This window comes from Levilactobacillus zymae, assembly GCF_032190635.1.
Lineage (GTDB): Bacteria > Bacillota > Bacilli > Lactobacillales > Lactobacillaceae > Levilactobacillus > Levilactobacillus zymae_A.
This window is the reverse complement of sequence record NZ_JAVLAS010000001.1, coordinates 173,015-230,685: the sequence shown is the minus strand read 5'-3', so window position 1 is coordinate 230,685 and position 57,671 is coordinate 173,015. Positions and strand designations below refer to the sequence as shown.

Below are 57,671 nucleotides of genomic sequence, written 5' to 3'. Positions count from 1 at the left end.
CAAATCGGGTCCCAGTTCGGCCAGGTCGTTGAGCAGGTTGGGACCGTAGTAGGTGGTTAGCCCCAGTTGATAGAGCATCAGGTGGTCGACCGTGGTGTCCGAAAAACCGGTGAAGAGTTTGGGATGCGCCGTGACGGCCGTGCGAAAGTCGGGGTCGTCGAGTAAGAACGGGGCCAACCGGTAGGTATCGTTCCCCCCGATGGCACAGATAATCCCGCGAATTTGCGGGTCTAAGAGGGCCGCGGGATGTGCCGCCAGGTAAGCGGTCCCCTTGAGGCTGTTCGGCATACAAACGGGCGTGAGGCCGAGTTGACGCAGGCGGTCTTTTCCGCGGGCCAGTTCGTGAGCGGCGAACGGTTCACCCAGTGTGCCGGCCGATAAGCTGACGATGGCGACCGCGTCCCCGCGCTGCAATGGTGCTGGTTTGAACATGAACATCCCTCCAAACGAAAAAGTTAGTCCCCAGTCTACGCTTGAGCCCGGCCTTTGCCAAGGGTTACCAAAAAGTGCCTACTCGTCAAATCGCGGCTCAACGGTTAAACTAGTTAAAAACGACAGGGGGAACCGGAAAATGGCGAAGAAAACCTACAATATCGGCGTGGAAGCCACCTTAGACGTGATCAGTGGTAAATGGAAACCGCAACTGCTCTGCCACCTGAGCGTGCGGCCGCAGCGTACCTGCGATTTGCGTCAGGAACTCCCGGAAATCTCCCAGAAAGTTCTGACCCAACAGTTGCGCGAATTAATGGATGACGGCATCGTCCAGCGCCAGGTCTACGGTGAACGGGCTCCCTTTAAGGTGGTTTACACGCTGACGCCCATGGGCCGGTCGTTGGGCACCGTTCTGGTCCAGATGTCGATCTGGGGCGAACACCACGTCGACGAACTCCGGGAAACCGGCGTCCGTGATGTCCGGGTCCAAAACGACCACACCGGGTTTGAGCACTTATTACAGGCAAATTAAGGATATGAAGAAAGGCGTCCCGTCAGCTGACGGGGCGCCTTTGGCGTTTAAGATTAACGAGTAATGACCACCTTGCCAGTGGTTTGACGGGTCGCCACCTGGTCGAGGGCGGCCTGTGTTTGTTCCAGCGAATAGGTCGCCGCCACCGTGGGCGTCAGGTGCAGGTTGGCTATCCAGTCACTGATGTGGCGGAGTTGGGATCCGTCGGCGTGGACCAACATGAAGCGGTACTGCTTGTGTTGGCGGTGGGCTTGGAGCGTCAGGTTTAGTCCGGCGGCGCCAAAGATGAGCCGCCGGGGCAACGAGTAATCCTGCTGACAAGCGAATTTCCAATTGGGTAGGGCCGCTAGGGAGACCAGGGTCCCGTGGCGGCGTAAAATCTTTAGCTCGGCGGGGATGGCGTTACGGCCCTGCGTATCGATGACGGCGTCAAAGTCGTGTAGCTCGGTGGCAAAGTCGGTGGTGCGGTCATCGAGCACCCGTTCGGCGCCCAAGGCTTTGAGGCTAGTGACGGCTTGTGAACTGGCGCTGGTAGTCACCCGGATGCCGAGTTTGTGGGCAAACGGGATGGCGAACAGGCCAAAGCCATCGGCCCCGTGAGGCAGAAACAGCTGGTCGCCGGTCTTTAGGGAAAGTTCCTCGGTCAGTGCCTGGTAAGCGGCGAGGGCGGCCGAGGGGACCGCGGCGGCCTGTTCGAAGGTTAGTCCCGCGGGAATCGGGGCCCAACAGTCGGCCGCCACCGCCACGCGTTCGGCGAAGGCCCCCATTTGGGCGTGCGGTAAGCGCGCGTACACGGCTTGGCCCACGCTAAAGGTGGTGACATCAGCGCCCACCTTTAAAACGGTTCCCGCGACCTCGCTTCCTAACGTAAAAGGGAGTTTGGTAGGGAGAATTGGCGCCACGACCCCGGTGGCGAAGCGAACGTCGTTTAAGTTAACGCCGGCGGCCTGGACCTCGACCAAGATGTCGGTGGGCCCCACGGTGGGTTCGGGAACGTCGTTGAGCGCGACCCAGTGTTGACGATTGTAATGGGTAACCTGAATAGCTTGCATGGAACGTCCTTCCTTTAAGCGAAGTGTCACAGCGGTCTAAGTTGGGAACTCTCCCGTCCCCGGTGGCCCGGAAGCTTTAGTGCGCAGGGATCGAAGTACCCGCTGATGGGCCGCTAAATCTAGTTTAAATGATTAATCTATTTTAGTAGAAATTAATTGGTTACGCAAGCTAAAGGTTTTGGGGCTGTGGCGTTGGCGTAGCTTTTGGGGCACTTTAAAGTGCCTTCTTTTTTTCTGAACGTCAACCGGTAGACTAAGGGTCAAGGAGGTGGCTGATGACAACCGAACCAATTGGCTTACGGGTGGTGCGTACCCTGATCACGTGTCCCGCCCAGTGGCGCATTCTCTTGAGTCTAACCACGAGCCCGCAAAGTAGTCGGGCGCTGTGGTGTCAGTTACCACTCAAGGAGCGTCGCTGTGGGGCCCGTGCGTGCTGGCATCTATGGCGGCAACACCTGATTGTGTTTCACGTGGAACAATGGGCGTGGGGGCTTTCGCCGACGGGTGAGAGTCTGCGCCCCATCTTACAACAAATCTTGACCTGTCAACGGGAGGAATCGAAATGACTTATGCATTTATGCAACCTTATACGTTTAAAAATGGCTTGACCCTAAAGAACCGCTTGGCGATGTCGCCCACGACCACCATGTCGAGTTTCTACGACGGCCACGTGACCAACGATGAAATCGACTTTTACGGTGCGCGGGCTGGCGGCTTAGGCCTAATCATTGGTGAAGTGGCCAACGTGATTGCTAGTGGGAAGGGCTTTGAAGGGGAACTGTCGATCGCCAACGATAGCGATATTCCCGGCTTAACGGCGTTGGCGCACGCGATGAAGCAAAACGGCACCAAGGCGGTCTTACAGATCTTCCATGCCGGGCGGAAGTCCAACGACTCGATTTTGCGGGGCCACCAACCGGTCAGTGCGAGTGCGGTAGCGGCGACCTTTCCCGCCGATTCACAGGAGCCCCGGGCGTTGAGCACCGCCGAAATTGACGACATCATTGCGGCCTTCGGGGATGCGACGCGGCGGGCCATCGTGGCCGGTTTCGATGGCGTCGAGCTCCACGGCGCCAACACCTATTTGTTACAACAGTTCTTCTCCCCGAACTCTAACCGGCGGACCGACAAGTGGGGGATCGACCGGATGGCCTTCGCCAAGGCCGTGATGGCCAGTGCCCACGCGGCAATCGACCAGTACGCCGACCGGCCGTTCCTGTTAGGCTACCGGATCTCACCCGAGGAAATCGAAACGCCGGGGATTCGCTTGGCCGACTCGTTGGCGTTTGTCGACATGCTGGGGGATTCCGTGGTGGATTACGTTCACGTGTCGATGGGGTCGGCGCACCGCACGTCGCTCAACGATAAGACCGACCACGAGCCGATTCTGACCAAGATTAGTCGGCAATTGGCGGGTCGAAAACCGTTGATGGGCGTGGGGTCCGTCGAAACGCCGCAGGATGCCGCAGCCGTTTTGGCCCTGGGCACCGATTTGGTCGCCATGGGTCGGGAAATGATTCGCGAACCGCTCTGGGTTCAAAAGGTGGCGGCCGGAGACGAAGCCAGCTTACGGTACCAATTATCGCCGAGTGCCATGGATGAATTAAAGATTCCGCGGGCCATGCAGGACTACCTGAAAGGGGCGTTCTATTCGGTGATGCACTTTACCGATGATCCAACGACCGCGCAGAACTACCAGAACCAAGCGGCACCCATGGAAGGCTTCGAGAAGAAGATGTAGACCATTACGGCGAAATTGAGTTTGCCGTACCGGGCATGAAAGCGGTATCCTTAAGGCACGATGTACAGATGAGGAGGCCGTGAACATGTATCAGGCAGACGAGTACCGCTACCAACAGATGGTGTATAACCGGGTGGGGGATAGCGGCTTAAAATTATCGGCGATTGGTTTAGGACTGTGGAACAACTTTGGGAGTGTCGATCCCTTCGACACGCAGGTGGCGATGATCCACCAGGCCTTTGATTTAGGCATTACCTACTTCGATTTGGCCAACAACTACGGGCCGAAACCGGGGAGCGCGGAGGAAAACTTCGGTCGGATCATGGCCGGCGACATGCACGCCTACCGCGACCAGATGGTGATTGCCAGCAAGGCCGGTTACGTGATGTGGCCGGGCCCGTACGGTAACTGGGGGTCGCGCAAGAGCATCATTGCCAGCGCTAACCAGAGCCTGAAACGGACCGGGTTGGACTACTTTGACATCTTCTACAGCCACCGACCGGACCCGAACACGGCCATTGAAGAAACGGCGTTGGCGTTGGATCAACTGGTGCGTCAGGGCAAGGCCCTGTACGTGGGTATCTCGAACTACAATGGTGCCCAAACGGCGGCGATTACTAAGATCTTTAACGACCTGCACACGCCGTTTATCATCCACCAACCGCGCTACAACATGTTCAACCGCGACGTGGAGACCGACCTCTTCCCGGTCTTAAAGCGCGAGCACAAGGCGGCGGTCGGCTTCAGTTCCCTGTCGCAAGGGCTCTTGACGGATAAGTACCTCAACGGGATTCCCGCGGATTCCCGGGCCAAGAAGGGGACGATTCCGTTCTTGAACCCGACGCAGGTCGATCAGACGTTGCAGACCGTCAAGCAGTTAAACGAACTGGCGCAAAACCGGGGGCAGAGCTTAGCCCAGATGGCGTTGGCCTGGAACTTACGAGAACCGGAGATCGCTAGCGTCCTCATTGGAGCAAGTCGGCCCGAACAAATCGTCGACAACGTTCAGGCCTTACAGCACCTGGACTTTACGGCCGCCGAATTAACCGCGATTGATCAGATTCTGGCCCAACAGGGGGCAATCTCCTGGGGCGCGCACTAACTCTGAATAATGCAAAAAATCGGTCACCACAGTAAGCTGAGTGGTGACCGATTTCTATTTATTAATAATTAAGGCTTATTTGTTATTAATAATAAACACTAAGCGATATTATCCGTCGGTTGCGGTTGCGGTAAGTCGGTGGGCACGTAGGTGTCGGGCTTACCCTGCGTCAAAACGTCGTGGTAGTGGGCGACCTTGTGGTTAATGGTAGCCAAGTGATTTTTCAGGGCGGCCAATTCCTGAACGGTCCGTTCCTGTTGGACTTTCATCATTTGATAGCGCTCGGGAATCGTCTCGTCGCCCTGTTGAACTAGGTCCAGATAATGCTGGATGCGTTCGAGGGGCATCCCCGTATTGCGGAAACAGATGATTAGGCGTAACCACTCGATATCGATGTCGTGAAAGACCCGGTTGTTATTAGTGTCGCGTTCCACGAAGGGCAACATCCCGTGGTCGTGGTAGTAGCGAATACTATAGATTGAAAGGTTTAATTTTTCGGCGACCTCATGAATGCTATAGGACAACTGAATTCCTCCTTAAATAATCATTAGGTGACTAAGTTAATTAACGTTATCTTACGCGGCCAATTCCGTGACCGCAAGCCCTAACCCCCGTAAAGTAAGAGGGAGGTCTCTCAGCCAAAATTTGATGGGCAAAATGGTTGCGTGACCGGCGGCGACTGGGTAGAATGAATTTATATATTGGACACAATTTAATTGTTAACAATCAATTTAGGGAGGCCACAACATGGCAAAGCAAGCGTATCAATATGACGTCTTATATCTGGGAAGCGGGCACGGCACGTTTGACGGGGCGATTCCGTTGGCCCAAAAGGGCGTCAAGGTCGGGGTCATCGAAGCCGACAAGGTCGGGGGCACCTGTCCGAACCGGGGGTGTAACGCCAAGATTTCGTTGGACGCGCCGGTCGCGTTACAACGTCAACTCGCGGCGTTGAATCCGGTCTTGACCGGACAAACGCACCTGAACTGGGATGCTAATATGGCCCACAAAGGTGATGTGATTAACGGTTTACCAGACATGATCGCAGGCTTACTGACCGGGAGTGGCGTGGACTTGATTCACGGCTACGGCCGCTTAGTCGATGCTCACACGATTCAGGTGGGCCAGCAGACCTACACCACCGATCAGATCGTGATTGCTACGGGGCTCCATCCCCACCGGTTGGACATTCCGGGCGGCGAGTTCCTCCACGATAGCACCGACTTTCTGGATCTGGCTACGATGCCGCAACGGATGGTGGTCATCGGGGGCGGCTACATTGCTCTGGAACTAGCCACCATCGCTAACGCGGCGGGCAGTGACGTCACCATCGTCTTGCACGGCGACCAAGCCTTACGGGCCTTCCACCAGCCTTATGTGGAACAGGTTCTGACGGATTTACAACACCACGGGGTAACCGTCTTGCGCAACACTACGGTCACGCAGGTCACCCACGCGGCGGACGATTACGTGGTGACCACGGACGCCAACGAAACGCTGACTACTGACTGGATCTTGGACGCGACCGGCCGGGAGCCTAACACGGCCGATCTGGGCCTGGAAACGGTGGGGGTGACGGTTAACGCCAACGGTATCGAGGTCAACGACCACTTGCAGACTAGCGTCCCGAACATCTACGCGTCCGGTGACGTGATCGATAAGAGCCAACCGCGCTTGACGCCGACGGCCATCTTCGAATCCACGTACCTGATGCACCTGTTTGCGGGCGAGACCACGGCGGCCGTCGACTACCCGCCGATCCCGACGGTGGTCTTCACCTCGCCACGGTTGGCGCAGGTTGGGGTGACGGTTGCGCAGGCCCAAACCGAACCAGCAGCTTACACACTGGCGTCGCAGCATATTCCGGACGACTGGTACCGTCAAGTTGGGCAGGAAACGAGCGGGGATAACACCCTTATCTTTGATCAGGATCACCGGTTGGTGGGGGCGACGGAAGTCAGTGCTCAGGCCGCCGACGTGATCAACACGCTGCTACCGGCCATCACCTTTAAGTACGGTGAACGCGAAATCGAGCGGCTCGTGCCCCTGTTCCCAACGATTGGGGCGGCGGCCTGGGGCCAACTCTAAACGAGGTTAACCGGCGTCCTTCCTGAGGAGGGGCGCTTTTTCGGTGCTAAGAATGCATCTGGCTTGTTTTCGGTTAGGTTGTTCGGTATGCTAAACCTAAATAAGATGGGAGTGTTGTTACATGGCAAACAAAACGTTTACGGTGGAAGAACTGAGTCAATTTAACGGGCAAAATGGCCAACCGGCATACGTGGCTATTGATGGTAACGTCTATGACATGACCAACGTTGAGGCGTGGCAGGGTGGCCAGCACCACGGTAACGTGGCCGGTAAGAACCTCTCAGCGGCGATTCTAAAGTCTCCACACGGCAAGGGCGTCTTGACCAAGCTTCCCTTAGTCGGTCAATTAACGGAATAGGGCGCTGGTGATGACGGATACGAATCCTTATTGTCACAAGGGGATGGCCTGTCACGAAGGCTGCGGTTGTGCGGACGCGGACGGGATCTGTCGTTGTGGCATGTTGACCGATACCCAGTGTTATTGTCATGGCGAGTGTGCGGCCAAGCCGAGTAAGACATTTATTCAAGAAAAAAAGTAAAAACAAAGCGCTAGTGTGAAGAATTTCACTACTAACGCTTTATTTTTATTGACATTTAATATCATTGAATATAGAATGACTTTGAATGATATGAAAAAGGAGACTCTAATAAATGAAGAATATACAGGTTCGAGTCGAAGATGATTTAAAAAATAGAGCGGATAAAATATTCGGTGAAATAGGAACGACAACTAATGACGCTATAAAAATGTTTTTAAAAGCAAGTTTGCGGGAAAATGGATTTCCCTTTGAACTACAGTTGCCACAGCCAACTACTATTGATTCGTATGTATCTAGTCATATGCTTTCAATTTCAGATAATGATTTTCGTGAAGCATTAGATTACCTCACCTTTACAGGAGATTTTTATAAAAATGACGAATTTGAAAAAGTTTTTATGGAACAGGTAAAAATTAATGGCTTTGTCGGGGATAAAGAAGTGACCTTGGCTGAAGCTAGAGTGTTTATGGTTGATACCACCATGAACGATTTTGTAGATGTTGCAGACTCAGAATCCGGAGATTTAGAGTTGGTAGCTAGTGCAATGGTTGATAAATTTGATTTAGAAATGACACAAGTCGCAATTATCGACGAATTCTTTGTCTTTGCACCAACAGTGACCGCTGAGGATCGTGTTAAATTAGTTCAAAAAGTGTATGAATATCTAAAAAGCAGAAATGTAAGGTTTGTCGGATTTTGTAATGCAGGACTGTGGCGAACAAATAGTATTGATGAGCAGCGGGCTTTAACAAAATCAATTAAGAAAATGGGTTCAACCCAGATCTATGTATCAAAAAATTGGTCAGAAAATGTCTTTGGTGACAAGATTGATTAATGATGAGAATTGAAGATATTTAATTGAGAAAAAAGAGATCCCTTGGTACGTATGGTTTTAGAACCTTTGTGTTTTTAGAAGGAAAAAGAAAGGATTGAATATGTTAGAAAACCAGTTGCTTAATTTAATTTAGGCACATGATGAATCAGAGATACTTGATTTTAAGGAAAACGCTTTACATCGAGCGGATGAGATTGGAAAGTATGTATCTGCTTTAGGAAACTCGGCTTTATTAACAAATAATCCAGCAGCGTACGTCATTTGGGGCGTTAGAGATATGACTAAAGAAATTGTAGGGACGTCTTTTGATCCTTATCTAACCAAAGCATCTTCGAAAAGTAATCAACCGTTAATTAATAAAGTTGAGGTAATGACCAATCCAACATTAAATCTAACTTGGGATAGACTGGAAATTAATAGTAAGAAAATTGTTGTTTTGACAATTGATGTGAGCCACGTGTCTAAACCAATTAGTTATGCGGGAAAAGAATTTATTAGAATTGGAACTTCAAATCAACCCTTAGATAAATTTCCAGAAAAGGAGCGTCGGCTATGGCAGTCGTTCGAATCTTCTAAATTTGAGTTGGAATTTGCGTGTGTTGATTTATCGTACGAAGACGTAGAGGATTTACCGGCGATAGATTACTACACCAGCCAATTAAACCTAGAGAAAGGTAATCAAAGTTTAATTATCAATTGTCTTGTTGACGATGGTATTATTGTCCAAAATGGAATGAGGTTTAATATTACTAACTTAGGTGCATATACCTTAGCTAAGAATATGAAACGTTTTCCTAAACTGCAGGCACGTACAATCAGAATTACACGATATGCCGGTAATCAACCTCTAAGTAATGCTATTTTTGATAAAATTGGCGTTATGGGGATCGCGGTAAGTTTTGATAATCTCATTAAATCTATTATGATACATTTACCATATACTGAAGATTATTCGATGGGGTCGCGAAAGGATATTCCCATGTTTCCACAAATTGCTATTAGGGAATTAGTTGCAAATGCGCTAGTTCATCAGGATTTTACGATAACAGGAAGTCGTCCTTTTGTAGAAATATTTGATTCTCGAGTTGAAATTTCAAATCCAGGTACACCGTTAATTGATCCACGACGGTTTTTAGATTTCAAACCTAAATCTAGAAATGATGAATTAGCAAATTTATTAGGACGGTTACACATTGTAGAATCACGAGGAACTGGGATTGATAAGGTCGTTAATGCATTGGAAGAAAATGACCTGCCTGCAATGAATATAAAAGCTCAATCAGCAGAATCAACGGTAGTCACTCTACGTGAAAAAAAGAAATTTAATGAAATGTCTGCTACAGAGAAGAATCAGTCTATTTATTGGCATGCTTGTTTAAAATATGTGGCCGATCAGCAAATTAATAATTCGTCTTTACGTGAGCGGTTTCGATTAACTTCAAATGATAGCTCTGCTATATCTAAAGCAATTAGTAATGCAGTAGATGCTAAGCTGATTAAACCGTATGATCCTAGCGCTGGAAGAAAATTTATTAAATACATACCATTTTGGGGAGTTAACGTACTTGAAAACTAGTAATGGTAGACAGAGTAATGTTTAATATTTACTTCTTGAGCTGAGACTATCACTTAATTACTAGTAAAAAACGATCTGCAAAAGAATCTGCAGGTCGTTTTTGGGTCGTGTCTATTTGTTATTTAGCAATGTAAGTCAGTTTGAAGTCATAAGGCACACCAGCGGGGTTGTAAATCACGTTCTTGACGTTCTTCCGCAACAGTTGTGATTGGGCTTGTTGGTACAGCGGAATCGTGCCTTGGTCGTTCATCAAGACCTTTTCGGCGGCGACTAACTTGGTCCACCGCTTGCTTGGTTGGTTCCCGTCTTGGTTTTCGGCTTGGTCCAATAACTGGTCGTACTGGCTGTTCTTCCAGCCCGTGGTGTTGTAGCTGGAGTTACTTTCGAAGACGTCCAGGAAGTTGATCGGGTCGGCGAACACGGATTGCCAACCACTAAAGGTCAACTCGTAGTTGCCGTTATTTTGCTGGGTGATCAGCTGGACGAATGGTACCGTCTTGATGCTGATCTTGACGCCCGGTAACTTTTCCAGGGCGCTTTGGACAAATTCGGCGACTTGTTTACTGGAGTCGGTGTCGGACACGGACAACGTGGCGTTGATCGACTTGGTGCCGGATTCCTTGTAGCCCTTGGCTAAGAGTTGCTTGGCCTTTTTGAGGTTGTAGGAGACGGCAGAATTCACGCTGGCCTCTTGGTTGAAGGCTTCCCCGGTCTTGGGGTTATTGCCCATGCCGGCGGGGACGAAGCCCTTGGAGGCTACGGAACCATCTTGTAACACGTCCTTAACCAGTTGGTTTCGGTCGATGGCCGCAGAGAAGGCTTTACGAACGTTGACGTTCTTGAAGGCCTTGACCTTCTTTTCGTTCAAGTCCAGGCGTTGCGACCCGGTTGGCAGGCGCTTAACGAAGTTTTCGTTGTTCTTGTTGTTCTTGACCTGTTGGCCGTTAAGTAACGTCTCGTCGGTTTTCTTCGAGTTGAAAAGGTTGTAGCTGGTCGTAGTGCTTTCGGTGACCTGTTCGTTGATCTTGGTCAGGTGAACCGCGGCTTTATCCCAGTAGGTGGGGTTCTTCGCCAACGTCCAGGACTTGCTGGTCCCGTTCCACTTGGTCAGACGGAAGGGGCCGTTGTAGACCGTCTTGTCGGCCGTGGTTCCGTAAGCCTTGCCGTACTTGGCGACGGCCTTTTGGTTGACCGGGTAGAAGAGCGGCCAGGCCAATAACTTCTTGAAGTAGGACACGGGCTTGGTCAGGTTGACGGTCAGCTTGTAGTTGCCATCGGCTTTGATGCCTAGTGAACTCAACGGTTTCTTGCCCTTGTTGACGGCTTCGGCATTCTTGACCTGATAGAGGTAAAAAGCGTCTTGCGAAGCGGTCTTCGGCGCTAACGTGCGTTGCCAGGAATAGACGAAGTCCTTGGCCGTAACGGGTTGGCCGTTGGACCACTTGGCGTTCTTGCGCAGGTTGAAGGTGTAGGTCTTGCCGCCGTTAGTGACCTTGGTACTGGTGGCTAACGCGTTCTTGGGGGTCCCAGATTTGTTCAAGCGGTACAGCCCTTCTTGGGTGTTCTGTAAGACCGTGAAACTCAGGGTATCGGTGGCCTTGGGGATGTCGTTAGCGGCTAATTCGGAGCTAACGGTCCAATTCAATTCCTGTTTAGCGGCGTACTTGGCGTTGCCACCGTTGCTGCTGGACTTGGCCCCACAACCAGCCAGCGTGAGTAGTGCGAGTGTGGATAATCCTAAATAAATTCCCTTATGTTGCATGAACGCCATCTCCTCTAGAAAACTAAAAAATCGTCCTTATGTTTGATTACATAAGGACGATTACTCGCGGTACCACCTAATTTCACGTTGAACTCACATTCAACATCTCCGTAACTTCTGTTGCCAAAAGTCGGTGGCGTTAACGGGCCACAAGTCGAAATGGCGGCTTGCACCGCGCATTCTGCCAGCCAGGCTCATCTTCGTCGTTAAGTTGTAAGCCACCTTCTCAGCTACCGGTGGTCTCTTTGCTTAGCGGAAACGACTACTCTTCCTGGCGTTGCTTTAGTTATCTGTTTTTCTAATGTGACTCTAACAATAGCCTGAGGAACGGGACTTGTCAACCAGAAAATTCTAATTTTTTAAAGAGATAACTGCTAAAAGCAGGGCTATACATAGAAGTAATGGATGAAGATATTTATTAAAAAACACTAATTAATATTAGCGATGGGGTGCTGGGTGGGTTAATTAATAATTAAACTACCCAATCCAGTTATAATTATAGTTGAGGACGGGTTTGCGACTGTTGTAAGTATAATAATGACCGTGCACAGTGGCCTTTAACCCCCACTTTATTAGCATTGAAACGGCGAACGTAGATCGTTTGGTGTTTACCGGTGATGGGTTCGTTGTAATATAATTTATAGGTTTTGTGACCTAATGATTTGTAGTATCTAACATGGCTGTAGTATGTATCGGCATAGGTTGAGCCGCTAGCAAAACCGTGCTTCTTGCCCCAATAAAGGCGGGCATATTCGTAGGTTTTACCCTTAATGGTTTGGAACTTGGTATGCCGTTTGAACTTTCCCAATAGGGCCTTGGGCATCCCTTTATGGGTCGTGGCAGCATTAGCGGTAGTCACGGGAAACGCGGGAGCCACCAATAGGGCACTGGCGATAACTAGCAAGATATGAGATTGAGACATGAGGACACTCCTTCATTGAGTAGCTGGACGGCGACAATACAAACCAGGTGGGACGACACGGTTAGCCAGACCGGATAATCCCGTAAAACGCAGGTTAAGCATAGTTGGTTGTGATTAATAAGTCAATCCATCTACTAAACACATGATTGATTACACATCTGGTGAATGGAATCTCAACAATTACTTTCGAAAATAACTGGTTGCGGTTAAAGCAAAAATGGCCATTATTCCTAAACTTGGAATAATGGCCATTTAGACGTTAATGTTTATAAACTGGATACGTGCGAGTAAGCAGGATTAATGCACTAATTTATCCCACAACACCACGTCGCCGGTCTGTAACGACTGGGGGACGTTGATGATGCGTTGGTTGGAGCTGCCTCGGAATTGCAGACTGAGATCTTTCTCAGTTTCCAGAAAACGCCCGTCGACCAGGATGTCGATTAGCGACAGGAGCTTTAATTTGTCGTCAGAATCCTTTAACAGTTCGTCCCAGTAGTACCCCGACCAGGACCAGATATCCTTGGTGTGGCCGAATTCTTGGCGGACGCGTTCGCAGATGCGAATGGCGACCTGGGTGTTGAGGAAGGGTTCACCGCCCAGTAAGGTTAAGCCCTGGACGTAATCCTGGCTGAGGTCTTCAATGATCTGGTCTTCCAGGTCTTGCGAGTAGGGTTGACCGTAGTGGAAGTTTTGCGCCGCCACGTTGTAACAGCCCGGACAATGGAAGGGGCAGCCGCTGAGGTAGAGACTGCAGCGGACGCCTTCACCATCTACGAAGTTAAAGGCCTTGTAATCCGCGACGTATTGCTCACTTAAGTTCGCGGCTAACCATTCTTTGGGCATCGGATTGTTTGGCTTTTTCGTAGGTTGCGGCATGTTTAATCATCTCCGGAGACATATTTTTGCGACGGGACGCGATTTCCACGTGCCGTCCGTGAACCATCGGCCGTTGTTGGGGGTTGCCCAGGTAGCCGCAGGTCCGCTTGACCACGTCACAGAACTTGGGATCGTGGTTGCCACATTGCGGGCAGACGAAGCCGCGGGCCGTGGCCGTGAATTCACCCTTGAACCCACACTTGAAGCATTGGTCGATCGCCGTGTTGGTTCCTAAGTAACCCACGTGGTCGTAAGCCCAGTCCCACACGGCTTCGAGGGCTTTGGGGTTTTGACGCAGGTTCGGGTATTCGCAATAGTGAATGAAGCCCCCGGAAGCGTACTGGGGATAGACCTCTTCTAGGCCCAGCTTATCAAATGGCGTGGGGTGCTTGCGGACGTCGTAGTGGAAACTATTGGTGTAGTATTCCTTGTCCGTGATGTCGGCGATGCGGCCAAATGTGGCGATGTCGTCGCGGCAGAAGGTGTCGGTCAACGATTCGGCCGGCGTCGAATAGAGGCTGTAGTGGTAACCGCTGGCCTGCGCCCAGGCGTTGCACTTTTCGCGCATGGCCCGGACCACCTTTTCACCAAAGGCCCGCGCGTCGGGATTGTTCTCCCAATTCGGCCCGAAGAAGGTGGTGCAGACCTCGTAGATGCCGATATAGCCCAGTGAGATGGTGGCCCGCTGGTTCTTAAAGAGCTCGTCGACCGAGTCGCCGGCCTGCAGCCGCTTGCCAAAGGCACCGTACATGTACAGTAGTGGGGCGTTTTCCGGGCGGGCCTGCTTGGTCCGTTCGATGCGGTAAGCTAGGGCTTGGTGACAGGTAGCCATGCGTTCTTCGAAGATTTCCCAGAAGAGACGTTGATCGCCGTGCGCGGCTAACGCAATTCGCGGCAGGTTGACCGTGACCACGCCTAAGTTCATCCGCCCGGAGTTAACTTCTTGGCCATTCTCGTCGCGCCAACCTTGCAGAAAGGACCGACACCCCATCGGCGTCTTGAAGCTGCCGGTGAGTTCCTTGATCTTGTCGTACATCAACAGGTCGGGGTACATCCGCTTGGTCGAACATTCGATGGCCAGGGCCTTGATATCGTAGTTGGGGTCGCCGGGTGCTAGGTTCAGCCCGCGTTTCAGGGTGAAAATCAGCTTGGGGAAGATGGCCGTGCGGTGTTCGCGGCCCAGTCCCTTGATGCGGATCTCTAAAATTGATCGTTGGATGGCCCGTTCGATCCAGCTGGTCCCCAGACCAAAATTAACCGTGGTGAACGGCGTTTGACCCTGGGAGGAGTACAAGGTATTGATTTCGTATTCCAGCGCCTGCATGGCGTCGTAGATGTCCTTCTTGGTCTTGCTACGCGCGTAGTCGTCCCGTTTCTCGGCGGCCACCCACTTCTCGGCATCGGCGAGGTGCTTGCGGTAGTTCTTTTCGGCGTAGGGAGCCAAGAGTTGGTCGACCCGGTTGGCCGAGCAACCGCCGTATTGCAGGGAGGCCACGTTGGCGATGATCTGCGACATCTGCGCCGTGGCGGTCTGAATCGAGTTAGGCGTTTCGACCTCGGCGTTCCCAATCTTATAACCGTTGGCAAACATGCCGTCGAAGTCGATCAGACAACAGTTGGTTTCCGGCGTGACCGGGGAATAGTCCAGGTCGTGCCAGTGGATGTCGCCACGCAGGTGGGCCTTAGCCACCAGGTCGGGGAGCATCTGTAGGCCCAACGCCCGGTTAGCCGCCCCGGCTTCCAAGTCACGTTGGGTGTTGAACACGTTGCTGTCCTTATTCGCATTTTCGTGAACCACGCTATCGTCGCGGTTGAAGAGTTTTTCGATCCGTGCCTGAACGTTAGTGGCTTCGGCAAACCGGCGTTTTTGGGTGGTGAAGACGTCCTGGTAACGTTTGGCTGCTGGTGCCAGGTTGAGCTGCTCAAAAACCAGCAGTAACGTCGCGCGGAGGTCGCGTGTGTCGATTCGTTTGGCCGTCTGGTAATGGTCCACCAGGGCCTGCTTGACAGCGTGTTGCTGATCGGCGTCGAGTGCTAGTTGTGAAAGCACGAAATTTAATTTATAGGGATGGAATTTGGTCTGGGTGCCGCCGCGTTTGATGACCGGCAGTCCTCGTAATTGGTCTAAAACATCCGTTGAAGTCGTCTGCATGCAATCCCCACTTTTCTGTCAAAATAGCCGTCGTCACACAACGATTTGTGTGACCGGCGGTAGCTAATACTATATATGGTAGCTCATTTTTGATTCTTTGCCTATCGGGTTTGTCACAGAGCCCCAAGAATGGTTAAGGGGTCATCTCCGGCTAATTCGTTTTCAGGGTCGAAAAAAGTGCCGGGGTAAGCCCCGCCAAGACCGTTCCGGAAATTCACGGGAGTGGTTAAACCAGCCGATGATTTTCAAACCAGGGAAATGCGACATTGACCAAACCACTACCACCCCCAGATTATTTTTGCGCAAAAAAATAAACTCTCTGATACCAACTGGGTCATCAGGGAGTTTAAGTTATGCTAATTCTGCGTTGTAGGGAATCGGTTTACTGTAGTAGTAGCCTTGGGCCATCTGTGCGTTATATTCTTGGGCTAAGATTCCGTCTTGCTTATCTTCGATGCCTTCCAGAATAAAGTCTAGCTGGTAGAGATCGGCAATCTTGCGCCAGGTCTTTAAGCTATCCAGCAGTTCGTCTTGCCGGTGTTGTAGCCGGAAGTTCTGCATGGCAAACTTGATGGTGTCCATAAACGGCATGATTTCCTGAGTTCGTTGGCCCCAGGGATTATCGGTACCGACATCGTCGAGACTGAGTTTGATCCCAAATGCACGGTAAATGGCCACGTACTTTTGAAGTTCCTCGAGTGTGGGGGCTTCGGTTAGTTCAATGACCAGGTTGAGTCCCTTGACGGACTTGGTGAGATGGATCAGGTTACCAATCGTCAACTTATCGGTAAATTGTTTACGGTTGAGGTTGAATGAAATCGTTGGATTGTCCCGGTGATCCCGAAAGATGTTGACGATTTCTTGATAGGAGAGTGAGACTTGTTGTTCCATCGGGATAGCGTCAAAATTGGTCGGTGTTTCCCAATAATCATGACAATACGACCGCAATAGAAGCTCGTAACCCATCAGCTTTTGCGTCATCGCATTCACTTGGGGTTGGACAAAAAAACGATACATATACATTAAGGTCCCCTTTTCTATAAACTTTTAAGGTATAAATATTTGCGACCATTATACCGCATAATCAATCAAACAATTAAAATATTGGCTGGCCAATCTGGCTAATGTGTAACGCTGTTTCGGGGAGAAAACGTTTTTTTAAGCGAAAAGCCGATAATTGCGATTGATGAAAACGATTTATACGTGGATTGAAAAAGTTATCATGGAAAGGGATATACAGTTATGCATCTTTATTTTTCCTGATGAGTTTAAACGCAATCAAACATTGGGGGGCGCACGTTGCGGCACCAGCTATTTGGTGAGACCAAAAAAGTCCGGGCGTTTAGTCCCAGACCTGGTGGTGCATTGACCTAAATTCAAAGGTTCAGTTCGTACGCGAGACGCGCGTTGTCCTCGTGATTGGCGGCCGGTTCGTCCACGTAGATTTTACCGCGGTGCTGGTAGCCGAAGCTGGTGGCTAATCCCTGCATCCGTTGGTTTAACGCGTGGGTGTCGATCCGGAAGTTCCGGATGCCTTGTTGGTAATACTGGCTGACCAGGTTCGAGAGAAAGACCGAACTGAGGTGCTGACCGGCAAAGGCGGGACCAATCGCAATGCGGTGAATGGTCATGTAGGGATCTACCGTATTGGCCCAGTGGCCCCCGGTGATTTCGCGGTAGTTCGGATCGTCGGCCACGATGGTAGTTGCCGTCCCAGCGACCTGATCGTCGACGATGAGCACCCAGCAATTTTGGGCGGCGATGTCGCGACGGAGGGTGGTTTCGTCCGGATAACCGTCCTGCCACTGCGGACTCCCGTCGGCCTTGAGCATGGCCTTGGCGTGGTCGATGATGGCCATGATGGCCGGTAAGTTCGCTGGGGTGGCGCGTTTGATGTACTTTAGACTCATAAGTGAAACCTCCCTAAATCAATAGTTTGGTTACTAGAATACCACGAACGCGGGGAACCGGAACGAAAAGTTGGAGCTAAAAGCTTCTCCTGGGCGGACGAAGAAGGTACACTGGGCACGACTAAGAAAGGTGGGAACCTAGATGGAGATTCGAGAAGCAACGGCTCAAGACGTTGCGGCGATTGCCCGAATTCACGTGACCAGTTGGCGGGTCGCCTATGCTGGTAAGTTACCCCAAACGGTGGTGGCCCAACATAGTTACGCCCAACGACAGAAGCTGTGGCAGCAACGTTACCAGACAGACGGGGTCCTGGTTGCCGAAGACAATCAGGTGATTCTGGGCTTTATTGCTGGGGGACCGCAGCGCAGCCACCCAGCCATAAATGACACGTATCCACAGGAAGTCTACGGCCTGTACGTCGATCCGGCACGCCAGCAACGGGGTGTGGGGTACCGTTTGTGGCAAGCCCGGGTGGCCGATTGGTCGGGCTGGACCGCCGATTGCCTAGCCAGCAACCATTCGGCGCTACGTTTCTATACTCGCCAGGGCGCTCAGCTGGTCCAGGCAGGGGAGTACGTGGCGGAACGGCAGACCTTCCCAACTAGGGTGCTAGGGTTTCAACGTCCCGTAGCAACGGCGCAGGATGAAGAATCGGCCACATGACCTGAAGGACACCAAGCGGTAGCGAAATTTCCCGGGTGGGGTGTTTCGCTACCGCTTTTGGTGAGGCGTAGTTAACTGACGGAACTTAGCGCAGCTGTTGTTGCGCGGCGGCCAGCATTTCCGCCGTCTGGTCGTTTAACAGGGGTGGCAATTGATCGAAGTCGAAGTATTTCAGGTCCAACGTTTCGTCGGTGGCGTGCTCGAGCGTGTGGCCGCCGATGGGCGCAACCAGGTAAAGCTGGCAAATCACCTGGGTGACGTCGCCGTTAGGGTAGCGGGTCTCCCCTTGGTCAAAGACCCCGAGCGACTTAACGATTTTTACGTCGATGCCGCTATCTTCCTTATATTCGCGCACCATGGCCTGGGCGTAAGTCTCGCCGTATTCTAAGTACCCGCCAGGTAAACTCCAATTATGGGTGTCGGTCCGCAGGTTTAACAGGACCTGTTGCTGATCGTTGAGGAGGACGCCTCCCGCGGCGTTAAGGATGATCGGTTTGTGGCCCACCAACGCACGAATTTCTTGAATGTAATTTGCCATGAACGTCCCTTCGCTTTCTGTCTGAATTAGCTTCAGTTTACGCGAAAGTCAGGGGAAAACCAAGTCATCTCACGGTGGTGCGGTTTAGCCATCGTCAACGGTCAATGCCGGTTATCTGGGGCTAGTCACGTGGGCACTGGTTCGGTACACTCGACCTAACGAGAAAAGGAGTGTGGAGCCATGACACGATTAGTCACGCAACACCCGCAAGTTTACTTGGCGGGACCTTGGTTTAGTGCGGGGGAACCGGAACGGTTGGCCCGGTTGGAAGCCCTGATGGACGACCTGCAGATTAGCTATTATTCACCGCGCTTAGACGGAATCGATCTGACACCGGACGCCACGGATGCCGATCGCGAGGCGGTCTTCATCGACAATACGGTTCATCTGAAGGCCGCTAAGCTGGTGTTGGCCGCCATTGACGATAACGATACCGGGACCATCTGGGAAACGGGGATGGCCTTTGGTCGGGAGATTCCGGTGGCGTACTATGCCGAAACCTTGCGCGACGGGGAGACCTTTAACGTGATGCTGGCGAAGTCGGCGGTGGCCGTCCTCCAGAACCTTTCACAGGTCAAGGCCTTCTTACGGGAGCCAACCACCGATCAGTTTGCCTACCACGGGGCGATTCGCTAGGTCGCCACGGCGAGCGCGGAACCAGTTGCCGTTGGACGCACGGTTCAACACCCAATATTTGGCGACACCAACGAGTCTGGGACTTTTGTCCAGACTCGTTTTTTTACTGCGCAGGTTGGCCGCCACGGGGACACGGTGCGGTCGCCGATAGTCCTTGGTCCAGTAGGTTAACGGATCGCTACTTAGACAGGTTATTGACGTTACTAACTAAAATACATCAAGACCGCACGTAACGGCCTTAACCCCTAAGTCGGACGGTCACTGAGCGGTGTTCATTGGAACAAACCTTAGGGCCACAGTTGGTTCGGCTATTAACCATTAAGGTTAGCGGAAAGACGAAAGGTTTGCGGCTGAACTAGTCATCGGTTAAATTTAAGGCAATGTTAGAAAAGGTAAGCGGGTGGTGAAATAACGGGATTACACAATTCGCCCTAGATGGATATGCTTAATTTATGAAAGCGATTACATTTAAGGAAATAACTAGCCGCATTTAAACTAATTGGGGGAGGTTTCATCATGAAGAATTGGCATTTATGGAAGCAGCGGGTTTCTTACGGGGCTACCGATATGGCCGGAAACCTAATTTGGCAGATTGTGGGTCTGTACTTACTGTTCTACTACACCACGGTGTTAAAGATTTCGCCCGCTTTCGTGGGGACGTTATTCTTGGTGGTTCGGGTGATTGACGCCTTTGACGGGTTGTTCTTCGGGTACCTGATCGACCATACGCATTCCAAGTACGGGAAGTCGCGACCCTATTTCCTGTGGTTCGGGATCCCGTTGGGGCTGTTGACCATGCTCTTGTTCTTCAACCCGTCTTTTGGGGGGAGCAAGGTCTTTCAACTGACCTGGATTTCGATTGTTTACACGTTGTTTAGCCTGGTCTATTCGGGGGCGAATACGCCAATCACGGCGATCCTTCCCGCACTGACGAACGACCCGGACGAACGGACGAATCTAGCTAGTGCCCGGATGGTGATGACCAACATCGGGACGGCCGTGATTGGGGCCATCTCCTTACCAATGGTCGCTAAGTTGGGGAACGGGAACAGTCAACTGGGCTGGTCCGTGTGGGCCGTCATCATCGGGCTGGTGATCATGGGCCTGTTTACGTTGGCCTTCTGGAACCTAGAAGAAAATGACGAACTTCCAGTCGAGGAAGCCGAGGCGGAAGGCGTCCAACTGCAGAGCCACTTATCCGTGAAGGACTCGCTCAAAGGGGCGATTAAGAACAAGCCGTGGGTGATTCTCAGTATCTGCTTCATCCTATTACAGACCTTTTGGGTGATTCGGATGCAAACGGCCGTCTACTATTTAACCTACGTTTACCGGCGGGCCGACCTGGTGGGGGCCTTTAACGGGCTGATTATTGTGGCCGTTTTGGGGAACCTCTCCGTGCCCCTACTCAGCAAATTCATGAAGCACCGGAACGTGATGATTGTATCGCTGGCAACCTTCGCTATCGGGGAAGCCTTGATGCCCCTGGGCGTGGCCTTCCTGTTCATCGGAACGGTGGTTGCAACGATTGCGATGGGGGCGGCCTTCTCGATCTCCTTCGTGATGATCGCGGATACGGTTGAATATGCCCGGTCCGAAATGCACATTGATGAACCCGGGATCCTGTCCTCCGTGCCCATGGTGGGGGCGAAGTTAGGGATGGGTCTCGGTGGCGCTTTGGCCGGTTGGATCTTATCGTGGGGCGGTTTTAACGCCGACGCGAAGGTTCAGGGCGCCAAGGCAATCACGGCCATCAGCACCAGCTTTATCTGGTTACCCGTGGTCTTGGCTTTAGCCATCGTCGCCATTCTCCAGTTCTATAAGTTAAACGAAAAGGAAGTGGCCTCGGCCGTCCGGGCGGCTGCGGCCAAGGTCGAAGCTGACCAGGCCGACACGCCGACGGCAACGCCGGAAGTCCCGGTGACGCCGACGGTAGAAGCGACTAAGGACAAGGCGGCGGATAAGGATAAGGACGACTTAGAAACGGAGGATTAGGCCCATGCAAGTGACAACTAAAACGTTAGGTCAGGGCCGACTCACCGTCCAAATCACGCTGTACCAACCGGCAACCATTGCGGACTTTCATCAAGACGTGACGCGCCCCTTGGCAATCATTCTGCCCGGGGGTGGCTTCACCTTTCACTCACAACGAGAACAAGAACCCATCGCTTTGGCCTATGCCGCCCAGGGATTTGCGGCGGTTGTCGTGCATTACCGGTTGATTGACCAGGGGGCCGTCTTACCCACGGCCTTATGGCAGATCGGGTTGGTGGTGCAGCATTTTCGGCATCACGCGGCGGCTTATCACATCTCGCCGGAGCACCTGGTATTGGCGGGATTTTCCGCCGGCGGCTATCTCGGCGCGCTGTACGCGGGGCTTTGGATGACGGACGATATCGCGTATCAGGTGGGCTGTCCAACCGCGGAACTACGGGTTAACGCGTTGGCGTTGGCCTATTCCGTGATTGGGTTGCGGTTCGGTTGGCCCGACGATCCGCGACTCGTTCAAGCGGTGGTCGGCGATTGGCCGACTCATGAGGCCGATCAGGTCGTGACGGCGCAGAACCCACCGACCTTTATCTGGGCCACCCAGACGGACGAGTTGGTCCCCGTAGAAAATACGTTGACTTATCTGCGGGCGTTAAACCGAGCGGGGGTCTCGGTGCGCGCAACCATCTATGATCATGGGCCCCACGGTCTCAGCTTGGCCCAGGATCAGACTGCCTTTCCCAAGCGATTCCGACCGGATAATCCGACGTTTGGGGCGGCGTTTAGTCAACCGGATATTGCATCCTGGTTTAACGATGAGCTGGCCTGGCTGAATCGACGCTGGCAGCTCGAAGACTTTTGGCGTAATCAATAGGGGGAGGACATCGGCATGTTAAACGATACAACCACGGAACGGTCGACGGATTATACTGAAGAACTAGCGCGACTACGCTTAGTGGCGCCGAGCGCACCAGAAAATGGCGTGACGAGCTGGCTGAAGGAACGCGCTGGTCAGGACTTACACACGTACGAACCACTAGTCTGGGAGACGGTGGCCGACTTACCGGAGAATCCACATCTAGATAGTGATCTGTTCAGCTTACGGCAGGGGACGGAGACCTCGGGCCAGGTGGATCTGACCACCCACGAGATGAAGGTGGAGATGCGGCAGATTGTCGCGATGAATCGGCGAGTGCGGGCGATTAGGGTGGCCCGGATGGATCATCTCAACTCCGACAAGGCCATCCTGTACTTTCACGGTGGTGCTTACTATGGTGGGACACCCGAGGATGTCTTGGTCGCGATGCGGTATTTGGCGGAACAGTCGTAGTGCGTGGTCTACAATGTGGATTACGCGTTGGCGCCGGAACAGCCGTACCCGGCCGGCATCTTGGATGGTCTCGCCGTGGTGGCGGCGCTCAAACCAGATTATCAGCAGATCTCCCTCAGTGGGGATTCGGCGGGGGCGTCCATTGCCCTGGCCGTGAGCCAATTGTGCCGGTCGATGGGGATCTGTACGATTGACAGTCACCTGCTGTTCTACCCCACGCTCATTCAAGGATCCGACCATCACGGGAAGCTCTGGGATGATCGCCGGATTGATATCGTTCCGGAACAGCGGCCGGCCATGCACCGCTTCTACCAGCTCTTCGAACAATTAGATACGATTATGACGAACTATTACGTTGACGGGCAATCACTGGACCTGACGGCGCCACTACTGTCGCCGTTACTCGCCGACCCCCATGCGTTCAAGCGCACCACGGTGTTGATCGGCGAATTCGATCCCTTCCGGTTACAAGCGGAGGCGTTCATTAAACAGGTCGGTTTGGCCAACGGCGACGCTCACTATGTGCGTTACGGTGGGATGAGTCACGCCTTTCTGAACTTTACCGGGAACGTCCCGGCGGTCCAAGACGCCTTGGAAATGGCGGCAAAATTAAGTTAACGCAAACTTTGATTTGGGGGGATTTACAGTGATAGCACGGGATTATCATTTAACGTTAGAGGACGTGGCCAACCAAAAGCCCGAATATTTAGAAACCATCTTTTCGTTAGCCAACGGGCACGTAGGGGTACGGGCCAACGACCCCGTCAGTGGTAACCCCATCACGGGGACGCTGATTAACGGGTTTTACGAAGTCGCACCCATCGTTTACGGTGAAGGCGCCGTGGGCTGCGCGAAGCACAGCCAGACGATTCTAAACCTACCGGATTTACGTCACCTGAACATCATGACCGTCAGTGGGCATCCGTTTACGACGAGTCAACGGACCGCCGTGGACCTCAATCTACAGACGGGGTTATTGACCGAGCAGTACCAGGTGACCTCCCAGCAGGGGGAGACCATCCAAATGACGGTTAAGTCCGTGATGGGCCAAAACCAGCGCAATTACTGGGGGATCAGTTACACCTTGATGGCCGATAACTATCACGGCCCGTTGGTGGTCAGCAAGTCGATTGCGGTCCCAGCGGAAGCCGAAAGTATTGCGTCGGCCGATCCCCGCAAAACCCGAATGGCGGGGGTTCCGGACTGTAAAACGGATTTTCCGGCACCCAATCTCCAGCGGTATCAGATTAAAACCAAGCGTTCCGGCCAGGCCGTAACCCTATATCTGGGGATGACGGCGCCGCAGCAAGGCACCCTGTTAAAGTACCGCGTGGATCTGGGAGATAAGCAGCCGCATACCTTGTCCTATCAGGCTTACGTGGGTAACGTCAGTGCGAACAACACCATTGATCCGATGATTCCGACCATGGATCACACGTTTAAGACCCTGGAAGTGGATAGCCAGAGTTTCTGGGAAAAAACCTGGGCACAAAGCGAGGTGTCGGTCGACGGACATGCCGAATTAGACTTGGCGATCCACTATAATCTCTTTCAACTCAACCAGTCCGCGGGGCGTGATGGCCGCACGGCGATTCCGGCGAAGGGGTTGAGTGGCTCGGGGTATGAGGGCCACTACTTCTGGGATACGGAAATGTACATGCTCCCTTACTTCACGGCGACGAATCCGCAGATGGCCCGTGAGCTGCTACTCTACCGCTATCAGATTCTACCGCAAGCTAAGCAGCGAGCCCGCCAACTGGGGGTTGAACACGGGGCATTATACGCCTGGCGGACCATCAATGGGGAAGAGGCGTCGGCCTTCTTCCCGGCCGGAACGGCCCAGTACCACATCGATGCCGACATCGCCTACGCGGTGGGCAAGTACTACGAAACAACCGGGGATCTAGACTTTATCGAACAGTGTGGGTTTGAGATCGTCTTGGAGACCGCGAAGTTCTGGGCGGACTTCGGGACCTGGCATCAGGTGGGCGACCAACGCCGCTTCGAGTTCCTGACCGTGACCGGCCCGGACGAATACACGGCTCTGGTCAACAACAACTACTACACGAACCGGATGGCCAAGCACAATTTCGAGTTGGTGGGCGAGTTGGCCCGCAAGCTAGCCGAACGCGATCCCAACCGTCTGGCGGCTTACGGGGTCAAGCCCGCGGACCTGGAAAACTTCAAGCGGTTAGCCGATCACGTCTACTTGCCGTACAGTAACGACCAGCAGATCAACGCCCAAGACGATAGCTTCTTGAGTAAACCCCGCTGGCCTAGCGACCGCTTGACGCCGGAACACCTGCCGTTACTCTTGCACTACCACCCGTTAACCATCTATCGGTATCAGGTGGCCAAGCAGGCCGACACGCTCCTGGCCGACTATCTGTTTCCCGCCGACCTGACACTCGAACAATTAAAGCGGGAATACCGGTACTATGAAGGCGTGACGACCCATGATTCGTCGTTGTCGCGGTCGATCTTTAGTATCTTAGCGGCCCGGATGGGGGAACCCGAAAAGGCCTACCGCTACTTCATGGATACCGCGCGGATGGACCTGGTTGACCTGCAGAAGAACACGGCGGATGGCTTGCATCTCGCCAATCTGGGGGGCAGTTGGTTAGCCCTCATTGCCGGCTTTTCCGGCTTCTACCTGCACGACGGCGTGCCATTTATCAGTAACCACTTGCCCAAGGCCCTTAACCAGCTGACCTACCGGCTGCGCGTCGGTGAGAGCCTACTGGAAGTGGCGTTAAGTGCTCAGACCACCAAGGTTCAGCTGTTAGCCGGTCCACCGCTGCAGGTTAACGTCAACGGTCAACGCCAGACGCTTGATCACGAGACAGCCGTGGCGGTGACTAACGATTAGAAGTAAGGTTAAGGCATGGTTGAGTTGCGCCTAACTAGTGGTTAGGTCAGTCCGACCGAGACGATCCCATCTAAGATGATGCGGATCGTCTTTTTTGCGGCGTTTGGCGTGGCTTTCAAAGTGTGGCATACTGGATGAAAACGCTTAAGGAAGTGCTGACATGATTCAAATGGTAACCAGTGACTTGGACGAAACGCTCTTACGTGCGGACGGGACCGTGTCCGCCGCAAACGTCGCGGCCATTAAGGCTGCCGCCGCGAAGGGGGTCATCTTTGTCCCCAATACCGGGCGGAGTTTCACCTCGATTCAACCGTTGTTACGGACCCTGGGGTTGGCCGATCAACCGGATCAGTACGTGGTGTCTTACAACGGGGCGGCCGTGATCGAAAACCGTGGCAACCAGGTCGTTTTGACCAACGAGATGCCCTATGCCGAAGCCTTGCGGGCCTTTAACGTGTTGGCCAGCGTGCCGGACGCCGACGTTCACATCTATACGCTCGATCAGCTCTACATCTACCGACCGCGGACCGATGACCGTCATTATTTACAAACGCGGGGCGTGACCTTTCACGAGCTGGCCGACCGGGCGGACTTTGCCCAATTTAAGACCATGAAAATCATGAAGGTGATTGCCATGCACCCGGATGCACGGGTCCAGGAAGCCTTGCGGCAGAAGATTGAAACGACTTTCGACCAACAGATCAACTGCTCGCTCTCGTCGGGCATCTATGTCGAGGTCAATCATCTGGGGGTGGACAAGGGGCAGGCCACCCTGGCGTTATGTCGTAAGTTGAATATTCCCATCGAAAACGTGATGGGTCTAGGCGATAACGTGAATGATTTAGCCATGCTTAAAACCGTGGGCCTGCCCGTGGTGGTCGCCAATGGTGTGCCGGCGGTCAAGGCGGTGGCCCAATACGTGACTCAAAACGACTACGAGTGTGGGGTGGCCGAAGCTTTGCACCGGTTCGTCTTGGCTTGATTAGGAGCCTGCTAGCGCCCAGGGGCCTGGCCAAGCATGGTTTAACACCAGCGAGTGCCGGTTACTACCGGATAAGTTAAACTAAAATCGGTTAATTCCTGGGGGAGTCCAATTCTGGGACTGCCCCATTTATACGCCTAAATACCGCGGAAAGTCCCGGTAGACCAATTAAGTCAATCATGATTGGTCAGCCCGCCAAAAATTAAGGATTGCCAAGGTTAAGCTGCTGCGGTATTCTATATCTGTAAGCGCATACATCTAGGCGATGGCAAAAGCTGCCGACCCTGAGATACTGCGTGGACGGCAGCTAAATTGAGGTACATATTTGAGGAGGACGTATTTCCATGACCTTTACTAAACAACTTAAAATGGCGTTAAGCGTCGTTGCTGTAGCAACGGGGGCTTTGGCCTTAGCCGGGGGTTCCACCACCGCGCAAGCCAAGAAGAAGACCACCACTAAGCCGGTCACTATTTACCTGACCCGGCACGGTGAAACCACGGGGAACGTGATGGGTCGAGTTCAAGGTTGGAGCGATTTTCCACTGACCAGTAACGGACTGGCTGTGGCCAACAACCTCGGCCGCGGGCTGAAGGGTAAGACCTTCAAGGCCGCTTACGCCGGTAATCTGACGCGTCAAGAAGTGACTGCCAAGCATGCCCTGAAGTATTCCGGGAACGCTAAGGTTAAGGTCAACATCTCCAAGTATCTGCGTGAAGGCGGCTACGGGAGTTTTGAAGGGGACAGTATTGCGACCGATAACGCCTTGATTGCTGGGGTTTACGGTTACAAGAGCGGTGACGAAATGATGGCTAAGCAGGGGGCCAGTTACTGGACCAAGCTGCAGGATGCCTACTACACCTTAGACCAACAGAATAGTCAAAAGACCACGTTGGTCGCTGCTGACCGGGCCGAAAGTTCTAAGCAGGTCCAATCACGGATGGCTAAGGAATTGAAGACCATTGCCAAGAACACCCAGAAAAAGGGTGGCGGTAACGTCTTAGTGGTTAGTTCAGGGATGTCCATCAACGAATACCTGGCAACCATGGCCAAGAACTACACGGGTGCCCCATTGAAGAACGCTTCCGTAACCAAGTTAACTTACAAGAACGGTAAGTTAGCCGTTTCGGGAACGATTGGGTCCCTGTACTACGTCAACAAGGGTGCCAAATTAGCTAAATAAGGTATTAATTGAGGCCCTATTTTAAAATTCAATCACTAATCATAGCTACTACTCAATGCGGTTCCATTGAAAACCGGTCGAGTTGCTGTTATAACCAGTGTGCGCTGGAGGGCCAGTCAGCAATGGGCTCAGGGGTGAAATTTGTATTGGCCGGTGTTCTTTACCGGCCTAGACAAAGGTCGGTCTTCAAGACTCGGTTTGGGAGGCTTGAAGCCGTGCCCACCCCGTTCCAGCCCGTTGCTGACTGGCCCGGAAGCAATGAGTCAGCTTAAAGTGAACTTTAAAGAAAACCCGCTCACCGGCTAGCTGCCGCGGTGAGCGGGTTTTTGTGTTATTCGAAATGTTTATAACGGAAGTACTTGTACGCCAGTTTACGTTGGAACAGGCGTTGCGACAAGCCGGATTGGTTGGCCAGTAACAGGTAGATAGCCAGGTAGATCAGGCCAAAGACCGCACAGAAAATCAAGGCGGTGAACTTCCCGTGCAGGTTGGTGATTGGGAAGATGAAGTGCAGCACGATCCCAATTATCAGCACGGCAACCACTAGGCCCAAGTTGACCAGGATAATCTGGCCCAGGCTGCGGAGGTTGACACCGTAGTACTTGCGGATCACGTGGAGCCCGCTGAAGAAAATGACCGCAAAAGCCAAACTGGTTGCCAGGATGGCCCCCAGTCCCTGGAAGAAGTAGACCAGTGGAAATTGGAAGACTAACTTGACCACCAGGCCAATCAGTAGCAACCAGGAAGCCTTCTTACTCATTCGCAGGGCCTGCATGACGGTCAGGATGTTGACCCCCATCCCCAGCAACAGACTTTGCAAGACGTTGAAGCTCAGGTAATGGCCCCCCAGCACGTCGAAGTTAAAGAAGATGCCATAAATCGGGTAGGACAGCGCACAAATCATGATGACGGCCGGTAACAGGAAGAACGTCAGCAGATTCAGGTTGGACTCGATGTCGCGTTGAATCCCCGTCATGTTGTCCTGCACGTGGGCGATTTTACTGGAAATCAAGGGTAACGAGGTTTCCGAAATGGCCATGGCTAACGATACGACCACCGTGGTGATCTTGTTGGGGTTAGCCGAGAAGATGGTGTAGGCGTACTGCGTGGCGTTAGCCGAGTGGTGCAGCAGGCCTTGCATGATTTGTTTGAAGAACAGTTGGTCGACCAACTGGCAGATTGAGATGGCTGACCCCACCAAGATGAACGGAATCGATTCGTACACGATGGTCCGAATCATCCCGAACAGGTCGCGTGTCGACGACTGCCGGTCGGACCCGGCGATGTCGGCTGGGGCACCGGACCCGCGTAGCCGTCGCAAGAGGTACAGATAACTGGCGACGGCCCCCACGAAGGCGGCGAAGGTACTGAAGACCACGGCTTCTTTATAGTCACGCCCCAGGACCTCGATGATCACGTAGGTTCCCACCAGAATGGCGATGACCCGGATGAACTGTTCCCACAGCTGGGAGACCCCGTACGGCTTTAAGTCGGAATTTCCCTGAAACCAGCCCCGTAAGACACTCATCGAGGGGATCAAGACGATGGCCGGTACCAGACTACGGAGCGTCAAGATGGCGCTCGACGCCGAACTGACGGGACTGGTTCGCGCAATGGTCGGGGCCAAGACCCACAGGAGAATCCCGCAGATGATCCCGGACGCGAGCATCACCACGAAGCCAATCTGGCCCACGCGTCTGGCGTTACGGGGCTCGGCCTTCCCGTTGAAGTAGGCGACCCGCCGCGCGACGGCGGAAGGAAACCCGGCCGTTCCTAAGGAGATGAACAACGCATAGGGGGTGTAGGCCGTGTTGAACAGGGCCTGTGCGGCGGTCTGGTGACTGGGTGAGCCAATCATGTACAGCCAGGGAATCAGGTAAACGATGCCCAGCACCCGCGAGATAATGCTCCCGAAGGATAGCCAAAAGGTTCCCGATAGAATTTTTTTATTCATGTAATTTTGACAACTCTCTAGTTTAAATTTAGTGGCCGGAAAGCGGCACTCGTTGTTTCATTTTAAGCGTCCGGCCCCTAAAAGAAAAGGGGCAATCGCAAGGGGTTAGGCAACCAACTTCAAGCCGATGGTCGCACTTAGAATCACGGCGACCCATAACAGCTTACGCCAATCACGGGATTCGCCGAAAAAGAGCATGCCGGTCAACACGCCCCCGGCCGCGCCAATGCCGGTCCAGATGGCGTAGGCCGTTCCCATCGGTAGGGTTTGCAAGGCGAGTTCGAGCCCCCCAAAGCTGGCGCTAAAGGCCACGACCATGGCAACCCATAAGATCCAACGGTGACGTTTCAGGGCCCAATTCATGAAGGTGACGCCCAGCATCTCGCTGAGACCCGCAAAGATTAACCAGATCCACGCCATTAGGACTCACCGCCCGTCGTAACGGTCTGTAAGCCACCGATGCCTAGAATCAACAGCCCAATCAGTCCTAATTTGAGCCAACTGAAAGGCTCGCCGAATAATAACATCCCCACGGCGCTGGTGCCGAGCGTGCCCAGACCGACGAACACGGCATAAACCGTTCCGGCGGGGAGCCGCCGACTGGCCGTGATTAAGAAGTAGAAACTTAGGTAGACAGCTAGGGCGGTCAAGCCCCATTCCCCAAGCGTGGTGGCGTGCTTAAAGCCGATGACCCAACTGACCTCGAAGATGGCGCCGAGGCCGACGCGTAACCAATGGTGCATGTGAATTCCTCCTCTATCGCTGAAAAAAGCCCGAGAAATTTTGTCGTGATGACAAAATCTCCCAGGCTTTTTCCCTTCCGTGTGCCGCAACGATCCGCTGCGGGGCTTTCTCTCGGACCAGACCGGTGTGACCGCGGAACCCTAGAAAGCCATTTATGCGATTAGTTAAGTAGGTTTAGCCTAGCACGAAACCCTGAAAGGGGCAAGTAACCGACTTTCATTAAGCGCTTCAATTCGTTTAAATGTGATTAAAATCACTAAAAACTACAATCGATTACATTGCAGAAATTTAAGGGATCCGCCGCCTTTTCAGAAAAATCATTACCGGTAAATGCCCTAGAAACCGGCGCTGACGATGATATACTAATCTCGATTCAACAAAATGATTTTTGCCGAGCACCGGCGTAAATGGTCAAGTTTGTATGGTGGGTAACGATAAGGGCCTTACAACCTTAAATGTACCCGGGAACGTGTTTGGACCAAAAGACAACCGGTTGCGCGGCGTTCTTTTAAAAATAAACGGTCATTAAAGGAGTTTGTTTAAACATGAAAGCATTAGTCTTAACGGGTAAAAAACAATTGGCATTACAGGACCTGCCCACCCCAATGGTGGCGGCTAACGAGGTCTTAGTCAACACCGCCTACGCGGGCATCTGTGGGACGGACCGGGCGTTATACGCCGGGCTTCCCGGTTCCGCCGACGCCGTGCCACCCATCGTGTTGGGTCACGAAAACTCGGGGACGGTTGCCGCAATCGGGGCAAACGTCACCAACGTCAAGGTGGGCGACCGGGTGACGGTCGATCCGAACATCTACTGTGGGCAATGTGACTACTGCTTAACCGATCGGCCAGAACTCTGTGACCATTTGTCCGCCGTGGGGGTCACTCGTGATGGGGGACTAGAACAAAGCTTCACGGCCCCAGCGTCCGTGGTCTACCGGGTGCCCGACAACGTGTCCTTGAAGGCGGCAGCCACTACCGAACCGATCTCCTGTGCGGTGCACGGCTTGAAGCTGTTGAAATTAACGCCGTACCAAAAGGCGTTGGTCATTGGCGACGGTTTCATGGGCCAGATCTTTGCCCAACTCTTACAGGCTTACGGGGTTCATCAAGTCGATTTAGCCGGCCGCAGCGATGACAAATTAGCCTTTAACCACGAGAAGTTCGGCGTAACGCGGACCTTCAACACCACGCGGGACACGTTACCAGCCGACTACGACGTGGTTATTGAAGCCGTGGGCTTGCCTCAAACCCAAGAACAAGCTGTCGAAGCCACTAAAAAGGGTGCGCAAGTCCTGATGTTTGGGGTCGGCCAACCGGACCAGACCTTCTCGATGAACACCTACGAGGTCTACCAAAAGCAACTCACGATTCAAGGTGCCTTCATTAACCCTTACGCCTTCAAGGATTCTCTGGCCTTACTTGCCAGCGGTCAACTGGACGTTGAGTCGTTGATCAGCCACGAGGTGAGCCTGGAACAAGTGGAAGACGTGTTGAATGGTCAAGTCAGTGGCGTCAGCAAGGCTGTCGTCAAAGTACAGTAAAAGAAGGCCTTTTAAATGAAAGTTGACGCAACTTCTGAAGCGTTAGCGGCGACTCCGGCCACCGCACAACGCACAATTTCGCTCGGCAAGGCGATCGCGTACTTTGCCTTCTCGTTAGTCATTAATTCGGCGGGAAACGTTCTGACGCTGGTCACCAGTGCCAAGATTCACCCGTCGTTTCTGGGTGCGGCCTACTGGACCGCGGCCGAAGCCAACCTGGGAACCGCCTTTCACTGGAACCTATTCTGGGCGTTTCTCATCATGGGTTTCTTGACGGCGGTCTTAAACGCTGTCCTGATGCATCAATGGAGCTGGAAACGCATCGCCGGTAACATGGTCTTTATGGTCCCGTTCTCGGCGTTAATTCAACTCTTCGAAAACTTCTTCATGGGTGATTATCCGAATCTGTTTAACGGGTTACCGGCCGCCCGGAGTACGGGCATGGTGATCTTCTACGTCGCGTTGAACTTCTTGGGGGTGGCGTTGATTGCCACGGCGATCTCCATCTATCAGCGGGTTAACCTGGTCTTACATCCGGCCGACGATCTGATGCAGATTCTACGCTTCCGCTACTTTAACGGTCAGGCCGCTAAAGCCATGTGGGCGTCCTACATTCCGCCGACCCTGATGGCCATCGTGGCGATCCTGGTTACCCATCAGTTCACCAACTTTGGGCTGGGCACCATCTTCGCCTTCGTGGCGCAGGGGGGCATCACGGGGATTGCCGACAAGGTGGTCTTCCCTAAGCTTAAGCACCAGGCCTTAGATGTGGGGACACACTAAGCACTGACTAAAATCACGCACTGCCGTTAAGGTGGGCGTGATTTTTTATTTTCTAACGGGCAGCGACTTGTGCGGTAGGGTGGTGGGCACCGGCGTGTAATCGATTGCATTGTGAAAACGCTGCCGGGTCCCCAACTTAACGGTGAACAAGGGCGCTAATGGCCGCCAATCGTCTGAAAACGTCAGAAAAACGTAGAAAATGTTGTAAAAATATAATCGATTACATTTAGAATTTCACAAGTTTTCTTGGCCTTTTCACAAAATATCAGCATGTGAAAAGGGCTAGGCAGGTGAAAAAACAGATGCTATGATGAAAGCGTTTTAAAGGTGATGAAATCAATCACGAACGCATCTTAATTTAATTCGGGAAACCAACAGAAGTTTTCCCAGACCACTGGAGGTGGCAACTATGCAACTTGGCAGCATTGAAGCGGGCGGCACAAAGTTTGTTTGTGCCGTGGGGGACGAGAACTATCGCGTGAAAGACAAGGTCCGGATCCCGACGACCACGCCCGAGGAAACTCTCAGTAAAACCATTGCTTACTTCAAACAATACCCGGACCTAAAGGCGTTGGCCATTTCGTCTTTCGGGCCGATCGAGCTACGGCATAATTCGCCGAAGTACGGTTACATTACGGATACGCCCAAGAAGGGCTGGGCCAACACGGATTTTCTGGGTCGGCTGAAACAGGACCTCGATATTCCGATGTACTGGACCACCGACGTGAACGGCTCGGCTTACGGTGAATACGTGATGTCGACGCTCTTCAACGAACAGGTCAACTCACTGGTCTACTTCACGATTGGGACCGGCGTCGGGGCCGGCACGATCGTCGATGGTAAGTTTATCGGCAGCATGGGGCATCCAGAAGTGGGCCACGTGCGGTTGAAGCGTCATCCCGACGACTTGGACTTCCCTGGCATTTGCCCGTTTCACGGTGATTGCCTGGAAGGGCTGGTCAGTGGCCCCACGTTTGACGCCCGGCTGGGTAAGCCCGGCAAGGACGTGCCGTTGACCAATCACGTCTGGGATATCCTGGCGTATTACGTGGCCCAAGCGGCGTTACAAGAAACGCTGCTGGTCCGGCCAGATAAGATCGTCTTTGGCGGTGGGGTGGTCAGTGAGCCATTCCTAGTCAAGGTCCGGGCCGAGTTCGACAAGTTGCTCAACCACTACGTCGACGTTGGCAAGTTGGAAGACTACATTGTGATGCCGGCCGTCAAGGAAAACGGGTCGGCGACGTTAGGGGATTTCGCCCTGGCTTTAAACGAATACAACAAATAACTAAAAGGAGCGCTTTAGCATGAAAGCCTTAGTTTTAACGGGTACCAAGCAGTTTGACATTCAAGATTTACCCACCCCAGAAGTCAAGCCGGATGAGGTCTTAGTCAACACGGCCTACGCCGGCATTTGTGGGACGGACCGGGCCTTGTACGCCGGGTTACCGGGTTCCGCCAACGCGGTGCCACCCATCGTTTTGGGTCACGAAAACTCCGGGACGGTCGCCGCGGTCGGTGCCAACGTCACCACCGTTAAAGTCGGTGACCGGGTCGTGGTTGATCCCAACATCTACTGTGGCAAGTGTGAATACTGCCTGACCGATCGGCCGGAACTCTGTGACCACTTATCCGCGGTCGGAGTGACCCGCAACGGGGGACTCGAAAAGTCCTTCACCGCCCCAGCTTCCGTGGTTTACCCGATTCCTGACAGCGTCTCCCTGAAGGATGCCGCCACCACCGAGCCTCTTTCCTGCGCGGTTCACGGGGTGCAACTTCTGAAGTTGACGCCTTACCAAAAGGCCTTGGTCATCGGGGACGGCTTCATGGGTCAACTCTTCGTGCAACTCTTACAAGCTTACGGCGTTCAACAAGTCGACTTAGCCGGCATCATTGACGAAAAACTAGCCCTGAACAAGGAAAAGTTCAACGTGGTTAACACTTACAACACCACGCGGGACAAGATTCCGGCTGATTATGACGTGGTCATCGAAGCCGTGGGGATGCCACAAACGCAAGAACAGGCCGTTGAAGCCACCAAGAAGGGCGCGCAAGTCCTGATGTTTGGGGTCGGCAAGCCCGACCAACACTTCTCCATGAACACTTACGAAGTTTACCAAAAGCAACTCACCATTCAGGGTTCCTTCATCAACCCGTACGCCTTCAAGGATGCGATTGCCCTGTTGGCCAGTGGCCAGGTCAACGTCGATCCGTTGATCAGTCACGTGGTAGGTTTAGATGAAGTCGAAGGCGTCTTGAATGGCGACGTTAAGGGCGTCAGCAAGGCCGTTGTGAAAGTGACCGAGGACTAAATAGAAGGTAAGGGATTAATGTGAAAGCTGATATCGCAACTAGTTACCACGAGGAGGCCACACCATTGGAGCCGAAACGAACCATGTCGATGTCGAAGGCCGTTGCCTTCTTCATCCTCTCACTGGTGATCAACTCCGCCGGCAACGTCTTAACGTTAGTCACCAGCGCTCAGATCCGCCCCTCGTTTCTAGGGGCGGCTTACTGGACGGCGGCCGAAGCCAATATGGCTACGGCAGTCCACTGGAACCTGTTCTGGACGTTTCTGATTATCGGGTTTTTGACCTCGGTCTTAAACGCGATCCTGATCCGTCACTGGGACTGGAAGCGGGTGGCCGGCAACATGGTCTTCATGGTGCCGTTCTCCGCGCTGATCCAATTCTTCGAGGATTTCTTCTTGGGGAAGTATCCAGCGGTGTTTACCGGGTTTCCGGTGGCGCACGGTTGGGGGATGGATCTCCTCTACGTGGCGTTGAACTTCCTGGGGGTGGCGTTGATTGCGATTGCCATTTCCATTTATCAGCGAGTCAACCTGGTCTTGCATCCGGCTGACGATCTCATGCAAATCCTACGCTTTCGGTACTTTAAGGGCCAAGCGGCCAAAGCCATGTGGGCGTCCTACATTCCGCCGACCATCATGGCCATCATCGCACTACTGCTCACCAAACAATTTACCAACTTCGGGTTAGGGACCCTGTTTGCCTTCGTCGCGCAAGGCGGAATTACGGGGATTGCCGACAAGCGGGTCTTTCCTAAGTTGAAACATCAGGCATTGGACGTGGGACGTGACGTTCCCGTCAAGGAGGATTAATGATGGCAATTCAAGATTACTTTACTGGCATTCAACACGTGGGGATTCCCTCCGCGGATTTAGACAAAACGATTGCGTTTTACAAGGGTATCGGGTTCGAACAGGCGGGTCTCTTTCCCAACGGGGATAACCGCTGTGCCTTCATGAAGTTTGGCAACCTGATCATCGAAACCTGGGAAGGCGACCCGACCAATCCGCAAGCCGGCGCCATTAACCATATTTCTTTGAACACCACCGACGTTGACAAAGCCTTTGCCGCCGCTAAGGAACAGGGCTTAGACCTGGTCAACGACGAGATTCAATCGATTCCGACGTTCTGGGACAAGGGGATTCGCTTCTTCAACATCCTGGGCCCCAACCACGAAACCATCGAATTCTGCGAAATTCTTAAGTAACTGCAATACTCATTAGCTAAAAACTGGTCCGTCCTTCCATTTAGCGGAGGGGCGGGCCAGTTTTTTTAGTGCGGTTAACTAGCTGAGTGTTTTGAGGGGTGAACGATTGAGATTTTAGCGGTAACCAAGTTAAATAGGGGGAGCCGTCACCGGGGTTACTTGAAGAAGGTACTGACCCCGGTCATGTTCAGGCGCTCGACGTACTGCTTGAACACGGTCCGGTCGATTTTACCGCCGGTGGCCTGAGTCGAAAAATAACTGAAGAGCGATAACGTATTGTGGATCAAAAAGTGTGCGGCAATCAGCGCGTCTTGCCGATTGAGCGGGTAGGAGTCCCGAATCGCATCGGCCAGGACCTGGGTCAGTTGGCGTTCGATGCGGTTGGCAAACCGGCTGTAGTCGTCGGAGAATAACAGGCGTTTGACCGCCGCGGAGTGCGCCTCGGCGAAGTCGACAAAGTCGTCTAACAGGAGACCGGGGTGTTGGTAGACCGTTTTAATGGGGTGCTGATGGATGATGGCGGCTAGCTGGTGGGTGATTTGGTCGGCGAATTGGTTGACTAGGTCGTCGATGGAATTGTAATGCAGGTAGAAGGTCTTACGGTTGATGCCGGCGGCCTTGGTGAGGTTAGTTACGGTAATATCCTGATAATCATGGTGAATCGCTAAATCCTCTAAGGCCTGAGTTAACGCCCGTTGTGTGCGTAAAACGCGTTTATCCGTCGTCGTCATCATCATTAATCTCCTTTAAGTTACACCCCAATTTTAGTCAATCTGGGGTTTATACCCCAACCTTGGCGTTTTTGATGTGGGCAGGCGGTGCGCAACCGATTATAGTAACTCGTGCATGGTTGGGGACCGCGTATTCTTGCCCCTACTATAGCATAGTTGGTCGTCGTTGAAGGCTCAGGAAATCAGCAATCAGCGGCGGCTCGCTCGAAGGTTAAACAATCACTCAATTAATCAAAAATCGGCATAAAGGGAGTAATGCAATGTTTAAAGCGGAATGGGGTTATCTGCGGCAACACAAGTTCATGGTCATCGTCCTGTGCGTCATCATGTTCATTCCGTCGATCTACGCGGTGACCTTCTTGAAATCCATGTGGGATCCGTACGGGAAGACGGGCGACTTGCCGGTCGCGGTGGTCAATCAGGACCAGCCCGTGACCTATCAGGGCAAGCGCCTCAGTGTGGGCCGAAATTTAACGCAAAATTTGAAGGATTCTAAGGCCCTCGACTTCGAGGCGATGCCGGCCAGTCAAGCACACGCACGGTTAAAGCAGGGAAAAGTCTATATGGTGCTGACGATTCCGCAGAACTTTTCTCAGAACGCGACCACGCTGCTGGACCAAAAGCCCCAGACCATGAATCTGCACTACGATACCAGTGCCGGCCAGAGTTTCATCGCCAGCAAGATGTCCGAGTCGGCGATGAGTACGATTCGGGCCAACGTCGCCAATCAGGTGACCAAGTTGTACGCCAAGACCATGTTTGGGGCCATCAAGCAGCTGGACACGGGGATGGGCACGGCCGCGAAAGGGAACCAAAAGTTGGCGACCGGTAGTCGGAAATTACAGGCGGCCAATCAGAAGATCGCCACTAACCTGAACACCTTAGCCAGCAGTTCGTTGAAGCTGCAAAACGGGAGTCAGACGCTGACCACGGGTTTGAACAAATACATCGCCGGGGTCGACGAGCTACAGGCGGGCAACCAGAAAGTCGTGAGTGGCTTAGACCAACTGCTGGCTAAGAGTAACCAGTTGGCGTCCGGGGTCACGCGATTGAGCCAAGGGGCCCAGAGCCTAAACAGTGGGGTCACCAGCTACGTGGCCGGGGCGCAACAAGTCAATACCGGCGCCACCAAGGTTAACCGGGGTGCCCAGCAGGTGGCCAGTGGGACCCAGCAATTCGGCCAGGGGACCGCTAAGCTAGCGTCTGGGACCAACCAGTTTGGCCAGGGCCTGACCACCTACGTCAACGGGGTCGGCAGTGTCAATAGCGGTGCCACCAAGTTGAACCAGGGCGTCGCGCAGCTCCAGTCGAAAACCGGCACGCTGAACGAGTCGACCACCAAGCTGGCCACGGGGGCCACGAGTCTCAATAGCGGGTTAAAGACGTTGAGTACTAATAGCGCGACGTTGACCAGTAACCTGCAGGCCCTCCAAAAGCAGCTGAGTCAAAGCACGACCAGCACCGCCGCGGCCACCAAGGCCATTGCGGCGGCCAAGCAACAAGCCGGCGCTAACGGGATGACCGGCGTGAAGACCGCGTTGGGCCAGCTCGAAACGGCGGTCAAGGCCAGCGGTTCGTTACACCAGGACGTGGCCGCGACGGCCGACGCCCAGAAGCTCACCGGCGCGCAGAAGGCCGCCGTGCTGGCCACCGTCGATAAGTCGGCCAATACCACGGCCATCACCGCAGCGTTGGGCAGCCTGAGTTCGGCCATCAGTGACGCTACCGCCACTACGACCAATCCGGCGGCTACCAAGGCGTTGGCGGCGGCCGGAAGCCAACAGGACCAGCTAGCGGCGACCGTCGGGAAGCTGGCCAGTGGCTCGCAGGCGTTGACCGGGGGCCTGCAAACGGCGGCCACCAGTTCAGATCAGTTGGCCACGGGCTTAACGCAGGTCAATGCGGCGCTCCCGAGTCTCACCACGGGAGTCGATCAATTGGCCAGCGGGGCCCGGAGCCTAGCGGGCGGCACGGCCAAGTTGACCACCAGCGGCCAGCAACTGACTAGTGGGTTCCAGACCGTAACGACCGGGGCCACGGCGCTGAACCAAAAGAGCCAACAACTCGCTAGCGGCGCTGATCAGGTGGCTAGCGGGACCCAACAACTCACGACCGGGACCGGCCAGCTGAGCCAAAAGGGTGCTCAGTTGACCAGCGGTGCTGGCCAGGTGGCGAGTGGCCTGCAACAGATGCAAACGCAGCTGCCGAGTCTGACCAGCGGGGTCTCACAACTCGCTAACGGCAGTCAACAGGTCGCCACGGGCTTAGGCCGACTGGCCACCAATGGCAGTCAGTTGACCAGTGGGGCCAACCAGCTGGCCACCGGGACGGGGCAAGCCGCAACCGGTGCTAAGCAACTGGCAAGCGGCGCGGGCCAAGCGGCACAAGCCGGCGGCCAGGTCCAGGCGGGGAACCAACAATTGGCGACCAAGCTGGGGTCGGCGGCTGATAAGGGGCAGCTGAACCCGTCGAAGTTGACCTACGCGCAGGTGGCTAAGCCCGTGACCACGACCCATACCGATAAGGACGACGTGCCGAACAACGGGACCGGGATGGCGCCGTACATGATGTGCGTGTCCCTGTTCGTGGGCGCCTTAGCGTTGAACATGATGTTTGATCTCTACACGCCCCGCCGGTTCCCGAAGTCGGGGATTCAGTGGTGGGCCAGCAAGGCCAGCATCTGGGGTCTCTTCGTCTTATTAGAGACCGGCATCATGTTTACGTTGATGATGGTCATTGACGGCTTACGGCCGATTCACCCGTTTGCCACGCTGATTGTCTTACTCTTAGCGGCGGCCACGTTCATGACCATCGTGGCCTGGTTGAACCTGGTCTTCGGTAAGGCCGGCTCGTTCTTCAGCATGGTCCTCTTGGTCCTGCAATTGGGCGCGTCGGCGGGGACCTACCCGATCCAGTTGTCCAACCACTTCTTTGAAACCATTCACCCGTGGCTCCCCATGTCTTACAGCGTCGAGGGGTTACGGCAAACGTTGATGACCGGGAACACGGCCTGGCCGGAAATCGGGATGCTCTTCGGCTTCCTGCTCTTCTTTACCGGTTGTACCTGGTTATTCTACCTGCGGCGGTACGCGCGGCTCAAGCGCATCGACTTTAGTGATCCGTTAGCCGTGCAGGCCACCCAAAACGGGTTAGCCCGGCGCATGGCGCGGCAAAAGCAATAGCTGTTGGCAATGGCTTGAACTTACAGGTAAAGTGTCATACCCAAGATGTATACTAGTGACTCAGAATGGGTGTCCATCCGTTGATGGTTCAGTAAAAAGAGGCCATTATGACTAGTACGAGCTGGAGGGGCAGCCAGAAATGGGCTCAGGAGTGAAATTTGTGTTGGCCGGTGTTCTTCGCTGGCCTAGACAAAGGCCGGTCTTCAAGACCTGATTTGTGGGCTTGAAGCCGTGCCCACTCCGTTCCAGCCCATTTCTGGCTGGCCCGGAAGCGCCAGGTCAGGTCTTTCAAGGTGAATCCTAGAGCGGCCGTTGTGTTTCGCGGCGTTTCGGCTTATCATGAGAGGTAATCAATTAAATCGAAAAAACACTAGGGGTGCCGTCATGGCTGAGATGGACGTCCGTCCGATCCCTTTGAACCTGTTGAGTTAACACTCGCGAAGGAAAGTGTCCAGACTAGAAAACGTCACTTCGTTTGCGTACGGCAACGGGTGGCGTTTTTTTCGGGATAAAGGGGTTTAACTGACATGACGATTCACTTACGGAGTTTGTTTTTACTGTGGTTAGGGGCGGCGATCTCGATCGCTGAAATCGTGACAGGGACTTTGGTGGCGCCGTTGGGGTGGCAACGGGGCTTGCTGGCGATTCTAGTCGGTCACCTGATTGGCTGTGGCTTGTTCCTGTTGCCGGCGGCCTACCTATCGACGCTACGGCAACAGTCCGCCATCGGGGTGACCCAAAGCGTCTTTGGTCCCTGGGGCGTGCGGCTGTTCTCGTTACTTAACGCGTTACAATTGTTGGGGTGGACGGCCGTGATGATCGTTAACGCCCAAGTGGCGATGAACGGCATCGCCCAGCACCTGTTTCATTACCGCTCGACGCTGATAATGGCCAGCATCGTGGCGGTTTTGATTATCGTTTGGTTGTTACTGGACCACCAGTGGTTGTTTCGGATTAACAACCTGGTGGTGATTTTGCTGGCCGTGGGGATGCTCCTGATGATGGGTGGCATCATGGCCCAGGGCCACGTTCACGCGCTCACTGGCGGCCAATTGACCTTCGGGAGTGCCGTCGAATTAAACGTGACCATGGCCCTCTCCTGGTTGCCGCTGATTGGGGACTATACGCAAAAAACGACCCAGCCCTGGCGTGCCAGTTGGGTCAGCGTCGGTGGTTACTTTGTCGGCAGCGTGGCGATGTTTGCCATCGGGCTGTTCACCGTGGTCTTGACGGGGCAGGCCGACTTTACGGCGGTGCTGGCGCAGTCGCAATGGGGCTTGGTGGCGTTACTGGTGATCGTCTTTTCGACGGTGACCACCACCTTCATGGACGCGTACTCGGCGGCCACCAACCTGAATAATCTCTGGCACCGCGGTCACGTTAATTTGTGGGGTGTCGGGGTCACGGTGGTCGGCTGGGCGATTGCCTTGGGCGTGTCCATGGCCTACTACCAGAATTTCCTGTACGCCATCGGGGCGGTCTTCACACCGCTCTTTGCCATTCTGGCGGTCAGCGTATTCGTCCTGCACCGGCGCTTGGCTTGGGGCTGGAACTTTGCGTGGTGGCTGATCGGGACGCTAGGGTACTCGTGGCTCCAACGGTTAGACTTCATCGGCGGGACCACGTTGCTATTGTTGGCCCTGCTGAGTCTGGCGGTCTACCTGACCAGTCGGTTTACGCGGCTCTATGCGCTGGACTGACGGTGCGGTAGTTTAATCCGTTGATATGCAAATACTTTGGTGCCAGGATAGGCGTTGAAAGTAACTCGCAAAAAACGTCTGTATTCGAAAAAAATTCCACCCGTTAGCAGCTGACGCCATAATGTGTCATGGCACTATGCTACATTGAGCGTATCAACTGCTAAAGGGGAATTATCATGATGAAGAAAACTTTGATTAAGAAGATTGCTATGATTGGTGCGGTCGTCGTCGGCATGCTGGCATTTGGTGGGACTACGCAGGCGAACGCTTCAAGTAAGTTACACTTTGACCATCGGACAATTACTTATCACATCGACTCTACTTCTAAACATTACAAGGGTATTTGGAAGGATGCGATTAAGGAATGGAATTCGAAGAGGGTTCTTAAATTTAAGGCAAGTTCTAAGAAAAAGGCTGATTTACGATTAACTACTCGAAAAGTAGTAACGAATGATGCTATCTATGATTTTTCAAATTCATTTGTGTTTGGAAACATTTTGGGTGGTACATCGTATCTTAAATTAAATCGTTCTTATATGGATAAACACAATTATGCTCATAATGAACGAGTAAACATGGCTACATCTGCAATTGAAAATGGGCTAGGTTTAGATTTAAATAATGATAATCAAAGTCACATGTATTTCGGATCTGACCCTATAACTTCTTATGATGTTGCACAACTTAAGAAGTTATATGCCCACGTCAAGTAAACCCGCATACAATTGAATCTTCAAAAAACAGGACTATTCCATTATTTATCGGAGTAATCCTGTTTTAGTATGCTGGTTAACTTAAAATTACGTATTAATGTAACGAAATCAGATATAATGAACAAGGACTTAACTAGCATTATACATAGTAGTACAGGAGGTTATCATGCGTAAGGAACTTTACTTGGATCACCCGACCATTAATTGGGTGCTCGACCATTGTAAGATTTTGCGACTGGGGTTACAGGATGATGTGGGAACGTACGTGGTGCCGGTGCACTACGGCTACGAGGAGACCGCCGACGGGCACTACCGGTTGTACGTTCACGGCACCAGTGATGGCCAAAAGGGGCGGTACCTGGCTACTAATCCCAAGATTGGGTTTGAGACGGACGTGGGTCATGAACACCTGACCTACACGCCACCCAAGGAAGGCGCGTTCGGGCCGGCCTTTCGTAGCGTCATGGGTCACGGTCAGGTGACCACGTTGACCGACGTGAACGCCAAGGCCCACGCGTTACGCGTCCTGTTACACCGCTACGTGCGCGATATTCCCGTGGCGATTCATCCGGAGAAGCTAGCCAAGGTCGCCGTCTGGCAGATTGACGTGACCGACATCTCGGCTCGTGTGCATCACCCTACGGCGGCTTGGCAGACGGCATTGGGGTTGCACGAACCGGTTTCGCGCGGGCTGCACTATGGCGACCAGGGAGAAATCATTAGCGACGATACGGTGCCGACAGCGAACGAGACGGAAACGCCGGACGCCACCAGTAGTGCTTCGGTCAACGACCAAGAGTAAGGGGGCCGCTCGTTGACAGGGTTTCCCCAATTTATCTAATAGTGATTAAAGCGGCGTGGCCCGTTTCCCGGAATGGGGAGACGCGGTCAGGCCGTTTTTCGCGCGGCGTCAGATGTAAGCCTTGAAAAGTAACGAGCAGCCGATCAACAGGTACAGCGTGCCGGTGATGAGGCGCTCGTTTTTTTGTAGCCACCGGTGGTTGGGAAAACGCGCCAGGCCCCGGGCAATCAGGTAAAAAAGCGTGAGCATGGCGTACAGGGTGACCAACAGGATGCCGACCTGCGGCGTGGTGGCCTGGGTGAACAGGGGGATGTAGACGCTGATGTTATCGGCGCCGGTCGAAACGATCAGGAGGGCGATGGTCCCGGGTAAGCGGCGGTGCACCGTGCCGAGGTCCGGGGCTGCCGATGCGGCGGGGTGGCTAAGCAACGTCTTGAGACCAATTAGAATGGGAAAGATACCGAGGATCCCTAGAATCACGGATTGGGGCAGGTGCCGCAGCGGGTAGGCGCAGGCCCCGCTGATTAGGAGCAGCAGGGTGGTGCCCAGAAAATCCCCCCAATAGATGGCACGGCCCGCGTGTCTGCCGTGGAGCCCGAAGAGGAGCGTTAAGAGAATTAAGCAATCGATACTGGTGGATGCGTAGGCAACGATGCCCGTTAAAATCGTGGTTAGCAAAGTAACCGTCCTCTCTGCAAAAGGTCTTTGAATCCTAGATTACCATAGGATGTTGGTCTCGATTATAAAAACTTTTAATTTAAAGTTGACACGGTGTCACATTATAGCTATACTGATGAGTAATTAAGTGACACGGTGTCACTATTCGAGGAGGTGGGGTGATGCCAACCCCAACGTTTGACCATTTAGCTCCAGAAAAAAAGGCCCGCATCACGGCGGCCCTACTGACGGAATTTTCCCATCACGGTCTGGCCGACGCCCAGGTGGCGCGGATTGTGACGGCAGCGGACATTGCCCGGGGCGCTTTTTATAAGTACTTTGCCGATTTGACCGACGCCTATCAATACCTGTACGGGGTGGCCTTAGCTGAGATTCACCAGGCGATCCCCAACGACGCGCGGACCGAAGACCTGATGACGGATTACCAAGCGGTGGTGCGGTTTGTCGATCAGGGCAGCAACAGTCGCTATTACCAGTTGATTCAACGACACTTTACCCAAAACGAAGGCCTGTTGCCGACCCCGCCGCAGGTTCCCACCACGCTACCGGCGACGGCTTGGGCGGCGATGGTGTTGAGTCACGCGACCATCAAGGAGATTTTACTCGCGCCCGACCAGCAGGCCGCGGCGCTGCAGCGGTTACGAACGGCGTTGGCCGCATTAGCCAGTTAGGAGGGCCCCATGTTTTTAGCACTAAAGGAAATTCGCCACGAAAAGCTGCGTTACGGCTTGATCATTGGCATGATTTTATTAATTAGTTACTTGGTCTACGTGTTGAGTGGGCTGGCCTACGGGTTGGCGCAACAGAACACCCAGGCCATCGATAGTTGGGACGCCCAGACGGTGACTCTCGACCGCGACGCCAACGTGAGTCTGTCACAGTCGCTGATCACCACCGCCACGGCCAATAAATTAACGTTGACCAAGCACCAGGCCTACGTGGGTCAAGCGGGCGTCGTCGCCAAGGCCAAGGGTAAGACCAACGTGTCGGCCCAGTTCTTAGGGTTAGACCAAACGCAATTTATCGCCAAGAACCTGAAGCTAACCACGGGGCATAAGCCCACGACCAACCGCCAAGTGGTCGCCGATAGCTCGTTACAGAACCAGGGGTACCGGGTGGGCGACCACATCACGTTAAATTCGGTCAACACCAAGTTTACGATCGTCGGCTTTACCAAGAACGCTAAACTCAACGTGGCCCCGGTGGTTTACGGGACGTTGGGCGCTTGGCGGACGTTACGGGGGGTGGCCCCAACCATGCAGGCCAGCGCCATTGTGTCACAAAAGTCGGGGAAGATTACCACGAGTCCGTTGAAGACCTATAGCGTTCAGACCTTCGTGAACGAATTACCGGGGTATTCGGCCCAGAACACGACCTTCGGCTTCATGATTGGGTTCTTGATGATCATCGCCGTGGTGGTCATCGCGGTCTTCTTGTACATCCTGACCATGCAGAAGCTACCGAACTACGCGGTCTTACGGGCCCAGGGAATCCCGGCGCGCTTTCTGGTGGGCAACACCATCAGTCAGGCCCTAGTCTTAGTGGTCAGCGGCCTAGTCTTAGGTGCATTGTTGACCTTTGCGACCATGCGGGCCTTACCGCTGGGCGTCCCCATCAGCTTTAACTTACCGTTGCTGGGTGGGGTGACCCTAGGCATCCTGTTGACCGGGGTACTAGGCGCACTGATTCCCGTGCGGATGATTCTCAAGGTCGATCCCGTTACCGTGATTGGAGGATAAAGGCATGGCAACTTTAACATTGGAACACGTCAATAAAGTTTTTGGGCAAAAGACCAGTCGGGTCCAAGTTCTAACGGACATTAACTTCGAAACCACGGCCGGTGAATTGAGTCTGGTCTTGGGACCGTCCGGGGCGGGGAAGAGTACTTTTCTGACCATCGCCGGTGGCTTACAAACGCCTAGTCAGGGGAACGTCCAGATCGATGGTCAGGCCCTGGGCCAACTATCGGCCAGAGACCGTGATCAGATGCGGTTGAACCGGATCGGCTTCATTTTGCAAGCGCATAACCTGGTACCGTACCTGACCGTCAAAGACCAGTTTCGGCTGGTCGACAAGGTCAAGCCTAAGGGTAACCTGTCGGCGGCGGACCTGACCAAGTTACTGGCGGATCTGGGCATCGACAAGGTGGTCAACCAGTACCCCGCTGAGCTTTCCGGGGGGCAAAGCCAACGGGTAGCGATTGCCCGCGCGTTGTACCAGAATCCGGCCATCATCTTGGCCGACGAACCCACGGCGGCGTTGGATAGTGACCGGGTCAAGGTCGTGGGAGCCTTACTCCAACGACTGGCCCGCGAACAGAACAAGGCCATCGTGGTGGTCACCCACGACTTACGGCTCCGTGACTTCGCTGACCACGTCTACCAGTTGATGGACGGGCACTTAACTTTAGAAGTGTAAGGCCGGGCTTGAACGGCCGGCTGACTCTGGTGCAAACAACTTGCAACTTAAAAATTAGCGCCTAGGGGTTCACTTCACCCTGGGCGCTTTTTGGTGGAGCGCACCAACGCGCTAGGCGGTTAAGGGGACTAGTTTTGTGGTATTCTGAACTTCTAAGGAGGCGACTGACGTGAAGATCATGATTGCACCGGCGAAGAAGATGGTGGTGGCTCCCGACGACTTTGCCGTGCGGGACCAGCCCGAGTATCTGGCCCAGACCCAACAGATTTTAACCGCATTGCGGCGGTTAACGTACCCGCAGGCGAAGGCGCTGTGGCGTTGTAGCGATCGGCTAGCCCGCCCCAACTACGACTGGTTGCATAAGCTTGAGCTGACCCGCGAACTCACGCCCGCACTAATTGCCTATAGCGGCATTCAGTACCAGTACATGGCGCCCGACCTATTTACGGCCCCGGCCCTGGCTTATGTCCAAGCAAATCTCCGCATTCTCTCGGGGTTCTACGGCATCCTACGCCCGTTTGACGGGGTGGTGCCGTACCGCTTGGAAATGCAGGCCAAGTTGGCGGTAGGGGGGCGCTCAGGATCTGTACGCCTTTTGGGGGGAGCGGCTGTACCGCGCGCTACAGTTTGACCAGGGTCCCGTGGTGAACCTGGCTTCGCAGGAATACACCAAGGCCGTGACACCGTATTTGACGGCGCAAGACCAACTCATCGAGGTCACCTTTGGGAGCCTGGTTGACGGTCAGGTGAAGGTCAAGGCGACGCTCGCTAAGATGGCTCGCGGAGCGATGGTCCGGTACTTAGCGGAACACCAGGTCACGGACGTGGCGGGGATTCGGCAATTCGACCATCCGGATTACCGGTTCAGTCAGGAACGGTCGACGGCGCGGCACCTGGTGTTTATTTATCAGAAATAAGGAAAACGACCCGCACTGCCGATAACGGCAAGGCGGGTCGTTTTAACTTTAAACGTGATGTTGTTGGAAACGCGTGAGTCCCAAAGCTCCAGCGTTGCAAACGAATAACATGACGGCCATGGCGGCGTAAGAACTACCGGACATGCCGACTAACGGTGAAGCAAGTCCCCCGAAGGTGTTTTGGGCTAAGCCAATCACGGCCGAAGCACTGCCGGCATTTTGCGAGGCCTGGTCCATGATGAGGGTCACGGTCAGCGTGAGCAACCCACCAATTAACACGACCATGAGTAAGACCAACACGATGACCAACCAGACGTTGGCCGGGAAGAGTAAGGAGACCAGCAACAGGCCGCTGACACCCAGGGCCGCCAGGAGGAGCCCGGTGAGTTGTTGGCGATTCGAATACCGTTTGGCCAACCGAGCCGGGAGGTTACTTCCCACCACGATACCCAGACCGTTGAGGGCGTAGAGCAAGCTGAAGGTCTGAGGTGGTAAACCGAAGCCGGTCTGAAAGACGAAGGTTGAAGCCGAAATGTAGCTGAACAGGCCGCCGTAGACTAACCCGGTAGCGATGATCATGGGCCAAAAGGCGGGGTTAGTGAAGAAGTGTCCCATGGCCACAAACGAGGCGCGGTAGCCCCCCGCTTGCCGTTGGTCAGCCGGCAGCGTTTCGTGTAGCCCGAAGAAGACGGCCGCGGCGATGACTAGACCGATGACGGCCAAGAGAATAAAGACGGCCTCCCAATCGACGTAGCGAATCATGAAGCCCCCGATGATCGGGGCAATAATCGGGAAGACCCCGTTGACGGTGTTGAGCATGGCGTAAAAACGCGTAAGTTTCTTGCCGCTAAAGAGGTCACGGGCGACGGCGCGGGCAATGACCTGGCCGGTCGCCCCGGCAATCCCCTGAATAAAGCGCAGGGTAATTAACAAGGTGACGGAATGGATAAAGGCAATGGCTAGAGACACCAGGCCAAACACGATAAAGCCAATGACGAGTGGGTGTCGCCGCCCGTGCTGGTCGGAGAGGGGACCGGCGATGAGTTGCCCTAAGGCGAGGCCAATCAGGCAGCTGGTAATACTCAGCTGCATCAACGAGGCGCTGGTCATGAATTGGGTCCGCATCTGTGGCAGGGCCGGTAAGTAGAGGTCGATAGCTAACGGGCCGGTGGCACTCACGGTCCCCAGGAGGAGTGTGAGCCAGATTTGCCGGCCACGAGTTAGTGAAGCGTTCAAAGAGGTCACCCTTTCGGTTAGTATGTCGCGTTAAAGAACTTGTTAAGTCGTAACCTGGTCTTACCAGGATCGTCCGGTCAGGGATCGGTTGGTAAATTGGCCAGCTACAGGCTATTATTGCGGGAAAATGGGGATTTTGCAAGCGTTGGACGGTCTAGTCCGGTCAGATTCTTCACAAAAAGATTAATTTCGGCTAAAAAGTGGGTATTTTACGTTGTAAATGGTAAGATTAAAGACAGTTAAGCTTACTCTAATGCGGTAGTGGCCGTTGATGATGACCGCTATTGTTTGAAATTAATTTCTATGATTATAAGGAGCCACACTATGCAAAAAACAAAGGAAGTTATGAGTTGGATTATCCCAATTCTGATTGGGTTAGCCATCGCGTTGGTGATTAAACAGTTTGTCTTTACCCGGGTCAAGGTCGATGGACCGTCCATGGAACCGAACCTGGACAATGCGGAAAAGGTTATCGCTTATAAGCCGGCCAAGGTGAAGCACCTGAGCGTTATCGTCTTTGACGCTTACGGTGAAGACCCGTCGGCGAAGACGCACACCAACTACGTCAAGCGGGTCATCGGTTTATCCGGTGACACGGTCAAGAGTGAGAACGGCTACCTTTACGTGAATAATAAGAAGATTAAGCAAAGCTTCATTAGTGAAGCCGAACGGACTTCCGGAACGGGGAACTGGACACTGGCCAGCATTTCGAAGCAAAATGGCTGGGCCAAGGGTAAAAAAGTGACCGTAGTGCCTAAGGGCAAGTACTTTGTTCTGGGGGATCACCGGAGCGTATCGAACGATAGCCGTTACTGGGGCTTTGTCGATCAAGATAAGGTCGTTGGCGTCGTTAAGGTGCCATTCTGGACGTCAACTAAGACTAAGCGGACGAACGTTAATTCGCTGGCTTACTAAAACTCAAACGTGGTGAATTAGGGCGCTTCCCCCTGGTTTACCACGTTTTTGCGTTGCTCAAGGCGGGCGTACTAACCGCCAGGCGAAGGGGCTAGCTTGACTTTTACCGCCAATTAGTATATGCTTGCGCACGTAATTTTAACGAGAGGAGTCTGAGTTTATGGTTACCCCAGCCAATGATTCGGATATATTGAAGTGGTTATCGATTGCCAATCGCTACACGCGGATTGCTTTAGATCGGCGGTTGCAACCCTATCGGTTGAATGCCAGTATGTACTACTATATCTTACGCCTACATGAACAGCCTCGGATGACCCAGGATCGACTGATTAGCCTGACCTACTTGAACCCCAGTAACGTCACCCGGGCCGTGAATCAATTGGTGAATTTAGGGTACGTTCGGAAGAATCAATCGAAAAACGACAAGCGGGTCTACGAATTATCCCTTACCCGGCGGGGGAACAGCTCTATCCTAAAATTGTGAAATTACGGCAGGCCGTGGCCGACGAGTTGTTGAGCGATCTTCCGGTCGAACAACATGACGACCTAGTGGCTCAGATTCGCCAGTTGGCCTTGCGAGCCGTGGCCAACGAGCACCCGGAATCAACAGAATAGAAGAAAAGCAGTCTCGGCGGGTTGACTTTTAACGTCACCCGCCTTAAGATGAAATCATAAATGAGTGAGCACTCACTTACATAAATTGTAAAGGACGTGAGAAGGATGACGCAACCCATGATTGATGTCCGCGACGTGGCCAAGCGGTTTGGCGACAACGTGGTCTTAAAACAAATTAGTTTGGCTTTACCAGCCGGCCGTGTGATGGGACTGATTGGCCCGTCCGGGGCGGGGAAGACCACCCTGGTCAAGGCGATTCTGGGGATGGAAAAGGTCGATTCCGGCACCACCACGGTCTTGGGGACCGAGATGCCTAACCGGCAGATCATGCAGAAGATTGGCTACATGGCCCAAAGCGATGCGTTGTACGAGACGCTGACGGCGCGGGAAAACTTACGCTTTTTCGGCGAGCTGATGGGCGTCGCGGGGACCGCACTAACCAGTAGCATTGCGCACGTGGCCCAGGTGGTTAACTTGACCGAGATGCTGGATCGCCGGGTTAGCGCCTACTCCGGGGGGATGAAGCGGCGGTTGTCCTTAGCCATCGCGCTGATTGCCGACCCCGACCTGTTGATCTTGGATGAACCCACGGTCGGCATCGACCCCGAGCTGCGGCAGCAGATCTGGGCGGAACTACGGACCCTCAAGCAACACGGTAAGGCCATCCTGGTGACCACCCACGTGATGGACGAGGCCGAGCGGTGTGACGAGCTGATGTTGATTCGCGAGGGGATCGCGCTAGCGCAGGGGACCCCGGCCGATTTGAAACGGGAGTATGCGGTGGATACGATTGAACAAGTCTTTTTGAAAGCGGGGCGGCTCCAAGATGAGAACCATAGCAATCGTTAAACGCGTTTTACGTGAAATGTTACGGGATAAACGGACCTTGGCGTTGATGTTCATCGCACCGCTGTTTATCCTGTCGTTGATGTATTTTCTGTTCCAGAACAATTCGACCAGCGTGGCGAAGATCGGGGTCAGCAACGTCAACACCAGCCTGGTCAAGGCCCTCAAGAACAAACACACGGACCTGGCGGCCTATGGTGATCACGCCGACGCCAAGACGACGATTCGCCAGCACAATTTGGCGGCGTTTATCCACGAACAAGACGGCAAGTTGACGGTGACCTATGCCAACAGTCAGCCCAGCGATACGGCGCTGGTCAAGCAGGCCTTGCAGGGCGGCGTCACCAAGCTGAAGGTCCAAGCGCTCGTCGCGGCCACTAAGACCCAAAAGCGGGTCCTTCAGCAACAGGCTAAGGTCTTAAAGACCGTGATGGCTCAACAACAAAAGCTGCAAACGGCCCAGGGGACGACGCGCGGGCAGACGGCAACGGTCGGGGCCACGGGGTCCACGACCAAGCCTAAAGCGACCCCCAACCATACGGTGACCAGCCATTATCTGTACGGGAACGCCGACTCGACGTTCTTTGACACCTTCTTGCCGGTCCTATTAGGGTTCTTCGTGTTCTTCTTCGTCTTCCTGATCTCGGGGATTTCCCTGTTAAACGAACGGACCACGGGAACGCTGACCCGGTTACTGGCCACGCCGGTGCGCCGGGGTGAAATCATTACCGGCTACCTGGTGGGCTACGGGATCTTTGCGGTGATTCAGACCATCATCACGGTGACCTTCGCGTTGACGGTCTTTAACGTCCACATGCTGGGCAGTGTCTGGCTCATCTTGCTAATCAACTTCCTTTTGGCGATGGTGGCGTTATCGATGGGGATCTTCATCTCGACGTTTGCCAACTCGGAATTCCAAATGGTCCAGTTCATTCCGCTACTGATTGTGCCGCAGGTCTTCTTCTCGGGTATCATTACGATTTCAACCATGCCCGATTGGTTACAGTGGCTCGCCCACATCTTCCCGTTGTATTATGGTGGAGACGCGTTGATGAACGTTGCGACCCGGGGCTTTAGCCTGGGCGACGTGAGCGGGGACCTCTGGATCCTGCTCCTCTTTGCGGTGGTCTTTACCGCCCTCAACGTGGTCGGGTTAAAACGGTATCGGAGGGTTTAAAATGGGAAAAAATACGGATATTCGCACGGCCTTTGAGCAGGTCATGGCCGAGGATCACGAGATTCCGGCCAAACAAAAACAGGTGTTGGCGGCCAGCCTCGCGCTCTTTGCCGAGCAGGGGTTTGCCAACACCACCACCAAGCAGATTGCGGATCGCGCGGGGGTGGCCGAGGGCACGGTTTATCGGCGCTACAAGACCAAAGACGAACTGTTGGCGGCGCTACTAAAGCCGATGGTGACCTCCGTGTTGCCGCGCTTGATGAGCGAGTTTGCCCAGCAGGTGACGACCATGCAGGACTTGACGCGCCATCAGTTGCTCACGTCACTGGTTGAAAACCGAGCGGCCTTTCTGGCGGAAAACTGGCAAGTGGGCAAAGTGCTGATCAATGAAATGCTAATCCAAGCAGATTTACGGCAAGCGGTGATGCAAAATGCGGGCCCCATCATTCAAAAAACGTTGTACCCCATCCTCGACCAGTTACGAGCGCAACACGACTTGACCGCCTTGCCGAATGACATGGTGTGTCAATTCATCATCGGCACGATGCTGACTAACGTGATGCGCGCCAACTTACAGGGCGACTTTGCGCTGTTTAACCAACGGGTCCCGTATCTGATCGAATTCTTGGATCAGGGATTGGCGCCTAAATAAATATTCTAATAAAGAAAGTGGCTAGTCGTAACTAGCCACTTTTTTGGTCGGAGTGATTGCGTTCGTCAGGGGAAAGGCTTAAAATAAAAATATTCATTATGAGATTATTATGAGAACTCTCATTTTAGCTGAAAGAGGGAATTGAGTTTATGGATAACACACAAACGAATTCGGCGTTAACACCGGCCGATCTAGCGGCGCTGCACGCCGACTTAGTCCAACAACCGGCGCATGAGGTGATTAGCCGGGCGGTTCGTAAGAGTGGGGTCTTAGCCGCTGCCGAGGATCCAGACGCCAACGTACGCTTGAACCGGACCTTCTCCGTGGAACTGGATACGGGTAAGGTGTCCAACCAGAAGCATTCCGGCCGTTGCTGGCTGTTCTCCACGTTAAACACGCTACGGCACCAATTCGCCGCGAAGTACAACGTTAAGGATTTCGAGCTTTCCCAAAGCTACCTGTTCTTCTGGGACAAGATTGAACGGGCCAACATCTTCTACGACAACATTCTCCGCACGGCCGACCGACCGGCCGATGACCGAGAAGTGAGCTTCTACCTAGCCCGGCCGGGAGAAGACGGTGGTCAGTGGGCCATGGGCGCCGCATTAGTCCAAAAGTATGGTGTGGTCCCGACCAGTGCCATGCCGGAATCCTTTAACACCAATGACACTACCGGGTTCGCGGCGGCGTTGGACCTGAAACTCCGAAAGGACGCCGTGACCCTGCGGCAATTGGTGGCCGACCATGCCACCGACGCGCAGATTGCAGCGGCCCGCAAGAGCGCATTAAGCGAAGTTTACCGGATGGCGGCCTACTCGATCGGCGAACCGCCGACCACGTTTGACCTCGAATATAAGGACGACAAGCACCAATATCACCGTGACGCCAACCTGACGCCCCAGGACTTCTTTACCAAGTACTTTGACGTCGATTTGGACGATTACGTGGTCCTATCGAACTCGCCGGATAAGGCCTATGACAAGCTCTACGCGTTGCCGAGCCAGGACAACGTGGTGGGCGGTAAGCACATCACCTTCCTGAACTTGCCGATGGCGGACCTCAAACAAGCCACCATCGCGCAGTTGCAGTCCGGTGAGACGGTCTGGTTCGGTAACGATGTGCTCCAACAGATGAGCCGGGAACGGGGCTTCCTCGATAGTCACCTCTACCAGACCGCCGACCTGTTCGGCGTCGATTTGAGTCTGACCAAGGCCCAACGCCTGGAATATCACGAAGCCGAGGTTTCTCACGCCATGACCTTTACCGGGGTGGACCTGGTGGAAGACCAACCCACGCGGTGGAAGGTTGAAAATAGTTGGGGTGAGAAGAACGGCGACAAGGGCTACTTCGTCATGACCGACGACTGGATGGACGATTTCGTCTACGAAGTCGTGGTCCACAAGCGGTTCTTAATGCCGGAACAGCGCGCCATTCTGACCACCACGCCGGAAACCTTACCGGCCTGGGATTCGTTGAATTAACTTAGCTAATCGAAGCGTTGACGCCTAGGCGCCGGCGCTTTTTTTCAAAGGAGAGTGATGACATGTCGGCATGGCAGCAAAAACCAATTACGGCCGTGGTAACCGCGCAGGAGTTAGCAGATCAACTCCTGGCGCTAGGCCTGCAAGAGACCGATAGTTGTTTAGTACATACAGCGTTGAGCCAGTTTGGCTACATTCCTGGTGGTGAGCAGACCGTGGTGTCGGTTCTTAAACGGGTGTTGCGGCAGGGCAACATCGTCATGCCCGCGCAGACCGCTGACTATTCCGATCCTGGTGGCTGGGAACTGCCACCGGCCACCCCCGCAGCGGCTGAACGGATTCACGCCAGTATGCCACCCTTTGACCGTCATCTGAGTCCGACTCACTTTATCGGGAAGACGCCGGAGTATTTTCGGACCCTGCCGGGAACAGTCCGGAGTGGCCATCCGCTCTATTCGTTGTGTGCTGGGGGGCAGAATAGTGTGGAAATCTGTGAGACCACCACTTACGATCTGCCGTTTGGCCCCGCTAGTCCGCTGCAGAAGCTCTACGCCTTAGATGGGAAGGTAGTCATGCTCGGTACTGATTATGCGAGCTGTACGGTCCTACATCTGGCGGAATCCACGATCGATCGGCCGCAGTTTACCGAAACGGCCCCGGTCTGGCAAGACGATCGGCCGGTGTGGACCACCTTTAAAAACGTGGCGCTGGCGCCGTACCATGATTTTAATACCCTGGGGGCGCGGTTTGAACAAGCCCATCCGCGGGCCGTTCAGCGGCTAACGGTGGTGCCCGGGACCATTACCGTGGTGGCCATTCGACCATTGGTTAACTTTGCCCGGGAGTATTACCGGCAGAAGGACCGGCGGCAACTGTCCCGCCTAAAACACCATTCGTCATAACCAACATAGCGCCGGTAGGGGAGTCCTGCCGACGCTATTAGTCACGAAAAAAACCGCCCCTGGTTAGGAGGCGGTCAACCCGATTGGTTAGAACGGGATTCATTTTATTGGTGGATAAAATGAATAAAGGTTGGTTAATTAGGTTTTTGGTATACCCGTAGCATAACCGCAAATTGTGAAGAAATTGTGAAGAAAATTAATGACTAATTAATGTAAACAATTAGTATTATGTTATCAGTTATGAAAAAAGGGTGAAAAGCCATTCTGATTACTTTTTTCTAATTGTTTAGCCTAGTTTAGTTGAAAATAAGGCGCTAGTTGTGAACTAAAATGTCAGATTGGTTAATAAAGTAATTATTATCATAATTAATTTCGAATAAAATTATTTTCTTAAAATTTGTGGTCGGGGAATCGTGAAAACACGGTGATGGCCCGTAAAGCGGGAAGGATGACACAAAAAAAGTCCGCTACCGGATAGGTAACGGACTTGAACATTAAGGTTAGTGTTCTTGCATCAGTTCAGGGTGCTTAACTTCGAAGCGGTGTTCGAAGAAGAAGTACAGCGTGATGATCAGGTAACCGATGGCTGGGACGATGAAGGAGAACTGCATCGAACCGGTCATGTCGGAGACCAACCCTTGGATGGCGGGGATAATCGCGCCACCGATCAGGGCCATAACGATGATGGCACCACCAGTTTCGGTGTACTTCTTTTCGGTGATGGCATCCAACGTGTGGGTGTAAATCGTTGGCCATTCTGGACCGAAGAAGAAACTAGTTAAGATGGCCGTGTAAACGGCAATCATACTTGGGATCGTGAAGGTCACGACCAGAGACAAGGTCCCTAACAGGGAGAACCAGGTTAAGACACGGGTGATGGAGTAACGGCTGATGAAGACGTTAGCCACTAACTTACCAACGAACCAGGCAATGTAACTGTAGATCATGAAGGTCGAAGCGGCACTATCCGTGATCTTGTTGTCCAGGTTCAGGGCCAAACGAATCGTGAAGGACCAAACCGTCGTTTGCACACCAGCGTAGAAGAATTGGGTTAAAACACCCTTCATGTAACGCTTGTTGTGGGAGAGGTACTTGATGGTTTCGCCCAGGCTTGGCTTTTCTTCTTCAGCTTCTTTGGCTTCGGAGGATTGTGCCGTGGCCTTGGCCCGTGGCATTGGGGTCAACGCGAAGATGACCAACATCACGATCAACACGATCAGGATGTACTTGTAAGGCCGCAGGGTCAGTTGTAACATCTTTTCCCCGTAGGCAATCCGTGCAGCACCGTGCATGGAACTCATCTTTTCGGATAAGTTACCCACGGAACCGAAGATCAGGTACTTCCCTAAGACGATCCCCATGATATCCCCTAACGGTACTAAGGTCTGGGAGATGTTGAGCCGCATCGTGGAGTACTGTTTCGGTCCTAACATGGAACTGTATGTATCACAGGAGGTTTCCAGGAAGCTCAACCCAATCGCAATCGCGAAGATGGCAACCAAGAACATGCTGTAAGTGGCTACCCGTGAAGCGGGGAAGAACAGGCCACAACCAACGATGTAGAAGATTAAACCGGTCATAATGGCAAATTTATAACTATTTTTCTTAATAATTAATGAGGCCGGAATCGCAATTAAGAAGTAACCCCCGTAAAAGGCACTTTGGACAAAGGCCGTGGCGGCATCGTTTAATTGGAAAACCGTCTTGAACTGGGTGATTAAGATATCGTTTAAACTAGCGGCGGTTCCCCATAGTGGGAAGATCAAGGAGACCAGGATAAATTGGAAAATCGGGGTCTTGCTTAAGTAACCGTCAGCCAGCTGCGTCCAACCGTGCTTGTTTGTTTCAGCTGCTTGCATAGTAAATTTCCACTCCTTTTAAAGCCTGATTTTAGGTAAAACGTTATACATAATGGCAAAAAATAAAATTAGAAGGTGACGCCGGATTCCAAAATGATGTTGGAGAAAGGTGTCATTTCACCAGTCCGGACGAAGGCGTGCGTTTGGGCTAAGTCCTTCTTCAACTGACTGTGGGGCATGAATTCGATTTCGACGTTCGGCATTAGGTCCTTAACCGCTTGTAGTTGTTCAGGGTTTTGGGTCTTCATTTCTTCAGCCAAGTAAATCTTTTGCACTTCAAGTTCACTCAGTACATTCTTCAAGACGTCTAAGAAGCTGGGCAGTTGCTTAGTCAAGGCTAAGTCGATCTTCTTGGTACCCATTGGGACGGGCATCCCGGCGTCGCCGATGCTTAGCCAATCCATGTGGCCCATGCCAGCGATAACGGTTGAGAGTTCTGAGTTGATCACAGTAGTTTTCTTCATAATCGCAATTCCTCCGTAAACGAGATTTTAAGTAACGTAACTTGTCGGATGTAAAACGTTTTACAAGAACCGTAGACCGCAGATGCAATCGTTTGCGTGATGGCCCATCTAATATGTAAAACGTTTTAACAACATGA

The 57,671-nt window shown here is 53.4% G+C and carries 56 protein-coding genes, 1 pseudogene and 2 riboswitches (1 of these 59 cut by a window edge); of the genes and pseudogenes, 39 read left to right on the top strand and 18 right to left on the bottom strand.

The genetic code is table 11. The features are described 5' to 3' along the window. A protein-coding gene (locus RI501_RS00940) for a S66 family peptidase (protein WP_313819934.1) crosses the window boundary here: on the bottom strand, positions 1–432 show its 5' portion. It extends 630 nt beyond the left edge of the window; the window shows 432 of its 1,062 coding nt (coding positions 1–432); it begins with the start codon at positions 430–432; its stop codon lies beyond the left edge, outside the window. Between the two features lie 139 nt (positions 433–571). Between RI501_RS00940 and RI501_RS00935 the strand changes: the two genes are divergently transcribed. Beyond that, entirely contained in the window at positions 572–964 is a 393-nt protein-coding gene (locus tag RI501_RS00935) for a winged helix-turn-helix transcriptional regulator (protein ID WP_313819933.1), read from the top strand. Between the two features lie 53 nt (positions 965–1,017). Here the strand turns inward: RI501_RS00935 and RI501_RS00930 are convergent, their stop codons facing one another. Continuing rightward, positions 1,018–2,016: an NADP-dependent oxidoreductase gene (locus tag RI501_RS00930; RefSeq protein ID WP_313819932.1), complete on the bottom strand. Its 999-nt coding sequence runs from the start codon at positions 2,014–2,016 to the stop codon at positions 1,018–1,020. Positions 2,017–2,291: 275 nt separating this feature from the next. Here RI501_RS00930 and RI501_RS00925 point away from each other — a divergent pair, with 275 nt between their 5' ends. From RI501_RS00925 to RI501_RS00915, 3 genes are all read left to right on the top strand, one after another. Continuing rightward, a complete protein-coding gene (locus RI501_RS00925; protein ID WP_313819931.1) occupies positions 2,292–2,582 on the top strand; it encodes a hypothetical protein in 291 nt (96 codons plus the stop codon). Further along, positions 2,579–3,757 (top strand): NADH-dependent flavin oxidoreductase, encoded by a 1,179-nt coding sequence (locus RI501_RS00920; RefSeq protein WP_313819930.1) that lies wholly within the window; start codon positions 2,579–2,581, stop codon positions 3,755–3,757. Before RI501_RS00925 ends, RI501_RS00920 begins: the two co-directional genes overlap by 4 nt. An 85-nt stretch (positions 3,758–3,842) precedes the next feature. Next, the gene (locus RI501_RS00915; RefSeq protein ID WP_313819929.1) at positions 3,843–4,859 is read left to right on the top strand and encodes an aldo/keto reductase; all 1,017 of its coding nucleotides are present in this window, start codon (positions 3,843–3,845) and stop codon (positions 4,857–4,859) included. Between the two features lie 98 nt (positions 4,860–4,957). On the opposite strand, the gene RI501_RS00910 is transcribed toward RI501_RS00915, so the two are convergent. Next, a complete protein-coding gene (locus tag RI501_RS00910; RefSeq protein WP_313819928.1) occupies positions 4,958–5,383 on the bottom strand; it encodes a MerR family transcriptional regulator in 426 nt (141 codons plus the stop codon). Positions 5,384–5,606: 223 nt separating this feature from the next. On the opposite strand from RI501_RS00910, the gene RI501_RS00905 reads away from it, so the two are divergent. The 4 genes from RI501_RS00905 to RI501_RS00890 all read left to right on the top strand — a co-directional run bounded on the left by RI501_RS00905 (position 5,607) and on the right by RI501_RS00890 (position 9,897). Further along, positions 5,607–6,947, top strand: coding sequence for a dihydrolipoyl dehydrogenase family protein (locus RI501_RS00905; protein ID WP_313819927.1), 1,341 nt, complete (start codon positions 5,607–5,609; stop codon positions 6,945–6,947). A 121-nt stretch (positions 6,948–7,068) separates the two neighbouring features. Then, positions 7,069–7,305, top strand: a complete 237-nt coding sequence (locus RI501_RS00900; protein WP_313819926.1) for a cytochrome b5 domain-containing protein — start codon at positions 7,069–7,071, stop codon at positions 7,303–7,305. A gap of 293 nt (positions 7,306–7,598) precedes the next feature. After that, positions 7,599–8,321, top strand: a complete 723-nt coding sequence (locus RI501_RS00895; RefSeq protein ID WP_313819925.1) for a type II toxin-antitoxin system RelB/DinJ family antitoxin — start codon at positions 7,599–7,601, stop codon at positions 8,319–8,321. A 151-nt stretch (positions 8,322–8,472) separates the two neighbouring features. Further along, positions 8,473–9,897 carry an ATP-binding protein gene (locus RI501_RS00890; RefSeq protein ID WP_313823092.1) on the top strand — a complete coding sequence of 475 codons (1,425 nt, stop codon included), beginning with the start codon at positions 8,473–8,475 and terminating at the stop codon, positions 9,895–9,897. Between the two features lie 118 nt (positions 9,898–10,015). On the opposite strand, the gene RI501_RS00885 is transcribed toward RI501_RS00890, so the two are convergent. The 6 genes from RI501_RS00885 to RI501_RS00860 all read right to left on the bottom strand — a co-directional run bounded on the left by RI501_RS00885 (position 10,016) and on the right by RI501_RS00860 (position 17,522). Continuing rightward, the gene (locus RI501_RS00885; protein ID WP_313819924.1) at positions 10,016–11,659 is read right to left on the bottom strand and encodes a peptide ABC transporter substrate-binding protein; all 1,644 of its coding nucleotides are present in this window, start codon (positions 11,657–11,659) and stop codon (positions 10,016–10,018) included. A gap of 496 nt (positions 11,660–12,155) precedes the next feature. Then, positions 12,156–12,581 (bottom strand): hypothetical protein, encoded by a 426-nt coding sequence (locus RI501_RS00880; protein WP_313819923.1) that lies wholly within the window; start codon positions 12,579–12,581, stop codon positions 12,156–12,158. Between the two features lie 297 nt (positions 12,582–12,878). Next, a complete protein-coding gene (nrdG, locus tag RI501_RS00875; protein ID WP_313819922.1) occupies positions 12,879–13,460 on the bottom strand; it encodes an anaerobic ribonucleoside-triphosphate reductase activating protein in 582 nt (193 codons plus the stop codon). Then, the gene (gene nrdD / locus RI501_RS00870; RefSeq protein WP_313819921.1) at positions 13,393–15,612 is read right to left on the bottom strand and encodes an anaerobic ribonucleoside-triphosphate reductase; all 2,220 of its coding nucleotides are present in this window, start codon (positions 15,610–15,612) and stop codon (positions 13,393–13,395) included. The genes nrdG and nrdD overlap by 68 nt, the downstream gene beginning before the upstream one ends. Positions 15,613–15,963: 351 nt before the next feature. Further along, positions 15,964–16,629, bottom strand: a complete 666-nt coding sequence (locus RI501_RS00865) for an EAL domain-containing protein (RefSeq protein WP_313819920.1) — start codon at positions 16,627–16,629, stop codon at positions 15,964–15,966. A gap of 359 nt (positions 16,630–16,988) precedes the next feature. Next, on the bottom strand, positions 16,989–17,522 hold the full coding sequence (locus RI501_RS00860) for a GNAT family N-acetyltransferase (protein WP_313819919.1): 534 nt from the start codon (positions 17,520–17,522) through the stop codon (positions 16,989–16,991). Positions 17,523–17,664: 142 nt separating this feature from the next. Between RI501_RS00860 and RI501_RS00855 the strand changes: the two genes are divergently transcribed. Then, on the top strand, positions 17,665–18,186 hold the full coding sequence (locus RI501_RS00855; protein ID WP_313819918.1) for a GNAT family N-acetyltransferase: 522 nt from the start codon (positions 17,665–17,667) through the stop codon (positions 18,184–18,186). Between the two features lie 85 nt (positions 18,187–18,271). Here RI501_RS00855 and RI501_RS00850 read toward each other — a convergent pair whose 3' ends face one another. Continuing rightward, on the bottom strand, positions 18,272–18,724 hold the full coding sequence (locus tag RI501_RS00850) for an NUDIX hydrolase (protein WP_313819917.1): 453 nt from the start codon (positions 18,722–18,724) through the stop codon (positions 18,272–18,274). Positions 18,725–18,904: 180 nt separating this feature from the next. Here RI501_RS00850 and RI501_RS00845 point away from each other — a divergent pair, with 180 nt between their 5' ends. The 8 genes from RI501_RS00845 (at position 18,905) to RI501_RS00810 (ending at position 27,708) form a co-directional block, all read left to right on the top strand. Further along, positions 18,905–19,360, top strand: coding sequence for a nucleoside 2-deoxyribosyltransferase (locus RI501_RS00845; RefSeq protein ID WP_313819916.1), 456 nt, complete (start codon positions 18,905–18,907; stop codon positions 19,358–19,360). 516 nt (positions 19,361–19,876) lie between these two features. After that, positions 19,877–21,352: an MFS transporter gene (locus tag RI501_RS00840; RefSeq protein WP_313819915.1), complete on the top strand. Its 1,476-nt coding sequence runs from the start codon at positions 19,877–19,879 to the stop codon at positions 21,350–21,352. Between the two features lie 4 nt (positions 21,353–21,356). Next, a complete protein-coding gene (locus tag RI501_RS00835) occupies positions 21,357–22,220 on the top strand; it encodes an alpha/beta hydrolase (protein WP_313819914.1) in 864 nt (287 codons plus the stop codon). A 15-nt stretch (positions 22,221–22,235) separates the two neighbouring features. Continuing rightward, positions 22,236–22,676 (top strand): hypothetical protein, encoded by a 441-nt coding sequence (locus RI501_RS00830; protein ID WP_313819913.1) that lies wholly within the window; start codon positions 22,236–22,238, stop codon positions 22,674–22,676. Between the two features lie 3 nt (positions 22,677–22,679). Continuing rightward, positions 22,680–23,294: an alpha/beta hydrolase fold domain-containing protein gene (locus tag RI501_RS00825; RefSeq protein WP_313819912.1), complete on the top strand. Its 615-nt coding sequence runs from the start codon at positions 22,680–22,682 to the stop codon at positions 23,292–23,294. A gap of 28 nt (positions 23,295–23,322) precedes the next feature. Then, positions 23,323–25,545 carry a glycoside hydrolase family 65 protein gene (locus RI501_RS00820; RefSeq protein ID WP_313819911.1) on the top strand — a complete coding sequence of 741 codons (2,223 nt, stop codon included), beginning with the start codon at positions 23,323–23,325 and terminating at the stop codon, positions 25,543–25,545. A 160-nt stretch (positions 25,546–25,705) separates the two neighbouring features. Then, positions 25,706–26,527 carry a Cof-type HAD-IIB family hydrolase gene (locus RI501_RS00815; protein WP_313819910.1) on the top strand — a complete coding sequence of 274 codons (822 nt, stop codon included), beginning with the start codon at positions 25,706–25,708 and terminating at the stop codon, positions 26,525–26,527. 344 nt (positions 26,528–26,871) lie between these two features. Further along, a complete protein-coding gene (locus RI501_RS00810; RefSeq protein WP_313819909.1) occupies positions 26,872–27,708 on the top strand; it encodes a histidine phosphatase family protein in 837 nt (278 codons plus the stop codon). A gap of 331 nt (positions 27,709–28,039) precedes the next feature. Here RI501_RS00810 and RI501_RS00805 read toward each other — a convergent pair whose 3' ends face one another. The 3 genes from RI501_RS00805 to RI501_RS00795 all read right to left on the bottom strand — a co-directional run bounded on the left by RI501_RS00805 (position 28,040) and on the right by RI501_RS00795 (position 30,405). Continuing rightward, positions 28,040–29,662: a putative polysaccharide biosynthesis protein gene (locus tag RI501_RS00805; RefSeq protein ID WP_313819908.1), complete on the bottom strand. Its 1,623-nt coding sequence runs from the start codon at positions 29,660–29,662 to the stop codon at positions 28,040–28,042. A gap of 105 nt (positions 29,663–29,767) precedes the next feature. Then, entirely contained in the window at positions 29,768–30,082 is a 315-nt protein-coding gene (locus RI501_RS00800) for a DMT family transporter (protein ID WP_313819907.1), read from the bottom strand. Beyond that, positions 30,082–30,405 (bottom strand): DMT family transporter, encoded by a 324-nt coding sequence (locus RI501_RS00795; protein WP_313819906.1) that lies wholly within the window; start codon positions 30,403–30,405, stop codon positions 30,082–30,084. The genes RI501_RS00800 and RI501_RS00795 overlap by 1 nt, the downstream gene beginning before the upstream one ends. Positions 30,406–30,461: 56 nt before the next feature. Further along, positions 30,462–30,561, bottom strand: a riboswitch (guanidine-I (ykkC/yxkD leader). 390 nt (positions 30,562–30,951) lie between these two features. On the opposite strand from RI501_RS00795, the gene RI501_RS00790 reads away from it, so the two are divergent. From RI501_RS00790 to RI501_RS00765, 6 genes are all read left to right on the top strand, one after another. After that, a complete protein-coding gene (locus RI501_RS00790; RefSeq protein ID WP_313819905.1) occupies positions 30,952–31,950 on the top strand; it encodes a zinc-dependent alcohol dehydrogenase family protein in 999 nt (332 codons plus the stop codon). A 15-nt stretch (positions 31,951–31,965) separates the two neighbouring features. Then, positions 31,966–32,733 (top strand): fructose permease, encoded by a 768-nt coding sequence (locus RI501_RS00785; protein WP_313819904.1) that lies wholly within the window; start codon positions 31,966–31,968, stop codon positions 32,731–32,733. Between the two features lie 409 nt (positions 32,734–33,142). Then, positions 33,143–34,018, top strand: a complete 876-nt coding sequence (gene scrK, locus RI501_RS00780) for a fructokinase ScrK (RefSeq protein WP_313819903.1) — start codon at positions 33,143–33,145, stop codon at positions 34,016–34,018. 19 nt (positions 34,019–34,037) lie between these two features. Further along, positions 34,038–35,042: a zinc-dependent alcohol dehydrogenase family protein gene (locus tag RI501_RS00775; RefSeq protein ID WP_313819902.1), complete on the top strand. Its 1,005-nt coding sequence runs from the start codon at positions 34,038–34,040 to the stop codon at positions 35,040–35,042. 83 nt (positions 35,043–35,125) lie between these two features. Next, a complete protein-coding gene (locus RI501_RS00770) occupies positions 35,126–35,851 on the top strand; it encodes a fructose permease (RefSeq protein ID WP_396442528.1) in 726 nt (241 codons plus the stop codon). 2 nt (positions 35,852–35,853) lie between these two features. Further along, positions 35,854–36,246 (top strand): VOC family protein, encoded by a 393-nt coding sequence (locus RI501_RS00765; RefSeq protein ID WP_313819900.1) that lies wholly within the window; start codon positions 35,854–35,856, stop codon positions 36,244–36,246. A 155-nt stretch (positions 36,247–36,401) separates the two neighbouring features. On the opposite strand, the gene RI501_RS00760 is transcribed toward RI501_RS00765, so the two are convergent. Next, positions 36,402–36,977 (bottom strand): TetR/AcrR family transcriptional regulator, encoded by a 576-nt coding sequence (locus RI501_RS00760; protein WP_313819899.1) that lies wholly within the window; start codon positions 36,975–36,977, stop codon positions 36,402–36,404. Positions 36,978–37,237: 260 nt separating this feature from the next. Here RI501_RS00760 and RI501_RS00755 point away from each other — a divergent pair, with 260 nt between their 5' ends. From RI501_RS00755 to RI501_RS00740, 4 genes are all read left to right on the top strand, one after another. Continuing rightward, entirely contained in the window at positions 37,238–40,159 is a 2,922-nt protein-coding gene (locus RI501_RS00755; protein WP_313819898.1) for a YhgE/Pip domain-containing protein, read from the top strand. Positions 40,160–40,521: 362 nt separating this feature from the next. Then, a riboswitch (TPP riboswitch) is annotated at positions 40,522–40,622 on the top strand. Positions 40,623–40,686: 64 nt separating this feature from the next. Next, positions 40,687–41,859: a putative hydroxymethylpyrimidine transporter CytX gene (gene cytX / locus RI501_RS00750; RefSeq protein ID WP_313819897.1), complete on the top strand. Its 1,173-nt coding sequence runs from the start codon at positions 40,687–40,689 to the stop codon at positions 41,857–41,859. A gap of 176 nt (positions 41,860–42,035) precedes the next feature. Further along, positions 42,036–42,572, top strand: coding sequence for a zinc metalloprotease (locus RI501_RS00745; protein WP_313819896.1), 537 nt, complete (start codon positions 42,036–42,038; stop codon positions 42,570–42,572). Between the two features lie 166 nt (positions 42,573–42,738). Next, the gene (locus tag RI501_RS00740; RefSeq protein ID WP_313819895.1) at positions 42,739–43,374 is read left to right on the top strand and encodes a pyridoxamine 5'-phosphate oxidase family protein; all 636 of its coding nucleotides are present in this window, start codon (positions 42,739–42,741) and stop codon (positions 43,372–43,374) included. A gap of 108 nt (positions 43,375–43,482) precedes the next feature. On the opposite strand, the gene RI501_RS00735 is transcribed toward RI501_RS00740, so the two are convergent. Continuing rightward, positions 43,483–44,052, bottom strand: coding sequence for a cadmium resistance transporter (locus RI501_RS00735; protein WP_313819894.1), 570 nt, complete (start codon positions 44,050–44,052; stop codon positions 43,483–43,485). A gap of 161 nt (positions 44,053–44,213) precedes the next feature. On the opposite strand from RI501_RS00735, the gene RI501_RS00730 reads away from it, so the two are divergent. From RI501_RS00730 to yaaA, 4 genes and pseudogenes are all read left to right on the top strand, one after another. Continuing rightward, positions 44,214–44,723, top strand: coding sequence for a TetR/AcrR family transcriptional regulator (locus RI501_RS00730; RefSeq protein WP_313819893.1), 510 nt, complete (start codon positions 44,214–44,216; stop codon positions 44,721–44,723). Positions 44,724–44,732: 9 nt separating this feature from the next. Next, positions 44,733–45,791 carry an ABC transporter permease gene (locus tag RI501_RS00725; RefSeq protein WP_313819892.1) on the top strand — a complete coding sequence of 353 codons (1,059 nt, stop codon included), beginning with the start codon at positions 44,733–44,735 and terminating at the stop codon, positions 45,789–45,791. Positions 45,792–45,795: 4 nt separating this feature from the next. Then, the gene (locus RI501_RS00720) at positions 45,796–46,470 is read left to right on the top strand and encodes an ABC transporter ATP-binding protein (RefSeq protein WP_313819891.1); all 675 of its coding nucleotides are present in this window, start codon (positions 45,796–45,798) and stop codon (positions 46,468–46,470) included. A 169-nt stretch (positions 46,471–46,639) separates the two neighbouring features. Beyond that, a pseudogene (gene yaaA, locus RI501_RS00715) lies at positions 46,640–47,387 on the top strand (peroxide stress protein YaaA). Positions 47,388–47,435: 48 nt separating this feature from the next. On the opposite strand, the gene RI501_RS00710 reads toward yaaA, so the two are convergent. After that, positions 47,436–48,623 (bottom strand): multidrug effflux MFS transporter, encoded by a 1,188-nt coding sequence (locus RI501_RS00710; RefSeq protein WP_396442500.1) that lies wholly within the window; start codon positions 48,621–48,623, stop codon positions 47,436–47,438. Positions 48,624–48,947: 324 nt separating this feature from the next. Between RI501_RS00710 and lepB the strand changes: the two genes are divergently transcribed. The 8 genes from lepB (at position 48,948) to RI501_RS00670 (ending at position 55,211) form a co-directional block, all read left to right on the top strand. Beyond that, positions 48,948–49,538, top strand: coding sequence for a signal peptidase I (gene lepB, locus RI501_RS00705; RefSeq protein WP_313819889.1), 591 nt, complete (start codon positions 48,948–48,950; stop codon positions 49,536–49,538). 160 nt (positions 49,539–49,698) lie between these two features. After that, the gene (locus RI501_RS00700) at positions 49,699–50,022 is read left to right on the top strand and encodes a MarR family winged helix-turn-helix transcriptional regulator (RefSeq protein WP_313819888.1); all 324 of its coding nucleotides are present in this window, start codon (positions 49,699–49,701) and stop codon (positions 50,020–50,022) included. Beyond that, the gene (locus tag RI501_RS00695) at positions 50,019–50,153 is read left to right on the top strand and encodes a hypothetical protein (protein WP_313819887.1); all 135 of its coding nucleotides are present in this window, start codon (positions 50,019–50,021) and stop codon (positions 50,151–50,153) included. Before RI501_RS00700 ends, RI501_RS00695 begins: the two co-directional genes overlap by 4 nt. Before the next feature lie 105 nt (positions 50,154–50,258). Continuing rightward, a complete protein-coding gene (locus tag RI501_RS00690) occupies positions 50,259–51,002 on the top strand; it encodes an ABC transporter ATP-binding protein (protein ID WP_313819886.1) in 744 nt (247 codons plus the stop codon). Then, a complete protein-coding gene (locus RI501_RS00685; RefSeq protein ID WP_313819885.1) occupies positions 50,980–52,176 on the top strand; it encodes an ABC transporter permease in 1,197 nt (398 codons plus the stop codon). The genes RI501_RS00690 and RI501_RS00685 overlap by 23 nt, the downstream gene beginning before the upstream one ends. Position 52,177: 1 nt before the next feature. Continuing rightward, complete coding sequence (locus tag RI501_RS00680; protein ID WP_313819884.1) at positions 52,178–52,828, top strand: TetR/AcrR family transcriptional regulator; 651 nt, start codon at positions 52,178–52,180, stop codon at positions 52,826–52,828. Between the two features lie 149 nt (positions 52,829–52,977). Then, positions 52,978–54,309, top strand: a complete 1,332-nt coding sequence (locus RI501_RS00675) for a C1 family peptidase (protein WP_313819883.1) — start codon at positions 52,978–52,980, stop codon at positions 54,307–54,309. 62 nt (positions 54,310–54,371) lie between these two features. After that, positions 54,372–55,211, top strand: a complete 840-nt coding sequence (locus tag RI501_RS00670; protein WP_313819882.1) for an AAC(3) family N-acetyltransferase — start codon at positions 54,372–54,374, stop codon at positions 55,209–55,211. Between the two features lie 500 nt (positions 55,212–55,711). On the opposite strand, the gene fucP is transcribed toward RI501_RS00670, so the two are convergent. Together fucP and rbsD are read right to left on the bottom strand one after the other, a co-directional pair. Continuing rightward, the gene (fucP, locus tag RI501_RS00665; protein ID WP_313819881.1) at positions 55,712–57,070 is read right to left on the bottom strand and encodes an L-fucose:H+ symporter permease; all 1,359 of its coding nucleotides are present in this window, start codon (positions 57,068–57,070) and stop codon (positions 55,712–55,714) included. 68 nt (positions 57,071–57,138) lie between these two features. Next, entirely contained in the window at positions 57,139–57,534 is a 396-nt protein-coding gene (rbsD, locus tag RI501_RS00660; RefSeq protein WP_313819880.1) for a D-ribose pyranase, read from the bottom strand. Positions 57,535–57,671 lie beyond the last annotated feature (137 nt).

Coding starts and splice junctions, on each gene's coding strand:
- scrK (WP_313819903.1), top strand. CDS start 33,143: ATGCAACTTGGCAGCATTGAAGCGGGCGGCACAAAGTTTGTTTGTGCC.
- RI501_RS00730 (WP_313819893.1), top strand. CDS start 44,214: ATGCCAACCCCAACGTTTGACCATTTAGCTCCAGAAAAAAAGGCCCGC.
- RI501_RS00775 (WP_313819902.1), top strand. CDS start 34,038: ATGAAAGCCTTAGTTTTAACGGGTACCAAGCAGTTTGACATTCAAGAT.
- RI501_RS00760 (WP_313819899.1), bottom strand. CDS start 36,977: ATGACGACGACGGATAAACGCGTTTTACGCACACAACGGGCGTTAACT.
- RI501_RS00675 (WP_313819883.1), top strand. CDS start 52,978: ATGGATAACACACAAACGAATTCGGCGTTAACACCGGCCGATCTAGCG.
- RI501_RS00830 (WP_313819913.1), top strand. CDS start 22,236: ATGTTAAACGATACAACCACGGAACGGTCGACGGATTATACTGAAGAA.
- RI501_RS00885 (WP_313819924.1), bottom strand. CDS start 11,659: ATGCAACATAAGGGAATTTATTTAGGATTATCCACACTCGCACTACTC.
- RI501_RS00785 (WP_313819904.1), top strand. CDS start 31,966: ATGAAAGTTGACGCAACTTCTGAAGCGTTAGCGGCGACTCCGGCCACC.
- RI501_RS00815 (WP_313819910.1), top strand. CDS start 25,706: ATGATTCAAATGGTAACCAGTGACTTGGACGAAACGCTCTTACGTGCG.
- lepB (WP_313819889.1), top strand. CDS start 48,948: ATGCAAAAAACAAAGGAAGTTATGAGTTGGATTATCCCAATTCTGATT.
- RI501_RS00700 (WP_313819888.1), top strand. CDS start 49,699: ATGGTTACCCCAGCCAATGATTCGGATATATTGAAGTGGTTATCGATT.
- RI501_RS00690 (WP_313819886.1), top strand. CDS start 50,259: ATGACGCAACCCATGATTGATGTCCGCGACGTGGCCAAGCGGTTTGGC.
- RI501_RS00800 (WP_313819907.1), bottom strand. CDS start 30,082: ATGGCGTGGATCTGGTTAATCTTTGCGGGTCTCAGCGAGATGCTGGGC.
- RI501_RS00720 (WP_313819891.1), top strand. CDS start 45,796: ATGGCAACTTTAACATTGGAACACGTCAATAAAGTTTTTGGGCAAAAG.
- RI501_RS00865 (WP_313819920.1), bottom strand. CDS start 16,629: ATGTATCGTTTTTTTGTCCAACCCCAAGTGAATGCGATGACGCAAAAG.
- RI501_RS00840 (WP_313819915.1), top strand. CDS start 19,877: ATGAAGAATTGGCATTTATGGAAGCAGCGGGTTTCTTACGGGGCTACC.
- RI501_RS00895 (WP_313819925.1), top strand. CDS start 7,599: ATGAAGAATATACAGGTTCGAGTCGAAGATGATTTAAAAAATAGAGCG.
- RI501_RS00770 (WP_396442528.1), top strand. CDS start 35,126: ATGTCGATGTCGAAGGCCGTTGCCTTCTTCATCCTCTCACTGGTGATC.
- RI501_RS00835 (WP_313819914.1), top strand. CDS start 21,357: ATGCAAGTGACAACTAAAACGTTAGGTCAGGGCCGACTCACCGTCCAA.
- RI501_RS00850 (WP_313819917.1), bottom strand. CDS start 18,724: ATGGCAAATTACATTCAAGAAATTCGTGCGTTGGTGGGCCACAAACCG.
- cytX (WP_313819897.1), top strand. CDS start 40,687: ATGACGATTCACTTACGGAGTTTGTTTTTACTGTGGTTAGGGGCGGCG.
- RI501_RS00925 (WP_313819931.1), top strand. CDS start 2,292: ATGACAACCGAACCAATTGGCTTACGGGTGGTGCGTACCCTGATCACG.
- RI501_RS00905 (WP_313819927.1), top strand. CDS start 5,607: ATGGCAAAGCAAGCGTATCAATATGACGTCTTATATCTGGGAAGCGGG.
- RI501_RS00900 (WP_313819926.1), top strand. CDS start 7,069: ATGGCAAACAAAACGTTTACGGTGGAAGAACTGAGTCAATTTAACGGG.
- RI501_RS00935 (WP_313819933.1), top strand. CDS start 572: ATGGCGAAGAAAACCTACAATATCGGCGTGGAAGCCACCTTAGACGTG.
- RI501_RS00930 (WP_313819932.1), bottom strand. CDS start 2,016: ATGCAAGCTATTCAGGTTACCCATTACAATCGTCAACACTGGGTCGCG.
- RI501_RS00855 (WP_313819918.1), top strand. CDS start 17,665: ATGGAGATTCGAGAAGCAACGGCTCAAGACGTTGCGGCGATTGCCCGA.
- RI501_RS00805 (WP_313819908.1), bottom strand. CDS start 29,662: ATGAATAAAAAAATTCTATCGGGAACCTTTTGGCTATCCTTCGGGAGC.
- RI501_RS00915 (WP_313819929.1), top strand. CDS start 3,843: ATGTATCAGGCAGACGAGTACCGCTACCAACAGATGGTGTATAACCGG.
- nrdD (WP_313819921.1), bottom strand. CDS start 15,612: ATGCAGACGACTTCAACGGATGTTTTAGACCAATTACGAGGACTGCCG.
- RI501_RS00765 (WP_313819900.1), top strand. CDS start 35,854: ATGGCAATTCAAGATTACTTTACTGGCATTCAACACGTGGGGATTCCC.
- RI501_RS00810 (WP_313819909.1), top strand. CDS start 26,872: ATGACCTTTACTAAACAACTTAAAATGGCGTTAAGCGTCGTTGCTGTA.
- RI501_RS00795 (WP_313819906.1), bottom strand. CDS start 30,405: ATGCACCATTGGTTACGCGTCGGCCTCGGCGCCATCTTCGAGGTCAGT.
- RI501_RS00670 (WP_313819882.1), top strand. CDS start 54,372: ATGTCGGCATGGCAGCAAAAACCAATTACGGCCGTGGTAACCGCGCAG.
- RI501_RS00845 (WP_313819916.1), top strand. CDS start 18,905: ATGACACGATTAGTCACGCAACACCCGCAAGTTTACTTGGCGGGACCT.
- RI501_RS00725 (WP_313819892.1), top strand. CDS start 44,733: ATGTTTTTAGCACTAAAGGAAATTCGCCACGAAAAGCTGCGTTACGGC.
- RI501_RS00680 (WP_313819884.1), top strand. CDS start 52,178: ATGGGAAAAAATACGGATATTCGCACGGCCTTTGAGCAGGTCATGGCC.
- rbsD (WP_313819880.1), bottom strand. CDS start 57,534: ATGAAGAAAACTACTGTGATCAACTCAGAACTCTCAACCGTTATCGCT.
- RI501_RS00755 (WP_313819898.1), top strand. CDS start 37,238: ATGTTTAAAGCGGAATGGGGTTATCTGCGGCAACACAAGTTCATGGTC.
- RI501_RS00685 (WP_313819885.1), top strand. CDS start 50,980: ATGAGAACCATAGCAATCGTTAAACGCGTTTTACGTGAAATGTTACGG.
- fucP (WP_313819881.1), bottom strand. CDS start 57,070: ATGCAAGCAGCTGAAACAAACAAGCACGGTTGGACGCAGCTGGCTGAC.
- RI501_RS00860 (WP_313819919.1), bottom strand. CDS start 17,522: ATGAGTCTAAAGTACATCAAACGCGCCACCCCAGCGAACTTACCGGCC.
- nrdG (WP_313819922.1), bottom strand. CDS start 13,460: ATGCCGCAACCTACGAAAAAGCCAAACAATCCGATGCCCAAAGAATGG.
- RI501_RS00920 (WP_313819930.1), top strand. CDS start 2,579: ATGACTTATGCATTTATGCAACCTTATACGTTTAAAAATGGCTTGACC.
- RI501_RS00790 (WP_313819905.1), top strand. CDS start 30,952: ATGAAAGCATTAGTCTTAACGGGTAAAAAACAATTGGCATTACAGGAC.
- RI501_RS00880 (WP_313819923.1), bottom strand. CDS start 12,581: ATGTCTCAATCTCATATCTTGCTAGTTATCGCCAGTGCCCTATTGGTG.
- RI501_RS00745 (WP_313819896.1), top strand. CDS start 42,036: ATGATGAAGAAAACTTTGATTAAGAAGATTGCTATGATTGGTGCGGTC.
- RI501_RS00740 (WP_313819895.1), top strand. CDS start 42,739: ATGCGTAAGGAACTTTACTTGGATCACCCGACCATTAATTGGGTGCTC.